Origin of the sequence: Glutamicibacter nicotianae, from assembly GCF_016907615.1 — a bacterium.
Taxonomy (GTDB): domain Bacteria; phylum Actinomycetota; class Actinomycetes; order Actinomycetales; family Micrococcaceae; genus Glutamicibacter; species Glutamicibacter nicotianae.
In genome coordinates, this window is sequence record NZ_JAFBCH010000001.1 from 2,741,266 (window position 1) to 2,797,755 (window position 56,490).

Annotated in this window: 55 protein-coding genes (1 of these 55 only partly in view); 17 read left to right on the forward strand and 38 right to left on the reverse strand. The window is 60.8% G+C overall.

Going from position 1 to position 56,490, the window contains the following annotated elements:
- Positions 1-153: 153 nt before the first annotated feature.
- The 3 genes from JOE62_RS13095 to pdhA are packed head-to-tail and all read right to left on the reverse strand — an operon-like array spanning position 154 to position 3,823.
- Positions 154-1,575, reverse strand: a complete 1,422-nt coding sequence (locus JOE62_RS13095; RefSeq protein ID WP_204722679.1) for a dihydrolipoamide acetyltransferase family protein — start codon at positions 1,573-1,575, stop codon at positions 154-156.
- The gene (locus tag JOE62_RS13100) at positions 1,576-2,658 is read right to left on the reverse strand and encodes an alpha-ketoacid dehydrogenase subunit beta (protein WP_204722680.1); all 1,083 of its coding nucleotides are present in this window, start codon (positions 2,656-2,658) and stop codon (positions 1,576-1,578) included. It abuts the gene before it with no gap.
- A gap of 1 nt (position 2,659) precedes the next feature.
- Entirely contained in the window at positions 2,660-3,823 is a 1,164-nt protein-coding gene (pdhA, locus tag JOE62_RS13105) for a pyruvate dehydrogenase (acetyl-transferring) E1 component subunit alpha (protein WP_204722681.1), read from the reverse strand.
- A gap of 225 nt (positions 3,824-4,048) precedes the next feature.
- Between pdhA and JOE62_RS13110 the strand changes: the two genes are divergently transcribed.
- Positions 4,049-4,501 (forward strand): Lrp/AsnC family transcriptional regulator, encoded by a 453-nt coding sequence (locus JOE62_RS13110; RefSeq protein ID WP_038992273.1) that lies wholly within the window; start codon positions 4,049-4,051, stop codon positions 4,499-4,501.
- A gap of 70 nt (positions 4,502-4,571) precedes the next feature.
- Here the strand turns inward: JOE62_RS13110 and JOE62_RS13115 are convergent, their stop codons facing one another.
- From JOE62_RS13115 to JOE62_RS13155, 9 genes are all read right to left on the reverse strand, one after another.
- A complete protein-coding gene (locus JOE62_RS13115) occupies positions 4,572-5,357 on the reverse strand; it encodes an enoyl-CoA hydratase/isomerase family protein (protein ID WP_204722682.1) in 786 nt (261 codons plus the stop codon).
- Between the two features lie 18 nt (positions 5,358-5,375).
- The gene (gene paaE, locus JOE62_RS13120; protein ID WP_204722683.1) at positions 5,376-6,536 is read right to left on the reverse strand and encodes a 1,2-phenylacetyl-CoA epoxidase subunit PaaE; all 1,161 of its coding nucleotides are present in this window, start codon (positions 6,534-6,536) and stop codon (positions 5,376-5,378) included.
- The gene (gene paaD, locus JOE62_RS13125; protein WP_128471071.1) at positions 6,533-7,030 is read right to left on the reverse strand and encodes a 1,2-phenylacetyl-CoA epoxidase subunit PaaD; all 498 of its coding nucleotides are present in this window, start codon (positions 7,028-7,030) and stop codon (positions 6,533-6,535) included. Before paaD ends, paaE begins: the two co-directional genes overlap by 4 nt.
- Positions 7,031-7,067: 37 nt before the next feature.
- On the reverse strand, positions 7,068-7,928 hold the full coding sequence (gene paaC, locus JOE62_RS13130) for a 1,2-phenylacetyl-CoA epoxidase subunit PaaC (RefSeq protein ID WP_204722684.1): 861 nt from the start codon (positions 7,926-7,928) through the stop codon (positions 7,068-7,070).
- On the reverse strand, positions 7,925-8,215 hold the full coding sequence (gene paaB / locus JOE62_RS13135) for a 1,2-phenylacetyl-CoA epoxidase subunit PaaB (protein WP_038992280.1): 291 nt from the start codon (positions 8,213-8,215) through the stop codon (positions 7,925-7,927). The genes paaC and paaB overlap by 4 nt, the downstream gene beginning before the upstream one ends.
- A 1-nt stretch (position 8,216) precedes the next feature.
- Positions 8,217-9,203 (reverse strand): 1,2-phenylacetyl-CoA epoxidase subunit PaaA, encoded by a 987-nt coding sequence (gene paaA / locus JOE62_RS13140; protein WP_128471069.1) that lies wholly within the window; start codon positions 9,201-9,203, stop codon positions 8,217-8,219.
- 141 nt (positions 9,204-9,344) lie between these two features.
- The gene (locus JOE62_RS13145; protein ID WP_204722685.1) at positions 9,345-9,794 is read right to left on the reverse strand and encodes a DoxX family protein; all 450 of its coding nucleotides are present in this window, start codon (positions 9,792-9,794) and stop codon (positions 9,345-9,347) included.
- Between the two features lie 199 nt (positions 9,795-9,993).
- Entirely contained in the window at positions 9,994-10,749 is a 756-nt protein-coding gene (locus JOE62_RS13150) for an amino acid ABC transporter ATP-binding protein (protein ID WP_338085792.1), read from the reverse strand.
- The gene (locus JOE62_RS13155; protein WP_204723302.1) at positions 10,746-12,140 is read right to left on the reverse strand and encodes an amino acid ABC transporter substrate-binding protein/permease; all 1,395 of its coding nucleotides are present in this window, start codon (positions 12,138-12,140) and stop codon (positions 10,746-10,748) included. Before JOE62_RS13155 ends, JOE62_RS13150 begins: the two co-directional genes overlap by 4 nt.
- Before the next feature lie 274 nt (positions 12,141-12,414).
- Here JOE62_RS13155 and JOE62_RS13160 point away from each other — a divergent pair, with 274 nt between their 5' ends.
- From JOE62_RS13160 to JOE62_RS13185, 6 genes are all read left to right on the forward strand, one after another.
- The gene (locus JOE62_RS13160) at positions 12,415-14,568 is read left to right on the forward strand and encodes a S9 family peptidase (RefSeq protein ID WP_204722686.1); all 2,154 of its coding nucleotides are present in this window, start codon (positions 12,415-12,417) and stop codon (positions 14,566-14,568) included.
- Positions 14,569-14,588: 20 nt separating this feature from the next.
- Entirely contained in the window at positions 14,589-15,599 is a 1,011-nt protein-coding gene (locus tag JOE62_RS13165) for a GNAT family N-acetyltransferase (RefSeq protein ID WP_204722687.1), read from the forward strand.
- A 114-nt stretch (positions 15,600-15,713) separates the two neighbouring features.
- Positions 15,714-16,154, forward strand: a complete 441-nt coding sequence (locus JOE62_RS13170; protein WP_204722688.1) for a hotdog fold thioesterase — start codon at positions 15,714-15,716, stop codon at positions 16,152-16,154.
- 37 nt (positions 16,155-16,191) lie between these two features.
- Positions 16,192-17,511 (forward strand): phenylacetate--CoA ligase family protein, encoded by a 1,320-nt coding sequence (locus JOE62_RS13175; RefSeq protein ID WP_204722689.1) that lies wholly within the window; start codon positions 16,192-16,194, stop codon positions 17,509-17,511.
- A gap of 32 nt (positions 17,512-17,543) precedes the next feature.
- Positions 17,544-18,161, forward strand: coding sequence for a TetR/AcrR family transcriptional regulator (locus JOE62_RS13180; RefSeq protein ID WP_204722690.1), 618 nt, complete (start codon positions 17,544-17,546; stop codon positions 18,159-18,161).
- Between the two features lie 219 nt (positions 18,162-18,380).
- Positions 18,381-19,094, forward strand: a complete 714-nt coding sequence (locus tag JOE62_RS13185; RefSeq protein ID WP_204722691.1) for a nicotinamide mononucleotide transporter — start codon at positions 18,381-18,383, stop codon at positions 19,092-19,094.
- 56 nt (positions 19,095-19,150) lie between these two features.
- On the opposite strand, the gene JOE62_RS13190 is transcribed toward JOE62_RS13185, so the two are convergent.
- From JOE62_RS13190 to JOE62_RS13200, 3 genes are all read right to left on the reverse strand, one after another.
- Positions 19,151-20,926, reverse strand: coding sequence for a carbohydrate-binding module family 20 domain-containing protein (locus JOE62_RS13190; RefSeq protein WP_239543372.1), 1,776 nt, complete (start codon positions 20,924-20,926; stop codon positions 19,151-19,153).
- Between the two features lie 326 nt (positions 20,927-21,252).
- The gene (paaZ, locus tag JOE62_RS13195) at positions 21,253-23,376 is read right to left on the reverse strand and encodes a phenylacetic acid degradation bifunctional protein PaaZ (RefSeq protein WP_204722692.1); all 2,124 of its coding nucleotides are present in this window, start codon (positions 23,374-23,376) and stop codon (positions 21,253-21,255) included.
- A 115-nt stretch (positions 23,377-23,491) separates the two neighbouring features.
- Complete coding sequence (locus JOE62_RS13200) at positions 23,492-24,214, reverse strand: tyrosine-protein phosphatase (protein WP_204722693.1); 723 nt, start codon at positions 24,212-24,214, stop codon at positions 23,492-23,494.
- Positions 24,215-24,354: 140 nt separating this feature from the next.
- Here JOE62_RS13200 and JOE62_RS13205 point away from each other — a divergent pair, with 140 nt between their 5' ends.
- Positions 24,355-25,257 (forward strand): serine protein kinase RIO, encoded by a 903-nt coding sequence (locus tag JOE62_RS13205; RefSeq protein WP_204722694.1) that lies wholly within the window; start codon positions 24,355-24,357, stop codon positions 25,255-25,257.
- Positions 25,258-25,337: 80 nt separating this feature from the next.
- On the opposite strand, the gene JOE62_RS13210 is transcribed toward JOE62_RS13205, so the two are convergent.
- From JOE62_RS13210 to JOE62_RS13220, 3 genes are read right to left on the reverse strand one after another with little or no spacing between them, the layout of a single operon-like run.
- Positions 25,338-26,210, reverse strand: a complete 873-nt coding sequence (locus JOE62_RS13210) for a 3-hydroxyacyl-CoA dehydrogenase family protein (RefSeq protein WP_204722695.1) — start codon at positions 26,208-26,210, stop codon at positions 25,338-25,340.
- Between the two features lie 2 nt (positions 26,211-26,212).
- Positions 26,213-27,007: an enoyl-CoA hydratase/isomerase family protein gene (locus JOE62_RS13215; protein ID WP_204722696.1), complete on the reverse strand. Its 795-nt coding sequence runs from the start codon at positions 27,005-27,007 to the stop codon at positions 26,213-26,215.
- Between the two features lie 2 nt (positions 27,008-27,009).
- Positions 27,010-28,233, reverse strand: a complete 1,224-nt coding sequence (locus JOE62_RS13220) for a thiolase family protein (protein ID WP_204722697.1) — start codon at positions 28,231-28,233, stop codon at positions 27,010-27,012.
- A 336-nt stretch (positions 28,234-28,569) separates the two neighbouring features.
- Between JOE62_RS13220 and JOE62_RS13225 the strand changes: the two genes are divergently transcribed.
- Positions 28,570-29,997: an MFS transporter gene (locus tag JOE62_RS13225; protein ID WP_204722698.1), complete on the forward strand. Its 1,428-nt coding sequence runs from the start codon at positions 28,570-28,572 to the stop codon at positions 29,995-29,997.
- Between the two features lie 77 nt (positions 29,998-30,074).
- Here JOE62_RS13225 and JOE62_RS13230 read toward each other — a convergent pair whose 3' ends face one another.
- Positions 30,075-31,514 carry an amino acid permease gene (locus JOE62_RS13230; RefSeq protein WP_204722699.1) on the reverse strand — a complete coding sequence of 480 codons (1,440 nt, stop codon included), beginning with the start codon at positions 31,512-31,514 and terminating at the stop codon, positions 30,075-30,077.
- Between the two features lie 184 nt (positions 31,515-31,698).
- Between JOE62_RS13230 and JOE62_RS13235 the strand changes: the two genes are divergently transcribed.
- The 3 genes from JOE62_RS13235 to JOE62_RS13245 all read left to right on the forward strand — a co-directional run bounded on the left by JOE62_RS13235 (position 31,699) and on the right by JOE62_RS13245 (position 34,776).
- A complete protein-coding gene (locus JOE62_RS13235) occupies positions 31,699-32,661 on the forward strand; it encodes a 1,4-dihydroxy-2-naphthoyl-CoA synthase (RefSeq protein WP_204722700.1) in 963 nt (320 codons plus the stop codon).
- A gap of 27 nt (positions 32,662-32,688) precedes the next feature.
- Complete coding sequence (locus tag JOE62_RS13240) at positions 32,689-33,816, forward strand: AMP-binding protein (RefSeq protein WP_204722701.1); 1,128 nt, start codon at positions 32,689-32,691, stop codon at positions 33,814-33,816.
- Between the two features lie 75 nt (positions 33,817-33,891).
- Positions 33,892-34,776 (forward strand): 1,4-dihydroxy-2-naphthoate polyprenyltransferase, encoded by an 885-nt coding sequence (locus JOE62_RS13245; protein WP_204722702.1) that lies wholly within the window; start codon positions 33,892-33,894, stop codon positions 34,774-34,776.
- A gap of 133 nt (positions 34,777-34,909) precedes the next feature.
- Here JOE62_RS13245 and JOE62_RS13250 read toward each other — a convergent pair whose 3' ends face one another.
- Entirely contained in the window at positions 34,910-35,200 is a 291-nt protein-coding gene (locus JOE62_RS13250) for a DUF4229 domain-containing protein (protein ID WP_038992302.1), read from the reverse strand.
- A gap of 53 nt (positions 35,201-35,253) precedes the next feature.
- Between JOE62_RS13250 and JOE62_RS13255 the strand changes: the two genes are divergently transcribed.
- Positions 35,254-35,697 (forward strand): PLD nuclease N-terminal domain-containing protein, encoded by a 444-nt coding sequence (locus JOE62_RS13255; RefSeq protein WP_038992304.1) that lies wholly within the window; start codon positions 35,254-35,256, stop codon positions 35,695-35,697.
- A gap of 264 nt (positions 35,698-35,961) precedes the next feature.
- Here JOE62_RS13255 and ccsB read toward each other — a convergent pair whose 3' ends face one another.
- Genes ccsB through JOE62_RS13280 form a run of 5 tightly spaced genes read right to left on the reverse strand, consistent with a single transcriptional unit; the run spans position 35,962 to position 40,706 of the window.
- Complete coding sequence (ccsB, locus tag JOE62_RS13260) at positions 35,962-37,029, reverse strand: c-type cytochrome biogenesis protein CcsB (protein WP_204722703.1); 1,068 nt, start codon at positions 37,027-37,029, stop codon at positions 35,962-35,964.
- Entirely contained in the window at positions 37,022-38,650 is a 1,629-nt protein-coding gene (resB, locus tag JOE62_RS13265; protein WP_204722704.1) for a cytochrome c biogenesis protein ResB, read from the reverse strand. Before resB ends, ccsB begins: the two co-directional genes overlap by 8 nt.
- Positions 38,650-39,405, reverse strand: a complete 756-nt coding sequence (locus JOE62_RS13270) for a cytochrome c biogenesis CcdA family protein (protein ID WP_073705841.1) — start codon at positions 39,403-39,405, stop codon at positions 38,650-38,652. The genes resB and JOE62_RS13270 overlap by 1 nt, the downstream gene beginning before the upstream one ends.
- A gap of 8 nt (positions 39,406-39,413) precedes the next feature.
- Complete coding sequence (locus JOE62_RS13275; RefSeq protein ID WP_038992308.1) at positions 39,414-40,037, reverse strand: TlpA family protein disulfide reductase; 624 nt, start codon at positions 40,035-40,037, stop codon at positions 39,414-39,416.
- Positions 40,038-40,043: 6 nt separating this feature from the next.
- Positions 40,044-40,706, reverse strand: a complete 663-nt coding sequence (locus JOE62_RS13280; RefSeq protein ID WP_204722705.1) for a histidine phosphatase family protein — start codon at positions 40,704-40,706, stop codon at positions 40,044-40,046.
- A gap of 174 nt (positions 40,707-40,880) precedes the next feature.
- Between JOE62_RS13280 and JOE62_RS13285 the strand changes: the two genes are divergently transcribed.
- The gene (locus tag JOE62_RS13285; RefSeq protein WP_204722706.1) at positions 40,881-41,657 is read left to right on the forward strand and encodes an AI-2E family transporter; all 777 of its coding nucleotides are present in this window, start codon (positions 40,881-40,883) and stop codon (positions 41,655-41,657) included.
- Between the two features lie 105 nt (positions 41,658-41,762).
- Here JOE62_RS13285 and JOE62_RS13290 read toward each other — a convergent pair whose 3' ends face one another.
- Both JOE62_RS13290 and JOE62_RS13295 read right to left on the reverse strand, forming a co-directional pair.
- Positions 41,763-42,437, reverse strand: coding sequence for a redox-sensing transcriptional repressor Rex (locus tag JOE62_RS13290; protein WP_338085793.1), 675 nt, complete (start codon positions 42,435-42,437; stop codon positions 41,763-41,765).
- 27 nt (positions 42,438-42,464) lie between these two features.
- On the reverse strand, positions 42,465-42,710 hold the full coding sequence (locus tag JOE62_RS13295) for a glutaredoxin family protein (protein ID WP_307723203.1): 246 nt from the start codon (positions 42,708-42,710) through the stop codon (positions 42,465-42,467).
- Between the two features lie 62 nt (positions 42,711-42,772).
- On the opposite strand from JOE62_RS13295, the gene JOE62_RS13300 reads away from it, so the two are divergent.
- On the forward strand, positions 42,773-43,579 hold the full coding sequence (locus tag JOE62_RS13300; protein WP_204722708.1) for an HAD family hydrolase: 807 nt from the start codon (positions 42,773-42,775) through the stop codon (positions 43,577-43,579).
- A gap of 102 nt (positions 43,580-43,681) precedes the next feature.
- Here JOE62_RS13300 and JOE62_RS13305 read toward each other — a convergent pair whose 3' ends face one another.
- The 5 genes from JOE62_RS13305 to JOE62_RS13325 form a co-directional block, all read right to left on the reverse strand.
- The gene (locus JOE62_RS13305; protein ID WP_005504750.1) at positions 43,682-43,780 is read right to left on the reverse strand and encodes a 30S ribosomal protein bS22; all 99 of its coding nucleotides are present in this window, start codon (positions 43,778-43,780) and stop codon (positions 43,682-43,684) included.
- A gap of 139 nt (positions 43,781-43,919) precedes the next feature.
- The gene (locus JOE62_RS13310) at positions 43,920-44,144 is read right to left on the reverse strand and encodes a helix-turn-helix domain-containing protein (RefSeq protein ID WP_013349804.1); all 225 of its coding nucleotides are present in this window, start codon (positions 44,142-44,144) and stop codon (positions 43,920-43,922) included.
- Between the two features lie 256 nt (positions 44,145-44,400).
- Positions 44,401-45,744 carry an NADP-specific glutamate dehydrogenase gene (gene gdhA / locus JOE62_RS13315; RefSeq protein ID WP_204722709.1) on the reverse strand — a complete coding sequence of 448 codons (1,344 nt, stop codon included), beginning with the start codon at positions 45,742-45,744 and terminating at the stop codon, positions 44,401-44,403.
- Between the two features lie 190 nt (positions 45,745-45,934).
- Positions 45,935-46,372, reverse strand: a complete 438-nt coding sequence (locus JOE62_RS13320; protein WP_204722710.1) for an ArsR/SmtB family transcription factor — start codon at positions 46,370-46,372, stop codon at positions 45,935-45,937.
- Positions 46,373-46,472: 100 nt separating this feature from the next.
- On the reverse strand, positions 46,473-47,642 hold the full coding sequence (locus tag JOE62_RS13325; RefSeq protein WP_204723304.1) for an acetoin utilization protein AcuC: 1,170 nt from the start codon (positions 47,640-47,642) through the stop codon (positions 46,473-46,475).
- 205 nt (positions 47,643-47,847) lie between these two features.
- Here JOE62_RS13325 and JOE62_RS13330 point away from each other — a divergent pair, with 205 nt between their 5' ends.
- The gene (locus JOE62_RS13330) at positions 47,848-49,281 is read left to right on the forward strand and encodes a TrkH family potassium uptake protein (protein WP_204722711.1); all 1,434 of its coding nucleotides are present in this window, start codon (positions 47,848-47,850) and stop codon (positions 49,279-49,281) included.
- Between the two features lie 7 nt (positions 49,282-49,288).
- Positions 49,289-49,945 (forward strand): potassium channel family protein, encoded by a 657-nt coding sequence (locus JOE62_RS13335; RefSeq protein ID WP_204723305.1) that lies wholly within the window; start codon positions 49,289-49,291, stop codon positions 49,943-49,945.
- Positions 49,946-50,019: 74 nt separating this feature from the next.
- Here JOE62_RS13335 and proC read toward each other — a convergent pair whose 3' ends face one another.
- From proC to JOE62_RS13365, 6 genes are all read right to left on the reverse strand, one after another.
- Entirely contained in the window at positions 50,020-50,862 is an 843-nt protein-coding gene (gene proC, locus JOE62_RS13340; RefSeq protein WP_204722712.1) for a pyrroline-5-carboxylate reductase, read from the reverse strand.
- 4 nt (positions 50,863-50,866) lie between these two features.
- Positions 50,867-51,691, reverse strand: coding sequence for a sugar phosphate isomerase/epimerase family protein (locus JOE62_RS13345; RefSeq protein ID WP_204722713.1), 825 nt, complete (start codon positions 51,689-51,691; stop codon positions 50,867-50,869).
- 53 nt (positions 51,692-51,744) lie between these two features.
- Positions 51,745-52,764, reverse strand: a complete 1,020-nt coding sequence (locus JOE62_RS13350) for a Ppx/GppA family phosphatase (RefSeq protein WP_038991675.1) — start codon at positions 52,762-52,764, stop codon at positions 51,745-51,747.
- 32 nt (positions 52,765-52,796) lie between these two features.
- The gene (gene topA / locus JOE62_RS13355) at positions 52,797-55,586 is read right to left on the reverse strand and encodes a type I DNA topoisomerase (protein WP_204722714.1); all 2,790 of its coding nucleotides are present in this window, start codon (positions 55,584-55,586) and stop codon (positions 52,797-52,799) included.
- Positions 55,587-55,735: 149 nt separating this feature from the next.
- Positions 55,736-56,413 (reverse strand): ArsR/SmtB family transcription factor, encoded by a 678-nt coding sequence (locus tag JOE62_RS13360; protein WP_338085794.1) that lies wholly within the window; start codon positions 56,411-56,413, stop codon positions 55,736-55,738.
- On the reverse strand, positions 56,410-56,490 hold the final stretch of the coding sequence (locus tag JOE62_RS13365; protein ID WP_204722715.1) for a DUF7059 domain-containing protein. It continues 1,509 nt past the right edge of the window; 81 of the gene's 1,590 nt are visible here — the last part of the coding sequence; its start codon lies off the right edge, out of view; it ends in the stop codon at positions 56,410-56,412. Before JOE62_RS13365 ends, JOE62_RS13360 begins: the two co-directional genes overlap by 4 nt.

Consider the following 56,490-nt stretch of genomic DNA (forward strand, 5'->3'; position numbering starts at 1 on the left):
TATCGATCTAACTCTACCAACTAGCGGTTGACATGGGAATGATTCGTCGAGCATTGACAGAATGTCAACAAAAAGAATGATGCCCGCCGTTCCTCCTGAGGTTCGACGGGCACCATGCTCACTCGCAAGAGCGAGAACTGGGAACTGTGGACGCTATAGCGACGCCAAGGCGGCCTTTGGATCTGTCATCGCGTCAGCGACATAGCGCATGAAGCCGGCCGCGGTTCCGCCATCGCAAACCCGGTGGTCGAAGCTCAGTGTCATCTCGCAGATGGAGCGGACCTTGATCTTGCCATTGACCACCCACGGCTTCTCGACGATGCGCCCAAGCCCCAGGATAGCAGCTTCCGGGTAGTTGATGATGGCCGCGGAGCCGTCAACATTGAACACGCCGTAGTTGTTGATGGTGAAGGTGCTGCCGGACAGGTCTGCAACGCCGGCCTTGCCCTCGCGCGCCACCGAAGCCAGCCGAGCGAACTCGGCCGACAGTTCCTTGGCATTCAGCTTGTGGGCATCGCGCACATTGGGCACAACCAGGCCGCGGTCGGTCTGGGCGGCGAAGCCAAGGTTCACGCCCTCGAAGAGGGTATGGCGCAATCCACCATCAGCCTCAACGTCGATGCGGCTGTTCAGTTCCGGGAAACGCTGCAATCCGGCCACAGCGAAGCGCGCGACCAGCGCCATGACGCTCGGGGCTTGGCCGTCTGCCTCCTTGATCTTCGAACGCAGCTTCAGCAGCTTGGTGACGTCGACATCCACCCACACGGTCGCTTCGGGGATCTCCCGGCGCGACGTGCTCATCGCGTTGGCGATGGTCTTGCGCACGCCCGAAAGCACCTGTGAGGAAGCTACAGGCAGGCCGGTCTTCGCATCAGCTTCCCCAGTTTGGGCCACCGGCACCGCCACCGAGGCCGAAGCTGAGGCTGCGGGAGTTGGCATCGGCGCTGCAGGTGTTGCCGTTTCAGGCTGCACCGCATCAGCTGACAAGGCGGCTTCCACGTCTGCGCGCAGAATCAGCCCTTCTGGACCGGTGCCCTGAACCGTGGTGATGTCCAATGCGTTGTCACGAGCCAGCTTGCGTACCAGCGGGTTGATCACGCGCACCGCTTCAGCTGGTGCCTGGACTGCGGCCGACGCGACCCCTGAGCGCGGCTTGCGCCGGCGGCTGGTCTTGCGCTGGGCAGAGGAGGTGCCGTAGCCAATGAGCACATTTCCGCTGCCTTCATCGGATTCTGCATCCTCCTCGGCAGGAACCTGGGTGCCGGCACGCTCTTCCTCGCGGTAGGACTGGGCACGTCCGGCTTCTTCGCCTGCAGGAGTCGTTGCGTCTTCACCGCCGGTGTTCACCGAAATAAAGGGCTCGTCCACCAGCATCATCTGGCCGGCATCCCCATGCAAGGTGGAGACGACGCCTTCGAATGGGCAAGGAATTTCCACCAGCGACTTCGCGGTTTCCACCTCTGCAATGGGCTGGTCGACCGCAACGACGTCACCGGCGGCAACCATCCAACGCACCAGCTCGGCTTCGGTCAGCCCTTCGCCAAGGTCTGGCAAGAGGAAAGTCTTGATGCTCATTTACGCCTCCCACTGAAGCTGGTCAACCGCGTCGAGAATTCGTTCGGCGCTTGGCAGATGGAACTTTTCCAGCGTTGGTGCCGGATAAGGAATATCGAATCCGGTCACGCGGAGCACCGGAGCCGCCAACGAGTGGAAGCAGCGTTCCTGCACCCGGGCTACGATTTCGCTGGCTACCGAGGCGAAGCCCTGGGCTTCGGCGACCACGATGGCCCGACCGGTCTTGCGCACCGATGCGCAGACGGTCTCGTCATCGAATGGCACAATGCTGCGGATGTCAACTACTTCCAGGCTGATGCCTTCTTCGGCTGCCAGCTTGGCGGCTTCCATTGCGGTGGAAACGCTTGGACCATAGGTGATCAGCGTGGCATCGCTGCCCGGGCGGGCGATGCGTGCCTGCCCCTCGGTCGTGGCGCTCTTCTTCGCCTCGTACTGTTCGGCCAGTTGCCCAAGGTCAACCTGTTCCTTGGACCAGTACAGCTTCTTCGGCTCGAAGAAGACCACCGGATCATCCGAATCGATGGCTTCGCGCAGCATCAGGTAGGCGTCCTCGACGCACGAGGGGGTGAAGACCTTCAGGCCCGGGGTGTGCGCGTAGTAGGCTTCCGAGGAATCGCAGTGGTGCTCCACGCCGCCGACGCCGCCGGCGTAAGGAATGCGGATCACCATTGGCAGATTCAGCTTGCCCTGGGTGCGGTTGCGCATCTTGGCAACATGCGAAGCGATCTGCTCGAAGGCCGGGTAGGCGAACGCATCGAACTGCATCTCGATGACCGGTCGCATGCCGTTGATGGCCATGCCGACGGCCATGCCGACGATGCCGGATTCGGCCAGCGGAGTGTCGAAGCAGCGCTCGGAGCCGAAGCGCGCGGTCAGGCCATCGGTGATGCGGAAGACACCGCCGAGGGTTCCCACATCCTCTCCGAAGATCACTACCGAGTCATCGGCAACCAGCGCATCGGCCAAGGCGGTATTCAGCGCCTTGCCGAAGGTCACCGGCTGGTTCTCGTTGGCAACCTTTGCTGCGGCTCGTGCGGTGGCAGCGCTGACGTTCGGGTTCACGCGCGAAGTAGTGGCAGTCATCCTAGGCTTCCTCACGGTCTAGTTCGTCGACAAGAATGGCTTGCTGTTCCGCAAGCTGCTGGCTCTTGGCCGAGTACACATGCTCGAACAGCTCGCGTGGATCGGTGTTAGCTTCCTGGTTCATGCCATCGCGCAGGGTCTTGGCAACGGCTTCGGCATCCGCAGTGATCTTGGCGACGGTCTCATCGGTCAACAGTCCTGCATCATCCAGGTATGCCTTCATCCGGGTCACCGGATCCTTGGCGATCCATTCCTGGACTTCGGAGTCCTCGCGGTAGCGCTTGTCGTCATCGGCATTGGTGTGCGCCTGCATGCGGTAGGTGTGGGCCTCGATCAGCAGCGGGCCGTTGCCCTCGCGGGCCATGCGCACCGCGCGGGTCATGATGGCCATCAAGGCCATCAAGTCGTTGCCATCCACGCGCTCGCCGGCCATGCCGTAGCCGACAGCCTTGTGAGCCAAGGATGGGGCTGCGCTCTGCTGCGAGAGCGGAACCGAGATGGCGTACTTGTTGTTCTGCACGAAGAAGATCACCGGCAGGTTGAAGACCGCTGCGAAATTCAGCGCTTCGTGGAAGTCGCCCTCGCTCGTGGCGCCATCGCCGCACATCGCCACGACAACGGTGTCTTCGCCGCGCAGCTTGGCAGCGTGTGCAACACCCACTGCGTGCAGCAGCTGGGTGGTGAGCGGAGTGGACATCGGTGCGCAGTTATAGGCCTTCGGGTCATAGCCGCAGTGCCATTCGCCGCGGAAACTGGTCATGACTTCCATCGGTGCAACACCCTTGGTCAGCACCGCTACGGTGTCGCGATAGGTCGGGAAGAGCCAGTCGTTCTCGCCCAGGCACAATGCCGCCGCGATCTGGCAGGCTTCCTGTCCATGGCTGGAGGGGTAGACCGCCATGCGGCCCTGGCGGACCAGCGCGGAGTTCTGGTCGTTGACGCGTCGGCCGGTGACCAGGGCAGCGTAGGCTTCGAGCAGCCGGGCCGGGCTCGGCAGCGGGTACTCGTGGCCCGGCTCAGTGCCTTGCTGATCCTCTGGGCGCAGGGTTCCGTCCGGGTTCAACAGGTTGATCATGTGGCGTGCTGGCAGCATGTAGTCTTCAGGGGTAATCCCGAATTTCTTGCTGACCTCAGAGATGCGATCCGCATGCGCTTCAGTGCTCATGTTCTCCCACCTTTCGTGGTTCTGGCTGGTCCATGAGCACAACCCCTTGTGACTCACTTCACCTAAACATCATTTGCAATCAATTATGGGTATGAGTGGCATTCTGTATCCAGTCCGGCGGGGAATCGTGGAAAGTTGCGAATAGTATCCGTATACTCGTAGACGAAAAGTGTCAATAGATTGTGTTTGGAATAGAGACGTCCGGCACGTCAACAAGGAGAATCAATGGCCGCGGAAGCGGAGCTAAAACTCGATGATGTCGATCATGCGATCCTCGCGGAGCTGACCAGCGACGGACGCCAGTCGGTCACCACCGTGGCGCAAAAGGTGCACGTATCGCGGGCCCACGCCTACTCACGTATCGCAAAGCTCCAGGATTCCGGGGTGATTACCCGGTATACGGCGGTCATTGATCCAGTCAAGGCCGGGCTCAAGGCCAGCGCCTATGTGACGTTGAAGCTCCGCCAGCATTCCTGGCGCGAGTTGCGTGACCATCTGGCGTCGATTCCCGAGGTGCACCATGTGGGCTTGGTCGGCGGCAATTTCGACGTGATCCTGCTGGTGCGCGCCAAAGACAATCTGGACCTGCGCCGTGTGGTCTTTGAGCAATTGCAGTCATTGCCAACGGTTCTGGATACGCAAACCCTGCTGATTTTCGAAGACACCGATACCCGATAGCCGGCTCGTTTAACGCACGAGAAGAGCACCTGGAGGCCATCCAGGTGCTCTTCTCGTGTTTGCTGGGAAACTACTTCTTGCCAGTGAACACCGGCTTGCGCTTTTCCTGGAATGACTTGAATCCCTCGGCGTAATCAGCGGTGTCGCACAAGGCTGCCTGCGCCCGGTTTTCGGTGCGCATTGAATTCCACAGGCCCACCCGCTGGTCGCGGATTTCCGCCACCAGCTGCTTGGATGCAACGAACGCCTGGGTGGCCCCCTGTGCCACCCTGGCGATGATCTCCTCGCCACGCTCGGCCAATTCCTCGGCCGGGAAGGCGCGGGAGAACAGGCCCGAACGCACAGCTTCGGCACCGGAAATCAGCTCAGCGGTGTAGATCATGTCCAGCGTGCGGTGAGCCCCGAGGCGCTCGGTGAAAAGCCAGTGTCCTCCGGAGTCCAAGGTCGCGCCCAGGTTGGCGAACGGCGAGCCGATCTTGGCGCTCTCCGCCACGTACACCACGTCGGTGGCCACGGCCAGGCCAAGGCCGACGCCCAGGCAGGCACCCTGCACCAGGGCGAAGGTGGGAGCAGGGAACCTGGACATCTTCTCCAGCAGCGGTTGCACCTTGCCTTCAAGGTAGCCGATGACGTCGTCATCTGCCGGGTTGACCCCTGAGATGTCGCGTCCGGCACAGAAGCCGCGGCCTTCGCCGGATAGCACCAGGGCGCGGACCTCTCCGGTTTCCACGGCCGCTGCGGCCTTGTCATAGGCCTCGGACAACTCGGCCAATGCCGCCTCATCCAGTGAATTCATCTTCTGCGGCGCATTGAGCACCACCCGTGCGATGGAATCGGCAATCGTCAGTTCGATCATGAAGTCTTCCTGCCTGAACTAGGCGTCGAAGTCGACGCTGAGCTTTTCGGTGGTCGGGTGCGACTGGCAGGTCAGCACGTAGCCTGCCTCGACCTCGTCCGGTTCCAGCGCGTAGTTCTCGGCCATGGTGACCGAACCGCTGGTGACCTTGGCGCGGCAGGTGCCGCACACGCCGCCCGCACAGGCGAACGGAACGTCCGGCCGGACGCGCAGTGCGGCGTTCAGCACGGTTTCGTTGGCACGCACCGGTGACTTGACTTCGCCCTTAAGGCCATCGAGGTTGAAGCTGATCTGATAGCTTTCCTCGTTCTCGTCCACCTCGACCGGGCGGCCGATATGCCCTTGCGGCTTGGTCGGCTCACCGGTGGTGAACAGCTCGAAACGGACCTTTTCCGCGGGAACGTCCAGGCTGGTTAGCTGGTCGCGGACCAGCTGAACGAGCTCGAAGGGGCCGCAGAGGAACCATTCGTCCACGTTCGGCGCCTGGACCACGTTGGTCAGCAACGTGGTGAGCTTCTCTGCGTCGATGCGGCCGGAGAGCAGCGGCGAGATGCGCTGTTCGCGGCTGAGCACGTGGTGCAGCGCCAGACGCGATGGGTAGCGGTCCTTCAGGTCAGCCAGTTCCTCAAGGAACATGACGTCCATGGCTGCCTTGTTCGCGTAGATCAGGTCGAAGCGGGTGTGGTCATTGGCTTCCAGGATCGTGCGGGCGATGGCCAGCACCGGGGTGATGCCGGAGCCGGCGGCCACGGCCACGAAGCGGTCCTGCGCTGTGGTGTCGATGGTCGATGGATCGTTGATCTCCGTGAGCTTGTGCTTGGAAATGAAAGCACCAGCGGGGCTCATCACATCGATCTGGTCGCCCGCAGCCAGGGATTCGTTGGCCCAGGTGGAGAACAGGCCTCCGAGGTCGCGCTTGATCGCTACCTTGATCTCATCCCCGGTTGGAGCGGCGCAAATGGAATAGGAGCGGCGCAGCTCGACGAGTTCGCCCTCGGCGTTGGGAATTTCCTTGCGCAGTGCCACGTATTGGCCTGCAACGTAGTCGTATTCCTCGCTCAGTTCCGCGGGAATGGCGAAAGTGACTTCGATTGAGTCCTTGGTCAGCCGACGCACGTTCGAGACAGTGAGCCGATGGAAGGACGCCCGGCGTCGGGTGGGTGTGGTTTGTTCGGTCATGAGAGCACCTTGAAGTAGTCGAAGGGTTCCAAGCAGTCTTTGCAGGTGTAGAGCGCCTTGCAGGAAGTCGAGGCGAAACGGGCCAGCTCGCGGGTGTTCAGCGAGTGGCACCGCGGGCACTTCACGCTCATGCCGAGGGTGACGCGGCCCGCATGGCCCTTGCCGGTGGGTGGAGCGATCCCGTACTCTTCGAGCTTGCTCTTCCCCTCCTCGGTCATCCAATCAGTTGACCACGCTGGGGTCAGCACCAGCTTGACGTCAACCTTTTCATATCCGGCATCGCCGAAAACGGCGTACAGGTCCTCATTGATGGCATCCATCGCCGGGCAACCTGAATAGGTTGGGGTGATGACCACCTGCACGGTTCCGTCCTCGGCCATGTCCACTTCACGAAGGATTCCCAGGTCTGCAATGGACAGCACCGGGATTTCCGGGTCGGTCACCTTCGATGCGATAGCGAACAGATCCTTGGCATCAGCGATCGTTTTGCTCAAGACTGCTTCCCCCCTTATTCGGGCAAAAGTTGCGTAATTACCAGCTGGCACCGGGGTGCTTGCGGGCGAGAACTTGCATCTCCGCCAACAGGTAGCCCAGGTGTTCGGAGTGCTCGCCACGGCGGCCGTAGGCCATGGCCTGACCGGTGGAAGGAATCTCCAAGCCGGCTGCGTCCAGTACCGCGGTGATTTCTTCTTCCCACGCGGAGCGCAGGGTGGAAGGCAGCACGGCAATGCCCTGAAGGTTCTGGTGAACTTCTTCATCGCGGAACATCTCATCGACGTATGGCCACAGGATTTCCAGGGCGTGGCGCATCTTGGCGGCCGATTCCTCGGTGCCCTGACCCAGGCGGATGGTCCACTGGATGGCGTGGTCGCGGTGGTAGTCGACTTCCTTGACTGCCTTGGCCGAGATGGCGGCCAGGGTTTCGTCCTTGGATTCGGTCAGCTGCTTGTACAGCAGGTTCTGGAAGATCGAGACGATCAGCTGGCGGATGATGGTGACGCCGAAGTGGCCGTTGGGCTGCTCGACGATCCACAGCGAGGTGAATTCCTCTTCCTCGCGCCAGTAGGCTAGATCGTCTTCGGTCTTGTCCCACGCCAGCCCGGCGTAGGTAAGGAAGGAGCGGGCGTGGCCCAGGACATCCAGTGCAATGTTGCCCAGGGCAACGTCTTCTTCCAGTTCGGGAGCGCGGGAAATCCAGTGCGACATGCGCTGCGCCAGGATGAGGGCATCATCGCCCAGAGTCAGTGCATACTGCGCAACTTCTTCGCTCGGCTTGACGCCGTCCACAGCGATGTCTTCCGGACGCAAGGCGTTGCCCGGGGTGACGCGGGTGGCCGAGGCCAGCGCATCACCGAAGCTGTCGAGGGCTTCGTCGAGTTCTTCGTGCTTCACAGGTGCTTCACTCCCTCACTGGCCTTGTAATAGGTCGCGTGGCGGTAGTCCTTGCCCTGAGGGGATTCGAAGAAGGCGTCCTTCTCATCAGGGTCGGAGCTGATGATGTCGGTGGACTTCACAACCCACAGGGACACGCCTTCGTTGCGTCGGGTGTACAGATCACGGGCGTTGCGCACGGCCATCTGGGCATCCGGTGCATGCAGGGATCCGGCGTGGACGTGCGAGAGTCCACGGGACGAACGGACAAATACTTCCCACAGGGGCCAATTGCTCTGTTGGCTCATGCTAGGCAACCTCACTTTGTGCTTGTTTTGCTGCGTATGCTGCGGCGGCTTCACGGACCCAGGCGCCCTCGCGGTGCGCTTCGCGGCGGCGTTCCATGCGCTGTGCATTCACTGGGCCGTTGCCCTTGATGACTGCCATGAATTCGTCCCAGTTCAGATCCTTATGGATCCACTGCTTCTTTTCTTCATCGAAGTGCAGCTCGGGGTCTGGCAGGGTCAGGCCGAGAACCTTGACCTGTTCGGCGATCATGCCGACGAAACGCTGGCGAAGTTCGTCGTTGGAGAAGCGCTTGATCTTCCAGGCCATGGACTGCTGGGAGTTCGGCGACTGCTCGTCTGGCGGACCGAACATCATCAGGGCTGGCTCGTAGAAGCGGTTGATGGCATCCTGCGCCATCTTCTTCTGCGCATCGGTGCCGCGCGAGAGCGAGAGCAAGATCTCGAAGCCCTGGCGCTGGTGGAAGGATTCTTCCTTGCACACGCGGACCATGGCGCGACCGTAGGGGCCGTAGGAAGCACGGCACAGCGGAACCTGGTTGGCGATCGCCGCCCCATCGACCAGCCAGCCGATAGCGCCCATGTCCGCCCACGTGCGTGCGGGGTAGTTGAAGATCGAGGAGTACTTGGCCTTGCCGGAGAGTAGCTGCTCGTTGTACTCGTCGCGGGTGGTGCCCAAGGTCTCGGCGGCCGAATAGAGGTAGAGGCCGTGACCGGCTTCGTCCTGCACCTTGGCCATCAGAATGGACTTGCGCTTCAGCGATGGAGCACGGGTAATCCAGTTCGCTTCAGGCTGCATGCCGATGATTTCGGAGTGCGCGTGCTGCGAGATCTGACGGCTGAGGGTCTTGCGGTACTTCTCAGGCATCCAATCGCGTGGCTCGACGCGGGAGTCCTGATCGATCAAGGCGTCGAAACGCGCTTGGGACTGCTCTTCTTCGTAGCTCGGGACGGCACTCAGTCCCGGCTCCTGCGGTGTGGTCGGGGCCATGGGTTCACCTCATCGAAAACAAATTACATACTGACCGTTCGTTCAGTATGTCAGAGTGCGCTCGATCACGTCAACATGAACCCGCCTCCAGGCGCAACAAAACCCCGGGAAAGGTTTCCCGGGGTTTGCGAAAGCTGGGGCTTAGGCGTTGACGAGCGCCTTGCCCGCCTTCTTGCCCTTGAAGATCAGCGCATCAAGCGAGATCCGGCCAGGGCCCACCAGAAGCAGCGCCAGTGCGCCGGCAGCCAGTGCCAAGACAAGCTCGAAGCCGCCATTTTCCACGAAGACTCCACCTGCAGCGTGAACCATGAACAGCGCGACGATCATCTGCACCCCCAATAGGCCTGCGAACACGCGGGTAAGCAGGCCGAGGATAATCGCGGCACCGCCAGCGATCTCCAAGGTTGCAGCCACCGGGGCAAGCAGGTTGGCGGCAGGAACACCCATTTGGCCAAAGGCCGCGATGGTTCCCTCGATGGTGAACTGGAAGTACTTCTGCCAGCCGTGGGCCAGGAAGAGGAAACCGAAAGCCAAGCGAAGCAGGGTGCGGGCAGCGGTCTGCAGGCCTGCGTTATTTTCCAGAGCGGGCATTAGTGGACTCCTAATGGTTGAGATGCAGGGACAAGTCCCGTTCAGTTACTGCCCCAACCCTATTGGAACATTAGTTGAAACTTTAATAATATGAGGGAATTTGCCACGGAAGAGCTTAGTCACGAAAAACCGTGCTGCCCGCAACCAGATTCAACTAGTTGCGGACAGCACGGTTTCCGGCTGGCTGTGCGGCTGCTGCCTAGAGGACCTTGGACAAGAAGTCCTGAGTGCGCGCCTGCTGCGGATTGCCGAACAGCTGTTCAGGCTTGCCCTGCTCGCAGACAACTCCGTCAGCCATGAAGACCACCCGGTCGGCTACTTCACGTGCGAAGCCCATCTCGTGCGTCACCAGGACCATGGTCATTCCGCTATCGGCGAGCTCCTTGATGACCTGCAGCACTTCGCCGACCATCTCGGGATCCAGAGCGCTGGTCGCCTCGTCAAAGAGCATGATGCCCGGAGCCATGGCCAGCGCGCGGGCGATTGCCACACGCTGCTTCTGGCCGCCGGAGAGCGAGGCCGGACGGGCGTTGGCCTTCTCGCGCAGGCCCACGCGTTCCAAGAGCTCCAGGGCACGCTCCCGGGCTTCGGCCTTGCCCATCTTCTTGAGCTCGACCGGAGCCAGCATGATGTTCTCTGCAACGCTCATATGTGGGAACAGGTTGAAGTGCTGGAACACCATGCCCACATGGCGGCGCACCTCGTTGATGTCCACCTTCGGATCGGTGACATCGAAGCCGTCGACAACCACCTTGCCTGAGGTAATGTCCTCGAGCTTGTTCAGGCAACGCAGCAAGGTGGACTTGCCGGACCCGGACGGTCCGATCACGCACACCACTTCGCCTTCGCGCACGTCCATGTCGATGCCCTTGAGCACATTGTTGGATCCGAAGGACTTGTGCAGGTCTTTGACCTGGATCTTCACGTTGTCGCTTTGCACGGTTGAGGTGCTCACTTGTTGAACCTCCGATCGGCATAATTTGCCAACTTGGTCAGCGCCATGATGGCGATGAAGTAGATGATGCCCACGATCAGCAGGGTTTCAGTGACACGGAAGTTCGCCGCGTAGATCTGCTGGCCCTGGTAGAGCAGCTCGGTGAAGCCGATAGCCAGCAGCAGCGAGGAGTCCTTCAGGCTGATGATCAGCTGGTTGATCAGCGACGGGGTCATCATCTTGAAGGCCTGCGGGATCACGACCTTCTGCATCGACTTTCCGTAGCCCAAGCCCAGCGAACGGGACGCTTCGAGCTGGCCCGGATCCACCGACTGGATACCACCGCGAACAATTTCGGCGACATAGGCGCCGGCGTTCAACGACAGCGTCAGCACACCAGCGGTCCAGACGCTGATCTCCCAGCCGGTCAGCTGCGGAAGACCGAAGTAGAACATGAATGCCCAGAGCAGCAGCGGGGTGCCGCGGAAGATGTTCACGAAGGTCGTGGCGATGCCGCGAAGCACGATGTTCCCGGAGATCTTCATGAATCCGAAGACCAGGCCCAACGCCATGGCGATGGCGAAGGAAATCGCTGTCACCAGCAGGGTGTGCCACAAACCGGTCATCAACGCCGGCATGGACTTGACCAGCAGATCGAAGAAGTTGCTCGGTTGCGCCGCGGTCGGATCGGCAAGGTAGGAGTCCAGGATCTGCTGGTACTCTCCGCTGGCCTTCAGCTCGGCCAGCCCGTCATTGAAGGCCGCCAGCAGCGCGGTGTTCTCGCCCTTGTTCACGGCGAAGCCGTAGGAACCGCCAGGAACCTTGTCGGTGACGGTCTTCAGGCCATTGCCCTGGGCGATGCCGTAGGCCAGCACCGGGTAGTCATCGAAAACGGCAACGGCGGAGCCGGCCTTGACCGATTCGTACATGGTGGCTGACTGGTCCAGGGACTTGACCTCGAAGCCGTATTCCTTGGCGATGGACTTGGCGTAGGTCTCGCCCTCGGCACCGGTCTTGGCGACAACGGTCTTGCCTTTCAAGTCCTCGTAGCTGGTGATCTCGTCATTGTTCGCTGCGACAGCCATCTGCACGCCGGACTCGAAGTAGGGCTCGGAGAAGTCGTAGATCTCCTTGCGCTCGTCGGTAATCGACATGCCGGCGATCACGCCGTCCACCTGGTTGGAGGAGAGGGCTGCCAAGGCGGCGTTGAAGCCCAAGGACCTGATTTCGACTTCAAATCCCTGGTCTTCCGCAATGGTGCGCAGCAGATCCATGTCGATACCGGTCAGCTCGCCGTTCTGGCGGAACTCGAACGGCGCGAACGTCGTATCCGTGCCGATGACATAGGTTTGGCCCTCGACGCTTTCGCTGCCTTGGGCCATGGCCGATGGTGCGCCCACGACCAATGCCATCAAACCGATGGCAGCCGCGGCTATCCACCTGGCCAGGCGCCCGGCCGGGGCAGCTGTTCTTTTCTTATCCACTGATGAATCGCTTTCTCGTGCTGAAGGGCGAATGGCCCAAGGTGCAGATGATACGTTCTGCCTGCAAGCCTAGGACGAATAAAGCCTAGCCGGTACCCCACGACTCGCCTGCATTTGCATCGTTACCGGTTTGAAACCGCGGTTCTGTCCGCGCTGAGCATAGCTACCCCCGCAAGCATCGGCGGTGGGATTGAATAGTGGTATGACTCCTGAATCATTGACCGCAAATGCTCCTCGTGCCGCGAAGCTGCCCACCACCCGCAGCTTCCACGGCGACGACTTCATCGACAACTACGAATGGCTGCGCGAGAAATCCAACCCGGAGGTCATCGCCCACCTGACCGCGGAGAACGAGTACACCGACATCATTACCGCTGGCCAGCAGCCGTTGCGCGATGCCTTGTTCAGCGAGATCAAGGGCCGCACCGTTGAAACCGACCTGTCGGTTCCGGTGCGTCGTCGCGGCTGGTGGTACTTCACCCGTTCGGCCGAAGGCAAGCCCTACACGATCCAGTGCCGTGTCAAAGCCTCGGACACCGGGGACCTGGTGGCCGACTGGACTCCCCCGGTCATCGACCCGGAAACCGCGCTGCCTGCCGAAGAGGTGCTGCTCGACGGCAACGCATTGGCCGAGGGGCAGCCGTTCTTCTCGCTCGGCGGCATGGCCCTGAATGAGGACGGCAACCTGCTCGCCTACTGCGTCGACAATGCCGGCGATGAACGATTCACCCTGTTCATCAAGGACCTGGAAACCGGCAAGCTGCTGAGCGACACCATTGAAGGGGTGTTCTACGGGCTGGCCTTCTCCCCCGATTCTTCAACGATCTTCTACACGGTAGTTGACGAAACCTGGCGTCCGCACCAGATCCGCGCCCACCGGCTGGGCACCCTCCCAGCGGACGACAAGATCATTTTCGAGGAGAATGATCCAGGCATGTGGCTCGGCTTCGATCTGAGCCCGGACCGCAAGACTCTGATGATCTCCAGCGGCAACTCCGAATTCGCCGAAACCAGCATGCTGGATCTGCTCGATCCTTCGGCGGCAGTGGTCCTGCTGGTGCCGCGCAGCTTGCGCCTGCTGCACGGAATCGATTTGATGCCGGGCGCTGGCCAGGCATTGATCACCCACGACCATGAAGCACCGAACAATATGGTGTCGTTGGCGTCCGTGGACCAGCTGGGCGAGAACACCGACCCCGCCAAGTGGCGCACCGTGGTGGCCCATGAGGACACGGTCAAGATCGAAGGCACGGCAGTAACCGGTTCGCACGTGGTGCTCTCGGTTCGCCGCGACACCTGCGAGCGCGTACAGCTGCTGGCCTTGGACGGCCTGGGCACCTCAGCCCAGCAGGCGGCCATTGAACCGGACTTCGAGGATGAGCTGTTCACCGCCTCGGCGACCTTCGCCGAATTGGAGGCGCCGTTGATCCGCATCGGCTATACCGCTGACTTCACCCCCGCACGCGTCTACGACCTGTGGCTGGAAGACCAGTCGCTGGTGCTGCGCAAGCAGACTCCGGTGAACAACTTCGACCCGGCCAAGTACCTGTCCACGCGCGAGTGGGCCACCGCCACCGATGGCACCAGGATTCCCTTGACCATCATGCGCCGGGCCGACCTGGACACCTCGGTTCCCCAGCCGGTGCTGATCTACGGCTACGGTTCCTATGAGGCTTCGATGGATCCTGGTTTCGGCATTCCCCGCTTGAGCGTGCTGGATCGCGGCGTGGTCTTTGTCATCGCCCATGTGCGCGGCGGCGGGGAGCTCGGCCGCAACTGGTACCTGCAGGGCAAGAAGCTGCACAAGAAGAACACCTTCACAGACTTCATCGATTCCACCCGGTACCTGATCGATTCCGGTTGGGCCGATCCGCAGCGCATCGCCGCGCTAGGCGGTTCGGCCGGCGGACTGCTGATGGGTGCCATCGCGAATATGGCCCCGCAGCTGTATACGGCGATCATCGCCCAGGTGCCTTTCGTCGATGCGCTGACCTCCATCCTTGATCCCGAGCTGCCGCTGTCGGCCTTGGAATGGGAAGAATGGGGCAACCCGATCGAGAGCAAGGAGGTCTACCACTACATGAAGTCCTACACCCCTTACGAAAATGTCACTGCACAGGACTACCCGAAGATCGCTGCGGTCACCTCGCTGAACGACACCCGTGTACTGTACGTAGAGCCAGCCAAATGGGTGGCCAAGCTGCGTGAAATCGGCACTGGGCAGGAACCGATTGTGCTGAAGACCGAGATGGATGGCGGGCACGGCGGCGCGTCGGGGCGCTACGAGTCCTGGAAGTCCCGTGCGTGGGACTATTCCTTCGCCTTGGATGCGCTGGGATGCACTGAAGAAATCTGACAACCGGAGGAACGGCGGCCATGCGCCACATCAAGATCAAAGACCATCGTGACGATTCGTCGGTACGCCGGTTATTGGTGCTGGCCGCCGATCCCGCAGGCGAACAAGGCCTGGAAGACCTGCTTGATGAGTGCCAGGACCTGCAGGTCCTGACACATATCGCCGAGGACGGGACCATCGCAGCGCTGGCAGCCTATCGGCACAGCGATCAGTACTCGCTGTGCTTGGAATATCTTGCGGTGCTGCCCGAATTCCAGCAACGCGGGTTGGGCCGGGCCCTGGTTGAGGAACTGCGCTCGATGCACCGCAAGAACGTCTGGGCCACAACAGATGATGATGCCATCGACTTCTACCGGGCATTGGGCGGCGTGGTTTCCAATTCCGCCGAGGACCCCAGGTGGCCCGGCGTCGCGCGGTACTTGTGCACCCTTCCATATCTTCCTCTGCTGAACAACCAGCCGACGGAAGACCCGGAGTACGAGGCGGTCAATGGCCAGCTGACCCGGGGCAATATTCGCATTGTTGAGCCCTCGCCGAGCTGGCCGCAGGATTTCGAGGACTTCGCGCGCCTAATCGCTGGTGCCTTGGGCCCGCAGGCTCTGGCCATTGAGCATACTGGGTCCACGTCGGTTCCGGGGCTCCCGGCAAAACCGATTATCGATATTTCTTTGCTGGTCCCCGACGCCAATGTCGAGCCCAGCTATGTTCCGGCGCTGGAGGGTGCTGGCCTGGTGTTCTGGCATCGCGAGCCCGGCTGGTACGCGCACCGCATGTTCAAGCCGCCAGCTGGCAGCAGCATCGATGCCAATATCCACGTGTTCTCTGCCGGCAGCCCGGAGTATCTGCGCATGGTCATTTTCCGCGAACACCTCAAGGGCGATGCCGCTGACCGGCAGGCTTACGCGCAGGTCAAGCGACAGGCCGCGGCCCAGTTGCTGGCCGAGCAGGGCGAAGATGGGTTGGTCATGGATTACAACCGGATCAAGGAGCCGTTCATCTTGGCCTTGCATCACAAGCTCTTCGCCTCGTAGCTTCCAGCTTTCCGCTTCGCAACAGATCATTGTTTACCGCTATATAACTTGACTTAGCTCACATTTTGTTATTACCTAATGATCGTTCGGTAAATAAATCGGCGAAGGACAATGATGACCAATACCCAGGTAGAAGAACCAGCACCCCACGCCATTCTCCGCAATGACTACGCGACTCAATGGATGGGCATCAACGTCGTCGAAGTTCGCGAAGGGCATGCGGTCATCACCATGGAACTGCGCCCTGAAATGCTCAACGGTTTTGGAATCGGCCACGGCGGAATGATCTTCGCTCTGGCAGACACCGCCTTTGCCTTGAGCTGCAACCCCGTAGAAGGCTCCGATGAGAGCATCACCGTCGCCTCCGGAGCAGATATCAATTTCCTTCGGCCAGCCATTCCCGGAAGAACACTCACCGCCACCGGCCAACGGGTCTCGCAGCAAGGACGCAGCGGGATCTATGACATCACGGTGACCCAGGAATCCAGCGACGGCAGTACCGAAGTCCTAGCCGAATTCCGCGGACGTTCCCGCACCGTGCCCAAGCCGCGCTAAGGCCACCCTTCAGTTCACTCGACACGAAAGTTCCAGCATGTCTCAGACTTCCAACCGCGACGCTCTCCCCAATCCCCTGGATCCAGAAGAGACCATGAGTCGCGATGAAATTGAAGCCATCCAGCTTGAACGGCTGAAGGAAACCCTTCACCACGCCTACACCAACGTCCCGCATTACAGAGAAAAATACGATGCGGCAGGAGTCCACCCCGAGGATCTCAAGGAACTGGGTGACCTTGCGCTGTTCCCGTTCACGGACAAAGAAGATCTGCGCAAGAACTATCCCTTCGGCATGTTTGCCGTTCCGCAGCATGAAGTCGCCCGCATCCATGCTTCCTCGGGCACCACTGGACAGCCCACCGTGGTTGGCTACACCAAGAAGGACCTGGAAGACTGGGCCAAGCTCGGTGCCCGATGCCTGCGCATGGCCGGAGTCAAGCCGGGCTGGAAGGTCCACAACGCCTACGGCTATGGGCTGTTCACCGGCGGGTTGGGAGCCCACGCTGCTGCGGAACATCTTGGTGCAACGGTCATCCCCATGTCCGGAGGGCAAACCGATAAGCAGATTTCACTGATCCAGGACTTCGCCCCCGATGCGATCCTGTGCACCCCGACCTACCTGCTGACCATCGGCGATGCCATGCAGCGCAAGGGCCTCGATCCGCGCAGCACGTCGCTGAAGGTCGCTGTTCTCGGCGCCGAACCATGGACCGAAGAAATGCGCCATGAACTCGAAGAGATGTTCAATATCGATGCTTGCGATATCTACGGACTCTCAGAGGTCCTGGGCCCAGGTGTAGCCGGCGAATCCAATGAACGCAAAGATGGAAGCCACATCTGGGAAGACCATTTCCGTCCCGAAATCATCGACGCCTTCGATTCGAGCAAGGTCCTGGGCGATGGAGAACATGGCGAGCTGGTCTTCACCTCGCTGACCAAGCAAGCCCTGCCAATCATCCGCTACCGGACCCATGACCTGACACGCCTGATGCCTGGCAGCGTCCGCCCGGGACACCGCCGGATGGGCCGCATCACCGGGCGCAGCGATGACATGATCATTCTGCGCGGAGTCAATCTCTTCCCCAGCCAGATCGAAGAGCTGATTCTCAAGGTTCCAGGCCTCTCTCCTCACTTCCAGCTCATCCTTTCGCGCCCCGACCGCATGGATCAACTGGCAGTGAAAGTCGAACGCCGCATGGATGCGACGGCCGAGCAGGCTGAACACGCAGGGAAGGAACTGGCCAAGCTCATCAAGATCCACATCGGCTCGTCCTGCGCCATCGATGTCGTTGAGCCCGAGTCGCTGGAGCGATCAATGGGCAAGCTCAAGCGAATCTATGATCTGCGTAATCAGTAATATGCGCAGGGACATGGAATAATCGACTCATCATGGACACAACCGACACTGCCAGCCGCCCGGTGAAACGCGGGCGCCCCGGGTACGACCAGGAAACCGTACTGAGAATTGCCGTCGAGGCATTCAACGAATACGGCTACGACGCGACCTCCATGGGCAAGCTTGCCGACCGCTTGGGGATCAGCAAGTCCGCGATCTACCATCACGTGCCTTCCAAGGAAGACCTGCTGCGCCGCGCCTTGGACGAAGCGCTCTTCCCCTTGGAAGCGGTCATCACCGAAGTGCGCACGCACGAGGGCAGTGCCGACGAGCGTTTGGAATTCTTCTTGCGCTCAACCATCCGCATCCTGATCGAAAAGCGCCCCTACGTGACCTTGCTGCTGCGCTTGCGTGGCAACACCGAATTGGAGCGCCAAGCGCTGGAACGGCGCCGCGCCATGGACCGCCAGCTCGCTGAGTTGGTCACGTCCGCGCAAAGCGACGGGAAGCTTCGCGATGACCTGGAGCCCCGCGCCACGGCCCGACTATTGTTCGGCATGATCAACTCGGTAGTGGATTGGTACCGGGTTGATGGCCCACTGGAGGCTTCGGCGCTGGAAGAACAAGCGGTGTCACTGCTCTTCCATGGCCTGCACACCGTGGTGAAGTAGCCGCATTCATTTGCCATTATTGAGGCTCTCTGCTTTTTGAGCAGGGAGCCTCAATGCGTTGATGCGGAATTAACACTTGGTCGCTGTGGCGCATCCAACCTTTGGGAATTTACGGACTCACAGGAATCACCGTTAGCATCTAAGGGGTGCCTTGTGCACCTGTCGTTGCCAATCGATCGAGTGAAGAGCACCGTGGATTCCTTCTTAGAAACCCTGTTCATGGCTACTGCAGACAGCAGTAGTTCCTATGTCCAGATCCTGCTGTCAGCCGCTAGCATGCTGCTAGTTTTCGTCTCCGCAATCCTTCTTGGGCACCGCAATGATTTGGGTTGGTGGACGCTGATCCTCTCGGTTTTCGGAGGCCCCATGATCTCCGCGTTGCAGTATGACCTGCTGGGCCTGATCTACGCGATCCCGCTGCTACTCCTGCCGATTTTCGGCCTATGGCGTTTTTCGCAGTTCAAGCTCAACGGCAAGTTCACTCGCGAAGTGACCAAGACCCCGGTCACCCTCTGGTCTGCCGTGGGCATGGTTGTCGGCTTGATCCTGCTGGTGGCCTTGCGCTTCGGCCCATTCCTCTTCAACTCCGGCTTCTTGACCGCCACCCCGGAAGTCTGGGTGATGTACTTCGCTGACGCCGCCATTTTCGCTTCCTTCGTCATGATTGCGCGCGGTGTTCGCGAAGGCTGGCTGCTGCTGGCTGTAGCAGCTATCGCGGACCTGGTGGTGTACTTCTTGATTTCGCCAATGCTGGGCATGCTTGGCCTCTACGTCTTCATCGCCCTGGCCGCCGCGTACGGCTACTTCCTGTGGCGCGGCCTTCCTGCCCAGGCTGCCGAGCCGGTGCAGGTCGAGCTGGACGAGGAAGAGCTGGCCTTGCAAAAAGCCAAGCAGGCAACCTTGGAGAACCTGAATGCCAAAACCGAAAAGTAGCTGAACCTAGAATGATCCCGCCCCAGTGTGAACTGGGGCGGGATCATTTTTTGTGGCTAATTGCGCCAGCTGTCGTTCAGGTTCAGGGAACCGTCCGCATTCACGGTCGCGATGCGGTTGGCCCCTGATTCCCACTTGGCATTGCCGCTCTGGTCGTACTTGACGTACTTGTATTCGAACTGCGTTCCTGCCGGAAGGTCCACCGTTCCGCTCCAGCTCGGGTAGCTGGCAGCTGATAGCTGTGGCGCCTTGGCCGGATCCCAGCTGCCTAGTTCCGGCTGGTTGCCGACGATGCGGATGTTCTGCCCCCAGACGGTTTGGGCGGTGACTGCGACGCTGACATCAGCGGTGTCCTCGACCGGATCCGGCGTTCCTGATCCGCCATCGGATACTGCACCGATGTGCAGGGCCATGGCACCATAGGCAGGCAGTGTCGCGGTGAACTTGCCGTCGGCGCCCACAGTGATGGTCTTCGAGCAATCGCCTCCGGCCACCACATCACAATAGGTGCCAGCGGCCAGCGAGCTGGTGTATTCGCGGGTGGTTGCCGCCGAGGTGTTGTTGATGGCTACGAAGCCCTTATTGCCGCGGCCGTATGCGATCTGGTTGCCGCCATCGTCCCACCAATTGCTGACAGCCGCGTCGCCGACGGCGTTGTTGAAGCCCACCATTCCGGTGATTTCATCTTGCCGCTGTTCGCAGGTCCAGGCGGAGGAGTCGCAGCTGGCATTGGGTACCGATGCGTCGCTGGCGCCCGGAGCGCCTGCATCCTTGTCGGTGAACTTGTATCCGGAATACACGGTGGGTGACCCGTAGGGCCAGGACAGCATGAAAACATTGCCCAGCAGGTACTTGGCGCCCCACTTGTAGTTCATGGATTCGCCGTTGCGTTCGGTGTCGTGGTTGGCGACAAAAACCCCGGCCCGGTCACTGGTGAGCTTACCGTCGCCGATGAAGCGCAAGTTGGCGATTTGCGCGTCGAAATCATGCTTGAGCTGCCGCGCATAGTCGAATTCGTGCGAGTCGCCACTGCCGAGGTATTCGCTTTCCTGGATCGGTTCACCCGACGCCCCGATCACCTCGTGCACCCAGTACACGCCGGGGTTCTTCATCTTGGATTTGATGCCTTCGAGGTCCGTTGCGGGCATGTGCTTCGCGGCATCGATGCGGAATCCGGATACCCCAAGCGAGACGAGGTCATCGAGATAGTCGGCGATGTTTTGCTGGACGTAGCTGCTGGAGGTTTTCAGATCCTGCAAGCCCACAAGGCGGCAGTTCTGCACTTGCCAGCGGTCGGCATAGTTGGTGATGTTGGTGCGGCAATCGTTGAAGTCCTGGGCCGAATACTCTGGGAAGTTGTCATCGGAGAAAGCCGAGCCTGCGGTTCCAGTACCGGACTGCCCGGCTCCGGTCATGTGATTGACCACGGCGTCTGCGATCACTTTCACGCCTGCATCGTTGCAGCTTTTGACCATGGCGGAGAATTCCTCGCGGTTGCCCAGTTTCGAGTCCACCTTGTAGCTCACCGGCTGGTACGAGGTCCACCATGCAGTGCCGCGCAGGTGCTCAGCTGGAGGCGAGACCTGGACGTAGCCATATCCTGCTGGACCGATGCTGGACTCGCATTCCTGGGCTACCGAATTCCAGTTCCATTGGAACAGGTTGAGGATGACATCCTTGCCGTCGTTGGATGGGGTGGCGGCTTGGGCGGGTGCCGCGAACAACGGTGCGGCGAGCAGGGCGACCGAGACGCCGAGTGCTGCCACCGGCTTCACCGTCCTGGCTCCGTGCCGGCGTTGTGTTGATTTGGCGCGTGATGGCAAAAGTCCCATAGAAAAACTCCTTTATTGTGATGATCGGGCTGCGATAGCTCGACGCGACAGCGTCGGGATCGCTCAACCACACATTCCCCATCAACGCGTGGCCTGCGACACAACTGTAAGCGTTTTCTTAGCTCTCTCCAATAAGTAAATTTCTGTAAATACGTTAAACCCTCGAAACTGTCCGCGTAAATTGCCCTAAAATTTTTTCACTCCACGCCAAATCTTGCCAAAATTGGAAACGCTTTCATAAATATCCGGCGAAGCTGTCCTGGCTCCGAGCACGCAAAAGGGTGGATGCCGTGGTTGACGGCATCCACCCTTGCTGAAGTTGCGTTTTAGCCTTCGAAGTTGGCGTAGGTGAGGTTTTCTTTCTCCACCAAGGTCAAGACATCGTAGGTCGCGACAATCTCATCATTCTGGTTGTGCAAGATCGCATCCCATGCGACCTCGCCATATTCATCGGTGACTCGCGGCGTGATTTTCTTGGCCGTCAGGGTCACGCGGATTGAATCTCCGGCAGCCACCGGGGTGATGAAGCGCAGGGATTCCAATCCGTAGTTGGCTAGCACTGGCCCCGGCGCTGGCTCTACGAAGAGGCCGGCAGCCCACGACACGAGAAGGTACCCGTGGGCGACGATTCCCGGGAAGAACGGGTTCACTTCGGCTGCCTTTGCATCGGTGTGGGCGTAGAAGGTGTCGCCAGTTTTCTTGGCGAATTCGCTGATCTCTTCAAGGTTCACTACGCGCAGATCAGAGGCGAAGCCATCACCTACTTGCAGCTCGGCCAGCGACTTGCGGAACGGGTGCGCGTATTGCTCCTGTCCGCCGAACTTTTCGCATCCGGCCAGGCGCTGTTCAGCGCCGGCATGCCACACGCCGCTGAGCGCAGTGAGCATATTCGGCGAGCCCTGAACGGCAGTGCGCTGCATATGGTGCTTCACTGATCGGATTCCGCCCAGCTCCTCGCCGCCGCCGGCGCGCCCTGGGCCACCATGGACCAGGTGTGGCACTGGTGAACCGTGACCGGTCGTTGATCGCGCGGTTTCCCGGTTCAGGATGTGCACGCGGCCATGGTGGGCGGCGATTCCCAGGGCCAGTGAACGCACGGTGTCGGCGTCATTGCTGCACACGGTGGCTACCAGCGAGCCTGCACCCATGGCGGCCAGCTGCACGGCTTCGTCAAGATTGTCGTAGCCGATGACGGAGCTGACCGGTCCGAAGGCCTCGCGAGAGTGCACAAGCGGGTTGCGGGAATCGGCCCATCGCAGAACCACCGGAGACATGAAAGCACCGGATTCGGCCACGGCGTCACGTTCTGGTGCCACGCGTACGGCTGGGGCATCCAGGCGGCCATAGGCAAGCTCGCCACCAGCGTCAATCATGTCTTGCACTGCAGCACGGACATCAGCCAGCTGTTCCAGCGAAGCCAAGGCGCCCATGGTCACGCCCTCGACGCGGGGGTCGCCAATGACAACCCGCTGCTCGATTCGCTGGCCGATGGCGGCAATGACCGGTTCTACCAGATGGGAAGGCACGATATTGCGGCGGATCGCGGTGCACTTCTGGCCGGCCTTGGAGGTCATCTCAGAGACGACGACCTTGACGAAGGCCTCGAATTCCGCTGTTCCCTCCTCTGCATCAGGGCCGAGAATGGCCGCGTTCAGGGAGTCGGTTTCTGCTGCGAAGCGCACTCCCCCGTCGATGACATTTGGATGGGACTTCAGCTTGCTGGCCGTGGCGGCCGAGCCGGTGAAGGCGAACATGTCACGGTAGTCGAGGTGGTCCATCAGGTCGCGGGCTGATCCCGAGAGAAGCTGCAGGGACCCTTCGGGAAGGATGCCTGATTCCAGCATCATCCTCACGGCTGCCTCGGTGAGGTACCCCGTTGGAGTCGCTGGCTTGACGATGGTGGGAACACCAGCGATAAACGCCGGGGCAAACTTTTCGAGCATGCCCCATACCGGGAAGTTGAACGCGTTGACCTGCACCACGACACCACTCATTGCGGTGTAGATATGCGTGCCGATAAAAGAGCCGTCCTTGCTCAGCGGTTCCGTTGGCCCGTCCAGAATGACATTGCTATTGGGAAGTTCACGGCGGCCCTTGGATGAGAATGTAAACAGAACACCGATTCCGCCATCGATATCCACCATGGAATCGATTTTGGTGGCCCCGGTCTTGAAGGAAATCTCGTAAAGGTCTTTGCGTCGCTCATTCAGATACAGCGCGAGTTCCTTGAGCTTGAGTGCGCGCTCATGCAAGGAGAGCTTGGCCAGTTCCTGATGCCCGGTGCCACGGCCATAGTCCACCGCCGCTGCAACATCCAGCTTGTCATTGGTGACAGTGGCTAGAAGTTCTCCGGTGTTGGCGTCGCGGACTTCTGTTCCGCCCTCGGACTGCGGGGTCCGCCATTCTCCGGCGATAAAGCTGGGTACCACGCTGATCTGTTTTGTCGACATTGACGCAATTCCTTCCTGAACGGTCGGTCAGTATTAACCTTAACCTTATCAGCAAGAGAGTGGCCGGGAACACCTCAAATTGTTGTTCGCGAGAATTCTCCACCCCGCCCGCTACTCAGGAATTCCGCGCGAGACCACTCAGGTGATCGAGACCCTCCTCGATCATGCCCTGGGACAGCAGATAGGAGCGGGCCGAACCAAGCCATGCACAGAATTCCGACAGGGCCGTGGCTCTTTCTTGAATGATTTCCCGCAGCTCTTCTTCACCCCGATAGCTCTCGTAGGGATGCTTTCGCGGCGAGACACGATGCCATTCATTGATGCCCCGCACCGCCAGCTCATCATGGATGAGAATCTGATCCCGGGAACCTGCGAGATCCAGTAGCATGGTGGCAATCAAGCCAGAGCGGTCGCGGCCTGCCGAACAGTGGATCAAGGTTGCCCCTTGGGAGTTCGCCAAATTCTCGAAGACTGCACGCAGTTGGTTGCCGAATTCTTCGCACACCAACCTGTACATGGCGGTGTGATTCATATATGGCACAGCAATCGATTCGAACCTCGGATTGCCGGGCGTCTCCAGCGGCAGGTTCACCAGTTCAATGCCGGAGAACGCTGCCTGGGGTACGGCGGGGTCATGCTCCCGCCGGCGGATCTCGTTGGGGTTGCGCAGGTCCACGACCTTGCTGACTCCGCCCTCGTGCAGTTGCTGCCAGCCCCGGGCACTAATCCACTCGTGGCGACCCATTCGATAAAAGGCTCCGCAAATATGCCGCGCATTCACGGATCCTTCCCATTCCAGATCTCCGCTTTGCATTTGATAGTTCAGGCTCTGGCTCATTTACCCATTGCAACATATTGATTCCCTGTTGTAGAGTTCTACTCATTGGCAACTGCCAATCAGTCTATTGAAGGAGGGGTAACGATGATGGCTTACCGCCGTTCCCGGTCATTGATCTCTTTTTCTAAGGACTTATCCCCATGCATTTTCCTGCTGGAGAACCAACCACCAGCTCACAGGTAACCTCGTCCAACTTCGCTGACGCAGATACCAAACTCAAATTCCGCAGGCACAAGCCCGTATGGATCGAATCATCCTCGGATGAGTCACCGGCTGGCCAGCGCTACTCCACCTGGCCGTTTATCGAAAAAGGCATGCGCGGGCCACAGCCCTACCCGCTATGGCTGATTGAGGACGCCGGTGCCGTAGACACCGAATTAGGCATCCTCAAAACCGGCAAAGAAGGCGACGTCTTCCTGTTGGAACGAGCAACGCAGGAGCGCTCAAGCTTACTGGCCGCCAAACGTTATCGCTCCCGCGACCACCTGCAATTCAGCCGTTCGCAAGCTTATAGCGATGGCAGGTCTGCCCGGCGCTCGCGCGATAATCGAGCCATCAGCAACAAGTCCGCCTACGGCCGGGACATCGCCGCTTTGCAGTGGGCCAACGCGGAATGGACCTACCTCTTGCGCTGTTACGAAGCCGGCATTCCGGTGCCGTATCCGGTACAGATTGACGGCACCGAAATCCTCATGGAATTCATTGCCGACCCGGACAATTCGCTGGCGGCAGCACCCCGCCTGCAACAGCTTGCGCGCTTTGATCCACGGCTTCCCGCACTATGGGATCAACTCACAGACGCCCTTGAGAAGTTCGCTGGATTGGGCATTGCCCATGGCGACCTGTCCGCCTACAACCTCCTGGTTTCCGGCGAGCGTCTAGTGGTCATCGATGTTCCGCAGTGCGTGGATCTGGCGGGCAATCCGCAAGGCATGGACTTCTTGCACCGCGACTGCGTCAATTTGTGCGAGTGGTTTGATTCCAAGGGACTGTCACATGATCTAGATGAGCTGTTTGCTTCACTGCTAGGACATCTCTTCTAGGATCCAGAGGGACAATGGCCTCCGCCAGTCATTCCTGACCGACGGAGGCCATTGTCGCTGAAGGTTATATGGCGGGTTTCCTACCAGCTGTAGAAGCCCTGGCTGCTCTTGCGCCCCAGCTTGCCCTCGGCGACCATATCCTTGAGGATCTGCGGCGGGGCGAAGCGCTCCCCCAACGTCTCGTGCAGGTATTCTGCGATTCCCAGGCGCACATCCAGCCCGACAATGTCGGTAGTCTTCAGCGGTCCGGTCGGGTGCTTGTACCCTAGGACCATCGCATTGTCGATGTCTTCGGCGCTGGCGACGCCTTCTTCCACCATGCGCATGGCTTCCAGGGCGATTGCCACGCCCAAGCGGGATGATGCGAAGCCCGGAGCGTCATTGACGACGACCGCGGTCTTGCCCAAGCCTTCAACCCAACCGCGCGATGCACCCACCAGCGCTTGGTCGGTCTGCTTGCCGATCACGACCTCGATCAGGGTGGAAGCCGGGACCGGGTTGAAGAAGTGCAGGCCCAGGAAGTTCTGCGGACGCTGCAATTCCTCGGCCAGTCCGCTGACCGACAGCGACGAGGTGTTGGATGCGAGCACGGCATCGCTGCCCAAGGCCTGCTCCACCGCTTGCAGCGAGGAGACCTTCAGATCCCAGATTTCAGGGACTGCTTCAATCACCAGCTGCGCGCTGGCGAATTGCCCGTAATCGGTACTGGTGGAGAAACGAGCCAGCAGCTCTTCGCGGCTTTCGCTCACCCCGCCGCGGGCAATCGACTTGTCCACTGATGCTGCCACGCGCTCATAGGCGGCCTGCGCCGACTCGCTGTCGCGTTCGACAACAGTCACCGAGCTGCCGCTGATCAGGAACGCGTGGGCGATGCCGGCGCCCATGCGCCCTCCGCCGAGCACGCCCATCTGCTGCGGCAGTGCGCCGGAGGTGAAGCTGGTCTGTGCACTCATGCTTACTTCTTCTTTCGATCTAGGAATGCTTGCATGCGGTCGAATTTTGCCTGGGACTCGAACAGCATGCCCTGGGCCAAGGTGTCGATGACCGGGTGGACTTCGCGGGGAGTATGGAAGACCGACTTGGTGATGCGAACCGCCAGCGGATCCTGGGCTCCGATGCGGTCAGCCAAGGCGTCGGCCGCCGCATCCAGCTCGGTAGCCGGATGCAATTCGGTGACCAGGTTGGCAGCCAGGCACTGCTCGCCGGTGAGCACCTTGCCGGCCAGCAGGATTTCTTTGGCCAGTGGTTCGCCGACCAGCTCCTTCAGCCGCCAGGTGGCGCCGGCGGCGGCCATGATGCCCAGGTTCGTTTCAGGGTTGCCCATGCGCAGCTCGGGGGTGCCGATGCGGAAGTCCGCGGCATAGGCCAGCTCGGCACCGCCGCCCAGCGCGAAGCCGTCGAGGGCTGCAATCACCGGCATCGGCAGCTTGGCAATCCTGTCGAAGATGCCCGAATTGATCCCGGCGAGCGCATCATCGCGACGGCGTTCGCGCAGCTGGGCAATATCCGCGCCCGAAGCGAAAATGCCCTTGCGTCCCTTGGGGTTGGCTTCGCTCGGCGCTTGTGCGGGGGTGCCGGCGATAATCAGGATCTTGGGGCTCTTCTCCAGGTAGGCGCAGATGGCGTGCAGCTCGTCGACCATGGCCTGGTCGATGGCGTTGCGCACATCCGGCCGGTGCAGGCGCACCCAGAGCCGGTCATCGGTTTCCGACAGCTTGAGGGTGGTGAATTCGCTCTTCAGATCGCTCATGCCTAGACGCCTTCCAGCAAGATTGCGGCGCCCTGGCCGACGCCCACGCACATGGTGGCCACACCCAGCTTGCGCTGCTCGGAGGCCAGTTCGCGTTCCATGCGGCCCAGCAGGGTGATGACAATGCGCGAACCGCTGGAACCCAGCGGGTGGCCCAGCGAAATGGCGCCGCCGTCGCGGTTGACGATTGAGGCGTCCACGCCCAGCGCGCGCATGCTGGCCAGGGACTGGCTGGCAAAGGCCTCGTTGATTTCCATGGCACCGATCTGCTCGATGCCCACGCCGGCGCGTTCGAGGACCTTGCGGGTCGCCGGGACCGGGCCCATGCCCATGATCTCCGGCTCAAGGCCTGCGGCCTGCCCGTCGACGATACGTGCGCGCGGGGTCAGGCCGTACTTCTTGATGGCGCGTTCGGAAACCACGAGGATCGCCGAAGCGCCGTCGTTCAGCGTCGAGGCGTTGCCTGCGGTGACCACGCTGCCGCCCTTGACTACTGGGCGCAGTCCGGAAAGCACATCCATGGTGGTGCCAGGCCGAGGCCCCTCATCCGTATCCACGATGGTGTCGCCCTTGCGGCCCTTGACCGTCACCGGAACGATTTCATCGCGGAAGCGCCCAGCCTCGATAGCGGCGATGGCCTTGGCGTGGGATTCGACGGAGAACTGGTCGCAGTCCTCGCGCGAGATGCTGTAGACCCGGGCGACTTCCTCGGCGGTTTCCGGCATGGAGAAGGTGGCCTTGCCATCGCGGGCATACTCCCCGGAAAGGAATTGCGGATTGGTGAAGCGCCAGCCGATGGAGGTGTCAAAGGTTGCCCCCGGCTGGGCGAAAGCCTTGGCCGGCTTTTCCATGACCCAGGGAGCCCGCGACATGGATTCGGTGCCGCCAGCGACGACGATGTCGGCGGCACCGGCCCTGATCATGTGGCTGGCCATGGTGATGGCACTCATGCCGGAGGCGCAGAGGCGGTTGACCGTGATACCCGGAACGGTGACGGGAAGTCCTGCCAGCAGCGCGGCCATGCGGGCCACGTTGCGGTTCTCCTCGCCGGCGCCGTTGGCGTTTCCGTAGATGACTTCATCGATGTCTGCCGGGTCGATGCCTGCGTCGTCGATGACGCGGCGGATCGTCAGCGCAGCCAGGTCGTCAGGGCGCACAGCACTGAGCGCCCCTCCGTAGCGTCCTACCGGCGTGCGTGCTCCACCTACGAGAAATGCCTCGGTCATTTATGCTCCTTATGCCGAAATGGTTAGTGACCCTCAACACCTAAACTTACCGACCATTCGTTCAATAATAAAGTCGCGGATGGCCGCTTTTACACAATTGAACATTTTTAGGTTGCCGGCTCCACATGGCCAGCCCACGGGCCAACCACCGTTTTATCCGCGAACCCTCGGAACCAATTCCATGTCAGTGCTTGATTTTGCAAAATGATTCGAATAGCCTCTGGTATTTAACCGACTCCGGGGAACCCTCGGATCGTGGACCGCGGCCAAGGCGATGAATTTCCATCTGGCCTTTGGGCGATCGGTCGACGGAAAGCTGAAAACGACGGAGCAGTAATGCAACCGGAACATAGCCAGCCAAACGACAATTCGAGTTCTCATAATTTCACTCCCGACCTGGACCACGACATTGGCCCGGACATGAGCACGCAGGAAGGCCGGCAAGAGGTTCGCAAGGCCACTGCCGCCTCGGCCATGGGCAACATGACCGAATGGTTCGACTACGGTGTCTATGCCGTAGCCGTCACCTACATCACCGCCCACTTCTTCCCCACCGAGGGCGGCACTTTCATGGCCTTGGCCACCTTCGCCCTCTCCTTCCTGGTCCGCCCGATTGGCGGCCTGGTCTGGGGCCCGCTGGGCGACAAGCTGGGCCGCAAGAAGATCCTGGCCTTGACGATCATCATGATGTCGCTGGCCACCTTCCTCATCGGCGTCCTGCCCACCTATGAAGCCATTGGCGTCGCAGCCCCGATCCTGCTGGTGCTGCTGCGCATGGTCCAGGGCTTCTCCACCGGTGGCGAATACGGCGGCGCGGCAACCTTCATGGCCGAATACGCGCCGGACCGCAAGCGCGGCTTCTTCGGCTCCTTCCTGGAATTCGGCACCTTGGGCGGCTTCGCCCTCGGTACCGCGGTAATGCTGGCCCTCCAGCTGATGCTCGGCGAAGAGGCCATGATGGCCTATGGCTGGCGCATCCCGTTCTTCCTCGCATTGCCCATGGGCCTGATCGGCCTGTACCTGCGTAGCAAGCTGGAAGACACCCCGGTCTTCCAAGAGATGGAAGAGGCCGGCGAGGCCCAGCAGGGCGGTTCGCTCAAGGAACTGGTCATGCAGTACTGGCGCCCGATGCTGACCATGAGCGGCCTGGTCATCGCGCTGAACGTCGTGAACTACACGCTGCTCAGCTACATGCCGACCTACCTGGAAACCCAGCTGGGGCTGAGCTCCAGCGCATCGCTGGCCACCATCCTGATCGGCGAGGTTGCCATGATGGCGGTCATCCCGTTCGCCGGCTCGCTCTCCGACAAGGTGGGACGCCGTCCGATGTGGTACGCCTCGGTGATCGGACTGTTCGTGCTGGCACTGCCGATGTTCTGGCTGATGGGCCAGTCCTTCGCCTTGGCCATTGTCGGCTTCGCCGTGCTTGGCCTGTTGTACATCCCGCAGCTGGCGACCATCACCGCGACCTTCCCGGCGATGTTCCCCTCGCAGGTGCGCTTCGCGGGCTTCGCGATCACCTACAACATCTCCACCGCCATCTTCGGCGGTACCGCCGCGATGGTCAACGAAGCGGCAATCGATTCCACCGGCTTCCTGCTCTTCCCTGCGATCTACATGATGGCAGCCTGCGTCATCGGCGCGATCGCCATCAAGTTCATGCCGGAGACCGCCGGCGCCTCGCTGCGCGGCACGGAAATCCCCGACGCCCTGGACACCGGCATCCTGGCCACGGTGCAACAGGACGAAACCCGGACGTCCTGAGCCAGCGCAACACCAAAGGGGGCGCATCTGCAGTGCAGATGCGCCCCCTTTGGTGCTTGGTGCCGAAAGCCCGGCGGCTAGAAGTCGATGCTCGACTGGGCGTGCCTGCGGGCGAACCGCCAGCCGACCCACAGCAGCACCGCGAACAGCGGAATCGCGGCGATCGTGCACAGCCCTACCGGGAATACCTCGCCGTCCTCCCCGGTCAGCGTATCGAAGGAAATCAGGACGGTGATCACCAGCAGGGAAATCAAGCCGATCCAGCCGGTAATGGGCGAACCCGGCATGGGCAGCGAGGACACCGCGCCCTTTCTCTTGCGCAGCATCAGCTGGCATCCGAAAATCGAGGCCCAGGTGAACAGCACACCAATGGATGCGGTGTTCAAGGCAAGGTCGAAAGCGAAGGAATCGCCAAGCCAGATGTTCAGGATGACGCCGGCAAGATAGACCACGCCCACGGTGATGATGCCGGCTGAAGGGACAAATTGCTTGTTCATCTTGGAAAGCCACTGCGGGGCATGCCCTTTGCCGCTCATGGTTCGCAGGATGCGGCCGATGGAGTACAAGCCCGAATTGCAGGAGGACAGCGCGGCGGTAATCACGACCAGGTTCATGACGCTTCCCACCCAGCCCAGGCCCATCTTCTCGAAGACCATGACAAATGGGCTGACCCCGGATTCATACTCGTTCCAGGGCAGCACCATGGCCAACAGGGACACGCTGCCGACATAGAAGACCAGGACGCGGACGACCACGGCGCGGATTGCCGAAGGAACTTCCTTTTCCGGGTGCTCCATCTCGCCGGCGGCAATGCCCACCAGTTCAATGGCGTTGTAGGCGAAGATTACCGAATTCAGGACCAGGATGCTGACGAAGAAGCCGCGCGGGAACATGCCGCCCTCGCCGTTCTCATCGCTGATAAACAGGTTGGCCACCGATGCGGTGTGCTCTCCGACCTGGGCGTTGTTCACCACCATGTAGGTGCCCACGGCCAGGAACAGCAGGATCGCGGCAACCTTGATGCAGGCCGCCCAGAACTCGAACTCCGCGAATGCCTTGGCGCTGAACAGGTTGATGGCCACCGGCAGCAGCAGCGCGCAGAATGCGGACACGGTCACCGGAACAGTCGGGAAGAAGTACTGGAAGTACAGGCCGATGGCGATCAATTCGGCGATGCCGGTCATGATCCAATTCAGCACGTACATCCATCCGCAGACGAAGGCGCCCTTCGGGCCGAAGAGCTCAGCGGCGTAGGAGACGAAGGAGCCGGAGGTCTGGCGGTACATGATCAATTCACCCAGGGCCCGCATCAGCAGGTAGGCCAGCGCGCCGGCCACCAGATAGGACAGCACCAGCGCTGGCCCGGTCGAGGCCAGCCGCCCGCCGGAGCCCATTAACAGCCCCACGCTGATGGCGCCGCCGATCGCGATCATCTGGACGTGGCGGCGGCTCAGGGATTTCTTGTAGCCCTCGGCGCTGATTTCCGGGGCTGCCGGTTGATGCTGGGCAGATGGCATAGATGAACTCCTGGCCTACGGACGCGTTGGATGAATCCGTGCAAAATCGTGAAATGAATCCGGTGAGTCACTGGATGGTCCAAGGCTTCGTGGCGGTAATTCCGCGCGCGACCGCGAGTCGGACCGTGAAGAGTCTGCTCCCCCTTTCTTAGAGTTCGCGAAGAAACCGACTAGCATTCATAGGGTGAGTAGCCTGAATAATTCCGCATTGCCCGAGAAGGTCTCCGATGTCTTCGATCCAACGCGCTGGCGCGTGGTCGAGGGATTCGACTTCACCGACATCACCTACCATCGCCAGGTTGAGCGAGCCGCTGATGGCGGCATCGTGCGCGACTTTCCCACCGTGCGCATCGCCTTCAACCGTCCCGAGGTGCGCAACGCGTTCCGCCCTCACACCGTGGACGAGCTGTATCGCGCCATGGACCACGCCCGGATGTCCAGCGATGTGGCCACCGTGCTGCTGACCGGCAACGGACCATCGGAGAAGGACGGCGGGCACGCCTTCTGCTCCGGCGGCGACCAGCGCATCCGCGGCCGCGACGGCTACCGCTATGCCGAAGGCGAGACCCGCGAGTCCATCGACCCGGCCCGTGCCGGACGCCTGCACATCCTGGAGGTCCAGCGCCTGATGCGCACCATGCCGAAGGTTATCGTGTGCGTCGTCAACGGCTGGGCTGCCGGCGGCGGGCACTCTCTGCACGTTGTCTCGGATTTGACCATCGCCTCCAAGCAGAACGGCAAGTTCAAGCAGACCGATGCCACCGTCGGCTCCTTCGATGCCGGGTACGGTTCGGCTCTGCTCGCCCGCCAGGTCGGGCAGAAGACGGCCCGCGAAATCTTCTTCCTCGCCCGCGAGTACTCGGCCGATGACATGGTCCGCATGGGCGCGGTCAACGAGTCGGTGGATCACGAACGCCTCGAAGAGGTGGCGTTGGAGTATGCAGCCGATATCGCGCGCCAGTCCCCGCAGGCCATCCGCATGCTGAAGTTCGCTTTCAACCTGGCCGACGATGGCCTGTCCGGACAGCAGGTCTTCGCAGGCGAGGCCACCCGCATGGCCTACATGACCGACGAAGCAGTGGAGGGGCGCGACGCGTTCCTGGGCAAGCGCGACCCGGATTGGTCCAGCTACCCCTACTACTTCTAATCGAGCGCGGAGGAACGAGGACCGGATATGGACGCACAACTCGCTGAACTGCTCGCGGCCCTGGCCAAGGCGGCCAATGACGAGGGCCCGGCCGTTGAGGTGCTGCTCGATGAGCGCAGCCCCAGCGGCTGGCGCATCGAGTACTTGACCCCTACGGACCTGCCGGGTTTCGAGCAGCCCATGGCGGTAGTGCGGACCTCCGGTTCCACCGGCCGGGCCAAGCGCACGGTGCTCAGCGTTTCGGCGTTGGCATCCAGCGCGCAGGCCACGGCCGAGTTCCTCGGTTTCGAAGGCCAATGGCTGTTGGCCTTGCCGGTGCACTATGTGGCGGGCCTGAGCGTGCTGACCCGTTCCTTGTTCGCCGGCACCAAGCCAGTGGCCATGGACACCAGGGGCAGCTTCTCGGCCACGGCTTTCACCGAAGCGGCCAATGAAATGGTCGAGTCCCGCCGGATCACCTCGCTGGTGCCGACCCAGCTGGCCCGGCTGCTGGACAACCCGGCTCCGGAAACCCTGCAGGCGTTGAAGCGTTTCGATGCCATCCTCCTGGGCGGGGCCCGAGCCAGCCGGGATCTGCTGACCCGCGCCCGGCATCACGGGCTGAAGATTTTCCAGACCTACGGCTCTTCGGAAACCTCCGGCGGCCTGGTCTACAATGGCACCTCGCTTCCCGGCGTGCTGCTGGCCGAGCACGAGGGGCGAATCTGGGTTTCCGGACCGATGCTGGCCGACGGATACGCCAACGCTCCCGAAGCCACGGCCGAGCACTTCGTTGAACGAGATGGTGCGCGCTGGTATGTCACCGATGATCTGGGCACCGTTGACGGACAGCGCTTGAAGATCATCGGGCGCATCGACGACGTGATCAATTCCGGGGGCATTAAGCTTTCGGCATCGAAGATCGAAGGGCTGCTGGAGGAATTCTTCACGCAGGCAATTGTGGTTCCGGTGCCCGATGCGCAATGGGGCCAAAGCGTGGGACTGGCATATTCGGGCCCGACCAGCACTGCCGATGCCTTTGACGCGGTGCGCCGGACGCTGGGCAAGGAAGCTGTGCCCAAGCACGTGCGCCACTACCCCCGCGGCTTGCCGCAGCTGCCCAACGGCAAGTTCAATCGGCGGCTGCTCATCGAGGAACTGGGCATTCGCGACTAGCCTCAATTCGCCTTGCACGGCTAATCGCGGGAAACTAGAGGGTACGAGTTTTCACTTGCCCTGAAAGGACAGGAAGTGGCCACACTTTCCCAATGGGTTTCCGGTGCGCGCTTGCGCACCTTGCCCATCGTCATTGCCCCGGTCGTCATCGGCACCGCGGCCGCGCTCGGCGAAACCGGAACCATTCACTGGTTCCGTTTCATCTTGGCTCTGCTCGTGGGCCTGCTGCTCCAGGTGGGAGTGAACTACTCCAACGACTACTCGGATGGCATCCGCGGCACCGATGACGAACGTGTCGGCCCGCTGCGCCTGACCGGTTCCAAGCTCACCGAACCGAAGAACGTGCGCAATGCCGCTTTTGGTTGCTTCGGGTTGGCCGCCGTCTTCGGCCTGATCCTGGTCATCCTTTCCTCGGCCTGGCCGCTGCTGCTGGTCGGCGTTGCCGCGATCTTCGCCGCCTGGGGCTACACCGGCGGCAAGAATCCCTATGGCTACCGCGGCCTGGGCGATATCTACGTCTTCATCTTCTTCGGCCTGGTTGCCACGCTGGGCACCACGTTCACCCAGATCAACCAACTGACCATGGCGTCGCTGTGGGGTGCCACCGGCACCGGGCTGATTGGCTGCGCCCTATTGATGGCCAATAACGTGCGCGACATTCCTACCGACAAAGAGGTGGGGAAGATTACCTTGGCGGTACGCCTTGGCGAACACAACGCCCGCCTGAGCTATGTGCTGATGCTGGCGATAGCCATCCTGCTGCCATTGCTGGCCACCGGTGACTTCCCGTGGATGTGGCTGATCCTGGTCACCTTCATTCCTGCGGTAGCGCCATCGCTGCTGATGCTTCGCGAACAGCGGCTTCCCAAACTGGTGCTGGTGCTCAAGCAGACCGGCATTGTGAATATGGTCTACGCGGTACTCTTTGCCTTGGCAATCGCCATCGAGGTCCTAGCCTAGGCTCCAGCAGTGACTGCATAAGACGATGGGCTGGCCGGATCATGCGATCCGGCCAGCCCATCTCGTTAATTGCCGTGCCGGCCAGGGTGGTTGGCTGGGCCATGCAGTTCTCGATTGACCTGCGTAGCGGGAACTACTCGGCGTGAGGCGTCTGCTTGCGCTGCGATTCGTCGAATTCATCCTCGACAGCTTCGTCGTCCAGCTGCTTCTTGGTCTTGTTGGCCGAGGTCTTGTTGAAGGCATTGCGGATATCTTCGTTCGCCCGTAGACGAAGTTTGTTGAAGAAAAGGTAGGCCACCGCGAAGGCCACGATGAGGCCAATAATTCCGGAAACGAAGATTGGCCACCTCAGACCCCACCAGAGGCCCAGAAAAACGGCAAGGAATACGCCTAGGCGGATAACGGTATATTTCACGAACTGCATAGTCTCAAGTCTACCGATGAACCTGTGAACAGGATTATCACTAGAATGGAAGCATGGTCCGCATTTTAATTTTCGCCGCAGTGGTTTCGGTTGCTTTGACGATCTACACCCTGATCGAATGCGCTCGTGCAGAACGCAGCCGCATACGTTCATTGCCTAAGCCTGCGTGGTTCGCGGTCATCATCCTGCTACCGCTCGTCGGAGCCGGTTTGTGGTTCCTCCTGGGGCGCCCTGCAGCATCTCATGATGCCCCGGCGCAGAAGTCCATGGCTCCGGACGATGACGAGGATTTCCTGCGCCAGCTGGAGATCTGGCGCCGCCAGCAGCAGCGTGAAGCCGACCTGAAGGCGCGTGAGCAAGACCTCACCAAACGCGAGGAAGCGCAGAAGGCCGACGACGCGAAACCAGCCAAGCCGGAGGCCAAGGAGCCAAAGCCCAGCGCGGAGCACAAGAACAACCCAGAAGGCTCAGACAGCGCCTCGCCTGACTCCGAATAGCCCTCTCGACCTGCCGGGGTTCCCGGCAACCAGCCCAGCACGCCTAGCCAGCGCAGCTGGGCTTTATCTGTGCCCTGGAGCCCCGGGGCAACCGTGTGGCAGGACTAGCCCCGGACCGCTTCTCCGGGCTCCGGACGGGCTCAATGGGCCACTTGCAGGCTACTTGCGCCTAGCTGGACACGGCGCCCTGCACTGCGCGGTTAAAACGCTGCGAGCGGCCTCCCCTGAAAGGGAAACCGCTCGCAGTGCCGATTTCTTTTGGGTCTAGACTCCGGCGTAGGAGTGCAGGCCGTTGAAGAAGATGTTCACGATGGTGAAATTGAAGACCACAGACAGGAAGCCGATGATCGACAACCAGGCCGAGCGCGGACCCGTCCAGCCGCCGGTGGCGCGTGCGTGAAGGTAGCCTGCGTAGACCACCCAGATCACGAAGGACCAGACTTCCTTTGGATCCCAACCCCAGTAGCGGCCCCAGGCGGCTTCGGCCCAGATGGCTCCGGCGATCACGGTGAAGGTCCACATCACGAAGGCGATGGTGTTAATGCGGTAGGCGAAGTTCTCCAGCGCACCGGCGCCCGGCACCACGCGCATGAAGGGCAGCTTGTCCTTCTGGCCCGCGGCCAGGCGGTTCATGCGGGCGTGCTGGATCAGCTGCAGCACGTTCATGGCGAAGCTGATGGCGAACAGTGCCGAAGCCAGCACGGCGATGGAAACGTGGATGACGATCCATGGCGACTGCAAAGCGGGAACGAGGTGGCCCACCGGGGTGGGGAAGCCAATGGTGGCACCGCACAGCATCAACGTCACCAGGCCGGAGATGAAGGATCCCATGAAGCGCAGGTCCTTGAAGATCAGCACCAGCAGGTACACCAGGGCCACCAGGAAAGCACCGGTCGACAGGAACTCGTACATGTTGCCCCACGGCACGCGGTGTGCTGCCAGTGCGCGGGAAACCACTGCGCCGCCGTGCAGGACCGCTGCCAGCCACATCAGCACCACGGCGATGCGGGCCATCGGACGCTTGGACGACAGCTGGGTGTATTCCATCTTGTCGGTCACGATGTGCTCGCCGACGTTATCGGCACGCTCAGCGGCACCCCTGCGGGCACGGGCCTTGGTGCCCACCGCGGCGCTGCCGGCGCTGACCAGCAGTTCCTCGTCGCGCTTGAGCGCCTGGGAATCCATTTCGCTGATGGACTTGTTGGTTTTTGCCAGGTCCAAGGCGAAAATGATGAAGACGACCCCATAGACCATGGCGGCCAGCAGCATGAACAGCTGGCTGTATTCACCCAGCGTTTCATTGATAGGCGCTAATGCCCCTGCGTTATCCATTTACGGCTCCTTGGTTCTGCTCCTGGCTTGCCAATGGCCAAGCCTTGTCAAAGATCTTTTGTAGTTCTGCGGCTTCGCGTTCCAGACGCGGATCCTCGCCACGTGCCAGCAATGCGTATTCGATCCTACGCTTGCCGTCCTCATTCTTCAGCTTCACCCAAACGCGGCGACGCGGGGTGAACAGCGAGATCGACAAGCCGATCAAGGCCAGAGCCGAGGAGATGCCGATCGGCAGCTTGCCCGGGTCGTGGTTCACATCCAACGCGACATAGCGCTTGAGATCGTCAAACGTGATCGAGCCCTTGCCGTCGGGCAGCTCGTAGGTTTGCCCGGCTTCGAGAATGATGCCGCCGGCATCCAGATCACGGCTGTTCAGCGGCTCCATCTTGTCGGTGTCCAGCACGAACACGTTCTGCGGGTTGCCGTCATCCAGTCCGAGATCGCCGAAGTACGAGTTCAGGTGCAGCTGCGGGTTGATGGCATTGGGGTCGCCGGAAATGCCGAAGCCGTTCTCGTCCACCAGCGCGGTGGGCAGCAGGAAGCCCTGGAAGCCCAGCTGCGAAGGTTCCGCGTCCGGCACCTTCAGCACGAACATGGAGGTGTAGACCGAGTCCTGCGGGATGGAGACCGCCGGGCCGGAGTAGGCGACGTTTCCGTTGCCGTCCTTGACGGTAATCACCGGGGCGTAGCCGTTGCCCACCAGGTAGACGCCGGCGCCCTTGATGCGCAGCGGGTGGTTGACCTTCAGCTCCTGCTTCACAGGCTCCGCGTCTGCCGATTCGCGCACCTGCACGTGGGCGGTGAAGTCCAGCGGCTGGCCGAAGTGGGATTCGGATTCGCGGTCGAAGACGATATCGAACTTGTCCAGGGTCACCGCGTAGCCCGGGAGGTTATCGGCGTTGAAGTTCGTGCCAGGCGTGAAGGAATCATAGGCGACCAGCGAGTTCACGAAGGTTTCACCTTCGACGACGACGCGCTGTCCGTCGTAGCCCAGGGAGCCGCCGATCGCCGCGGAAGCAAGGACACCCACCAGCGAGATGTGGAAGAGCAGGTTGCCTATTTCGCGGGTGTACCCGCGCTCGGCGGCCACCGAGGCACCGGTGGCATCCTCGCGGCGCTCGACGCGGTAGCCGCGCTTCTTCAGGATCCTGAACGCATCATCGATGACCTGCTGGTCATCGGGCGTATCGGCTTCGCCTTCAAGAATTTCATGCGTGCTGTACTGGGGCAGGCGGTCCAGGCGCGCCGGGGTCCGCGGTGGCGGGGTGCGCAAGGCCTTGGCGTGCTTCTTCACACGAGGGAGGATGCAGCCGATCAGCGAGATGAACAGCAGGATGTAGATCGCGGAGAACCACACCGAGGAGTACACGTCGAACATCTGGAAGCGGTCCAGCCAGAGGCCGGCGGTGGTGTGCTGCTCCAGGTACTGGGCGACAGATTCGGGGTTGGCATCGCGCTGCGGGAAAATCGAGCCCGGCACCGCAGCGACAGCGAGCAGCAGCAGCAGGAACAGTGCTGTGGGCATCGATGTCAGCTGGGTCCAGATCCAGCGCATGGAACCCACGAATCCCAAGGCAGGCGCGTCGCTGGTTCCCTTGGACTTCCGTTGTTGTTTCGCCATTAAATTGGCAACCTCACTTCATTGGCAAACCAGTTTTGCAGTTCTGCTACCCATGTTCCCCAGAGCCCTGTCACCATGACCAGGCCCAAGGCGATGAGCAGTCCCCCGCCCAAACGCATGATCAGTACTTGGTGCTTGCGGAAGAACGCCAGCGCCTGCATGCCGCGCTGCAGACCCATTGCGATCAGGATGAAGGGCAGGCCCAACCCGAGGCAATAGAACACGGTCAGCAGGGTTCCGCGGCCCACGTTCGCGTCCACTCCGGTGGACATGATCAATACCGCGCTCAACGTCGGGCCGATGCACGGCGCCCATCCCAACCCGAAGGTCAAGCCCAGCACCGGGGCGCCCCACAAGCCGGCAGGCGGTTTCTTATGGATCTTGCGGTCCCGCTGCATCCAGGAGAATCCGCCCATGAAGACGATGCCCATGAAGACCACGACCAACCCCAACGCCTGGGTGACCCAGGAGCCGTTGAACCTCAGCCATGCGGACGCCTGGCTGAAGAGCACGCCGGCGGCAATGAAGACCACAGAGAATCCCAGGACAAAGAGCAGCACCCCGGAGACGACCCGGCCGCGGCGGTGGTCCTTCAAATCTGCGCCGGTCAATCCAGTGACGTAGCCGAGATAGCCCGGCACAAGCGGAAGGACGCAAGGCGAGAGGAAGGAGACCAATCCAGCCAGCAGGGCCACGGGTGCGGCCAGGAGCAACGACCCGTCCAGGACGATGTCGGCAAAGGGATTAGAGGTCACTGCTCAGCTCACAACTCTTCGGTCAGAGCGGTGCTGATCAACGATTTGAGAGTACCCGGCTCCACCGCACCGATCACGCGGGCACGGACACGTCCCTTGCGGTCCAGCACCAGCGTGGATGGAACAGCCTGCAGCGGCACGTACTTGGTCATCGCCAGCTGGATCGCCCCGTCAGTGTCCTGCACGGACTCGTAGGGAATGTCGAAGGTGCGTTCAAAGGCCTTCGCGGCTTCGGCTTCGTCGCGTACGTTGATGCCGATGAATTCGACCTTCTCGCCGAACTCTTCGGCAATTTCCTTCAGATCCGGCGCTTCGATGCGGCACGGTGCACAGGCGGCATACCAGAAGTTCATGACGACCGGCTTGCCCTGCCACTGCGTGAAATCGATGTCCGTGCCATGGTACGTGGTGGCCTTGATGGCCACCGGTTCGCTGCGCTTGGAGACTTCGTATTCTTCCACTGCACCGTCGCCGGCAATGTAGTTCTTGCCGTCGCCGCTGTTCGCTTGCGCGGTCAGCGCATCTTCCTTGCCGCTGCAGGCAGCCAGCGGCACCACGGCGGCGGCAACCATCAGCGAACGCAGCATAGTACGGCGGCTCAACGGGCGAGGATTAGGCACGGGATCAGTCATTTTGCTTTAGGCTCCTGGGATATTCGCCGCGCCGACAAGCAGCTCGGGGCACGGTTCTGTGTAACGCACGGAGACCAATTCGTCTCCCTCAAAATCAAAGCTTGTGATGGATGCCAGCGTGCACTCTCGCTGGCGTGGATCGTGCCACAGACGCTTCTTCTCGGCGGCTCGGCGCGTCACCCAGATCGGCAACTGATGGCTGACGATGATGACCTCGGAGCCTTCGCCGTGTTCGGCGACCGCAGCCTTGCGATGCTCGTCCATGGCCTGGCGCATACGGGCTACTTGTTCGACGTAGGCTTCGCCCCATGAAGGCTTCAGCGGGTTGACCAGCAGCGGCCAATACTTCGGCTGGCGCAGGTGCTCGGCGACCTTGGACAGGCCTTCGAGCTTGTTGCCCGCTTCGATCACCCGCTCGTCGGTGTGGATCTGCAGGTCCAAGGCCTTGGAAGTCGGTGCGGCCGTCTGCTGGGCACGCAATAGCGGAGAAGCTACCAACCGGACCACGTTGCCGCCGTCTGCCTGGCGCTTGGCAAAATATTCGCCTGCCCCATCGGCCATCTGGAATCCCAGGTCCGAGAGCCCGAAGCCAGGGATCCTGCCGTAGAGCATACGGTCAGGGTTGAAAACTTCCCCATGGCGCAACAAATGGACAGTCGATAAAAGCATGTTTCCAGTCTCTCAAATAATCGGTGCGAATTAGCCATATTGTGGCCACCATCAACTATTCACAGGACACGCATTGGAATCCCATATGCAAAAACCATCCTTTCGGAGGGGTTGCTCACAATCACCTGCCACTACGCTTGGTAAATAAGATAGTTCGACCCAGAAGGATGCATGATGAGCGACTACGATCCTAACCAGCCGGGACGGCCCTACAACCCGAACACTTCGGGCCAGGGTCCATCGCAGAACCCTTACGGCGAAAACCCCTATGGCCAGCAGCCCTCCCCATATGGCCAAAACCCATACGGCCAGAATCCGATTCCCTACGGGCAGCCGCAGGCTCCGGGCTACGACCAGTATGGCCAGCAGGGAGGCTACGCTGGCGTGCAGCCGCCGACCGAGCGTCCGCGGACCTTGGCTATCGCCTTCGGCTTGATCATGCTCGCCGGCATTTTCAGCGCCCTGGCCAGCTGGTTGATGGCCAGCTCCAACATGATGGCGAACATGATTGGCCAGCAGTGGTCCTTGGTCCAAGAAGAGTTCCAGAAGCAGATGCAGAGCACCCCTGGCATGGAGCAGGATCCGATGGTCGAGCAGATGATGGCCAGCCCTGAAGCGTTCATGTCCCAGGTCAATTCCATGATGTCGAGTTTCGTGATTGTCGGCATGATCATCACCTTGGGCCTGTATTTCCTGGTGGGCTTCTTCGTTGGCCGCGGCGTCGGCGCCATGCGCATTATTGCCACGATCCTCGCTGCGATTTCGCTGCTGAACCTGGTGACGACTGTTCCAATGATCAGCATGTTCGCCGACACCCAAGCCGGAATCATCAACGCCGTCTACGTTGTGGGCATCTTGCTGGGCGTCGCCGGCGTGGTCTTCTCCTGGCTGCGCCCGTCTTCGCAATACATTGCGCAGCGCCGCCAGGCCCGTCTCGCGGGCTTCCGCTAAACCCGCGGCCTTGCACCTTCGCTAGGCCCCGCAAGAACAATCAAGGCGTAGCCGCGTCATCCCATCGGAGGATGGTGCGGCTGCGCCGTTCTGTTTGCCGGGGTTTCAGCGTTGGACGGCGAGGTAGGCAAGGATCTGCAATTCGGTGGACAGGTCGACGCGCCGCAGATTCATTCCCGCTGGTACGCGCAGCGGCTTCGGTGCGAAGGAGAGCACCGAGCGGACCGATAGCTCGGCCAGTTCATAGACCAGATCCTGCGCTGCTTCTCCGGGAACGGCAAGGACAGCAATGTTGATTTCCTCGCGTTCCACAACAGCGGCCAAGTTCGCGATGGCTTCCACCTGCAATTCGCCAACTGCGCTGCCCACTAAAGCTGGGTCGACATCCATGATCGCCTTTACGTTGAAGCCACGAGTGCTGAACCCTGCATAGCCGCTGAGCGCGCGGCCGAGGTTGCCTGCGCCGAGGATGGCCACACGCCAGTCCTGGTTCAAGCCGAGGGTGCGGCTGATATGTTCTGCCAGCTCGCGGACCACATAGCCCACTCCGCGGGTTCCGTAGGATCCCAGCCAGGATAGGTCCTTGCGCAAGATGGAGGGGTTAACGCCAGCTTCCTTGGCCAGCACTCCGGAACTGGTGCGTTCCAGGCCTTGGGCTTCCAGAGCGTTCAGCGCGCGCAGGTATTGCGTCAGTCGAGCCAGGGTAGCCTCAGGCAGTACCCGGGCTTCAAGCTCTGACATCTTCGTTCTCCCGCACTTTTCGGTGCCCTGGACGAGCACAACGCATATTCATGATTTTCGCAGCGCCTAGCTGCGCAGCAGCCGTTCGAGACGCTGTGCGTCGATGTGCCAGAAGTCGCGGACAGCTCCGTCGATGAGCAGCACCGGCACTTCTTCGTGGTGCTTTGCCAGCAGTTCAGGGTGCTGGTCGATATCGAGTTCCGAAAACTCCATATTCAACCGTCCAGTCACCTCGGCCACGGTTGCGCGTGCCGCGTGGCACAGGTGGCAGCCTTCTCGAACCAATAGCTGGATCTGATGCAAAGTACTCACCTGCCTATAATCTCACGAGCCGTAACCACGCTTAAACTTGGCGATGAAATAAACTGGATCAAATGCCTTCCATCGATCCTCACCCCAGCCCGAATTCCGCCCTGGCTCCGGAAACGGTCGCCGCTTTTTTCGATGTCGACAACACCCTTGTGCGCGGTGCGTCGCTGTATCTGCTGGCGCGGAAGCTGCATGAGCGCCGTTTCTTCCAGTTCCGCGAAATCCTCTGGTTCGCCCTCAAGCAGCTGCGCTTCGCCGCCCGCGGCGAGCACCTCGGGGACATCCACCAGATCCGCGACCGCGCGTTGATGATGGTCCGCGGGATCCCAGTATCCGAGATCGAGAAAATCGGCAACGAGATCTATGACGAATACATCGAACCCAAACTGTGGACCGGAACGGTAGCCATTGCCCGCCAGCATCGGACGGTGGGGCGTGAAGTCTGGCTGGTCACTGCCACTCCCCTGGAAGTGGCGAACGTCATCTCGGATCGCCTGGACCTGACCGGCGCATTGGGCACCGTAGTGGCCAGCGAAGACGGTTTCTACACCGGAGCGCTGGCCAGCCCGATCCTGCATGCAGCAGAAAAGGCCCAGGCTGTGCGCTCCTTGGCGAAGGCTCGCGGAATCTCGCTATCGAAGTCCTGGGCTTACTCGGATTCTTACAATGATGTTCCCCTGCTTGAAGCCGTGGGCCATCCGGTATGCATTAATCCCGATGCACGCCTGCGCGCCTACGCCAAGCGCCGCGGCTGGCAGGTCTATGACTTCCGCACCGGCCAGCGGGCCGCGAAACTGGGCCTGAAGGCCGCTGGCGTCCTTGGGGCGCTCTGGGCTGCCCGACGTTCATTCCTGCGCCGTTCCGGCTCTTAGTCGGGCATTGAGCGGTTTTGGATAAAGCAATCGCCACCGTTCAGCAGTTTCACTGTGAAGCGGTGGCGATGATTGCCAAACGGCAAATGCTCAGAAGCAGATTTACTTCTTGTTGCGACGCTGGTGGCGGGTCTTGCGAAGCAATTTGCGGTGCTTCTTCTTCGACATACGCTTGCGGCGCTTCTTGATAACAGAGCCCATAGTGGTTCCTCACAAACTAAATAAATGCGTCAACCCTAAACGCCTGCTTGAGCGCGAGCACAAGGACAAGGTTGACCGGACGTTAAACGTTCCTTAACAGATTACCCGCTTTTCGGCCATGCTCTGACCATCGCGCGGACTATCGACCGTAGGAACCGGTACCGTGCTGCGGATCAATGGCCGCGGCATTCAGATATGATTCCACGGCGTTTTCCGGAACGCGATAGGAGCGACCGAACTGAACAGCTGGCAGATCACCGGCGTGGATCAGCCGATAAACGGTCATTTTGGAAACACGCATCATGTCGGCAACTTCGGCCACAGTCATGAATCGGGCTCCGGCAAAATTCTGTTTATCCGTCATGCGGGATATTCTCCTGACGCTGATCTCTAATTCGTCGCGTTATTTTAGCGAAGATGAACTTACACGACTTTGGATCAACATCGGCGGTTCAGGTTCACGTTCGCTTTGTACTAGTCTAATCGCACTTTTGTAACTTTTGCATCACGAAACACACCGGCGACCGTCTGAATCACATATTTCGATGCCAGAACGAGATAATCCGCGTGGATTCACCGGGGTTCCGATGTATCCACGCGGATTGCAACAGACTGAATTACTAGATGACGCCCTGTGCGAGCATGGCGTCAGCGACCTTCACGAAGCCTGCGATGTTGGCACCGGCAACGTAGTTGCCTGGCATGCCGTACTCGTCGGCAGTGGCTGCGCAGCTGTCGTGGATGCCGACCATGATTTCAGTCAGGCGTCGCTCGGTGTGCTCGAAGGTCCATGCATCGCGGCTGGCGTTCTGCTGCATCTCCAGGGCCGAGGTGGCAACACCGCCAGCGTTGGCAGCCTTGCCCGGGCCGAAGAGCACTCCGGCATCCTGGAAGATCGACGTTGCCTCAGCGGTGGTAGGCATGTTGGCGCCTTCGGCGACGGCGATGGTGCCAGCGGCGACCATCTTCTTCGCAGCCTCGGCACCCAACTCGTTCTGGGTTGCGCAAGGCAGCGCCACGGTGCCTTCAACGTCCCAGACGCTGCCGCCTGCGACGTACTTGACCTTCTTGCTGCCACGGCGTTCGGCGTACTCGGAGATGCGGCCGCGCTCGACTTCCTTGATCTGGCGCAGCAGATCCAGGTCGATGCCGCCTTCGTCAACGATGAAGCCGGCCGAATCGGAAGCGGTGACTACCTTGGCTCCCAGTGCCTGCGCCTTCTCGATGGCGTGGATTGCCACGTTGCCCGAACCGGAAACGACCACGCGCTGGCCATCGAAGGTCTGGCCGCGGGTCTTGAGCATTTCTTCGGTGAAGATCACTGCGCCGTAGCCGGTGGCCTCCGGGCGAACCAGGGAACCGCCCCAGCTCAAGCCCTTGCCGGTCAGCACGCCGGACTCGTAGCGGTTGGTGATGCGCTTGTACTGGCCGAAGAGGTAGCCGATCTCGCGGCCACCCACGCCGATATCGCCTGCCGGCACGTCGGTGTACTCGCCAATGTGTCGGTAGAGCTCGGTCATGAAGGACTGGCAGAAGCGCATGACTTCGCCATCGGACTTGCCGCGGGGGTCGAAGTCCGAGCCGCCCTTGCCGCCGCCGATTGGCATGCCTGTCAGGGAGTTCTTGAAGATCTGCTCGAACCCCAGGAACTTGACGATGCCAAGGTAGACCGATGGGTGGAAGCGCAGACCGCCCTTGTATGGGCCTAGTGCCGAGTTGAATTCAACGCGGAAGCCACGGTTGATCTGCACGCGTCCGTCGTCGTCAACCCATGGCACGCGGAAGATGATCTGGCGTTCAGGTTCGCACAAACGCTGCAGGATTGCGGCTTCAGCGTATTCAGGGTGCTTGACCGATACGGCTTCAAGGCTCTCGAATACTTCTGTGACGGCCTGATGGAATTCTGCTTCGCCGGGATTGCGGCGGAAGACTTCGTCGCGAATCGTCGCTAAGTGCTTGTCCAAGTTCTTCTCCTCATCACTTGGGGCAGGCACAGGCGCACAAGGGGCCTCATAGCCGGCGTCACTGCCCCGCACACGAGAATGCCACGCTGTGCATTCTGAACAAAATTTTCTTGTTATAAAACAGGATTGCGCGCGTAACTTAAAAGATTGACCATTTTGCCCGGTTGCAACGTCGAAGACTGGACAACGCCTAGCGGCGGCGCCCGAACCGAGGAAGTTTCTCGAAGAACTCCTGCGCACGTCCCGTAACTTGTTCCAAACCTTGGCCCACGCGGCGGCCGATCTGCTGGGCAGTCGGATTCGATGCCACAGCCAGCTGCCTCTCGGTTCCGGTTTCAGCCGTTGCCGATTCCTGGCCCGTCTCGGGTGCAGGAACCAATTCGGTGCACCAATGCACGAGATCCTCCAGCGCAGCGGTGTCAATGCTGTAGATGCGTCGCTGCCCGGCAGCGGCCATGCTGACAAGCTCAGCTTCGCGCAATACCTTGAGGTGCTTGGAAACGGTTGGCTGGGAGATCTCCAGTTCGGTAACCAGAGTGCCCACGGCCTTCGGCTCGTTTTTAAGCGCCTCGATAATCTTTCGTCGGGTCGGCTCAGCCAACGCCGAAAATACTCCATCAATTGCCACACTCATAACCCTAACGGCATATGAACTAATGGCAATCGATTTCCATGTCGAAAAAATGTGAAGTCTTGTTGCTGCGCCCAGTGGTCGCATCGACCCGAGGCTAGTCAAACCAGGGATCAAGGCCAAAGAGCGGGAAAACTTCCTTGCGGGTAGCGATGATGGTCCTGTCCACCGGATCGGCCGGATCATAGCCAACTTCCCAGTTGCGCCACCACAACTGGGCATCGTCGCCCATGAGATAAGGCATGGCACGCCCGTACTTCTCCAGGACATAACGGCGGAAAGTCTCGGGGACATAGGTGCGCAATGGCACCGGCTTGCCGGCAACAATCGCGGTCAGATGCGTCCAGGTACGCGGAACGACGGCAGTGACGTTATAACCCCCGCCTCCGGTAGCCAGCCAACGGCCTTCGCACAGTTCGTCCGCCAGCTGGGAAATATCCAAGGCGGCTTGGCGTTGGGCATCGACCGACAGCTTCAAATTGGTCATGTCGTCTTCACGGTGCGCATCGCATCCATGCTGGGAGACAATGATTTCCGGCTTGAAGGCGCGCACCAGCTGGGGAACGATCGCATGGAAAGCACGCATCCACCCGGAGTCCCCGGTCATGGCCGGAAGAGCGACATTGACTGCGCTGCCTTGGGCATCCTTGCCGCCGATTTCATTGGCGAATCCGGTTCCCGGAAAAAGCGACAATCCCGATTCATGGATGGAAATTGTCAGCACACGTTCGTCATCCCAGAAGATCGATTCGGTGCCATCCCCATGATGCGCGTCGACATCGATGTAGACTATCCGCTTCGCGCCCTGCTCCAGCATGCGATGGATCGCGGCGGCAGCATCGTTGTAGATGCAGAAACCGCTGGCTTTGCTCTTCGCTGCATGGTGCATGCCGCCGGCGAAATTCACTGCACGGACAACATCTTCATCCATGATGGCTTGGGCCGCCATCACCGACCCTCCCACGATGCGTCCGGCTGCTTCATGCATCCCGGCGAATACCGGGTCGTCTTCAGTGCCCAAGCCGAATTCTTCGGCAACCAGTGCCGGATCCTGGCTGACCCGCCGCACCTGGTCGATATAGGTCTGGTCGTGAATCGTGCCGATAACCGCGTCCTCGGCAACTTCTGGCGCCTGGATCGAGACGTTCTGCGCATCGAAAACATCCAGCTCGTCGCTGAGCCGATAGGTCAGCTCTAGCCGCGAAGGGTGCATCGGATGCCAGTCGCTGAACTTGTACTTCAGATACTGTTCATCCCACATCACCATGGTGGGCCGTGGGGCATGCTGCGGATCTAACACGATTTCAGGCTACCCGATAGTGATCCAACTCATGAATTTATGGCAGAATGCGAGGCTTGTCGGGTCTTCAGGCGGGCAACGCAAGCGTTAAGCGGTGGAAACGCGTAAATTACTAGGAGGACTTCAACTCCGCATGGCAAAGAACTGTTCCCAAGGAAACGGCGAGAAATAAATGAGCACAGCCAGTGCACCGGGCCCCAGCGCCCGGGCAGCTGAAATGCGTGAACGGCGACGCAAGAAATGGCTGGCGGTTCGCATCGCAGTCGCCGACTTCACCGTGCGCTCCCCTGCGCGCTTGACTCTTGGCGCTTTCCTCTTGGCCATCACGCTGTTCACTTCCCTGCTGGCCGCACCGTTTTCCTCGGCAACAGGCGAAGCCACCGCGCTGCATGACGCTTTGTTCACGGCCGTGTCGGCCGTGTGCGTTACAGGCCTCACCACCGTCTCCACCGCGGTGCATTGGTCATTTGCCGGCCAGCTGATCATGCTGATCGCGACGTTCATGGGCGGGTTGGGCATTTTGACCTTGGCTTCTATCATGTCCTTGGCGGTATCGCGCAAGCTGGGCGTGCGCGCCAAGCTGATGGCTCAGAACTCCATGAACAGTTCTGGAGCCTCTGCGCTAGGCGAAGTCAGCTCGCTGCTGCGCATCGTGATTCTCACGGCGATCAGCCTGCAGGCGGTGATCGCGCTGTTCTTGATCCCGCGCTTCTACATGCTGGGTGAAAGCGTGCTGTCCTCCATTTGGCACGGAATTTTCTATGCCGTCTCGGCTTTCAACAATGCAGGCTTCACCCCGCACTCCGATGGTTTGGTTCCCTATGAAACCGACCTGTGGATCCTGGGCCCCCTGATGGCCGGCGTTTTCACCGGTTCCTTGGGGTTCCCGGTCATCATGGTGCTCTTGGCGCACAAGTTCAACATCAAGAAATGGAACCTGCATACCAAGCTGACCATGCTCACCACCACGATCCTGCTCTTTGCCGGATCCTTCCTGTGGACGGTATTCGAATGGGCCAATCCCAAGACCATTGGGGGCCTGTCCTTGAGCGACAAGATCGTTCATGGATTCTTCGCCTCCACCATGACCCGTTCCGGTGGATTCAATCTGGTGGACCAGAACGACATCCACCAGGTGACCGTCCTGCTGACCGACGCATTGATGTTTGCCGGTGGCGGTTCAGCTTCCACCGCAGGCGGCATCAAGGTCACCACCATTGCCGTGATGTTCTTGGCCATTCTGGCCGAGGTCCGCGGCGATACGGATACGAAGGCCTTCGGCCGGCAGATTCCGCAGGGCACGATGCGCGTGGCCATCTCAGTGGTCGCCATGGGCGCTTCACTGGTGATGGTCGCTACCGGAGCTCTAGTGACTATTGACGAATCGGTGGGCTTCTCGCGTGCCCTGTTCGAGTCGATCTCGGCCTTTGCTACCGTGGGGCTGAGCACCGGCGTATCGCAAGAACTGCCTCCGGCTGGCAAATACGTGCTCAGTGCGTTGATGTTTGCCGGACGCATCGGCAGCATTACACTCGCCAGCGCGTTGACCATGCGCCACCGCAACACGTTGTTCAGACTTCCAGAAGAAAGGCCGCTCATTGGCTGACAAGAACATGGACCACAATGCCCCGGTACTGGTGATCGGCTTGGGCCGCTTCGGTGCCTCTGTCGCCGAGACGCTGGTCAAGCAGGGTCGCGAAGTGCTGGCCATCGAGCGCAGCCCGGAGCTCGTCCAGCAGTGGGCCAGCACCCTGACCCACGTTGTCGCCGCAGACGCAACAAACATCGATGCGCTGCGCCAGCTCGGCGCCCAGGAATTCTCCTCTGCTGTCGTTGGTGTCGGCACTTCCATCGAATCTTCGGTGCTGATCACCGTCAACCTGGTGGATCTGGGCATCGAGCACCTGTGGGTCAAGGCGATCACTCCGTCCCATGGCAAGATCCTTACGCGCATCGGAGCCAACCATGTCATCTATCCGGAAGCCGATGCCGGGGTGCGTGCCGCGCACCTGGTCGGCGGTCGCATGCTCGACTTCATCGAATTCGATGACGGCTTCGCCATCGTGAAAATGTACCCGCCCAAGGAGACCCAGGGCTTCACCTTGGCCCAGTCCCAGGTCCGCTCCAAGTACGGGGTGACCATTGTCGGGGTGAAGCCCCCTGGTGAGGATTTCACTTACGCCATCCCCGATACCATGGTGACGCGTCGAGATGTCCTGATCGTCTCGGGGCACGTGGATCTACTGGAGCGTTTCGCGGCACGCCCCTAGAGTCAACGGATTCGAAAACGGCGGTGGCCGGCAACCAGTTGGTTGCCGGCCACCGCCGTTTCACGTGTTGGCATCTAGCCGAGCTCGTCGCTCAATTGGGCCGCACGGGCCGCTGCCGCTTGGGTTCCGGCAGCAATAATCTTTGGAATGCCGTGCTCATCGAAGGTAGCGATGGCCTGCTCGGTGGTGCCCTTCGGACTGGTCACTGCCTTGCGCAGGGTCGCCGGATCCGCATCAGGGTCCGAGAGCATCTTGCCTGCACCGGCCACGGTCGCACGGGCCAGCGCGATGGACAGTTTCTCGTCCAAGCCCATGGCCACACCGGCGTTGGCCATGGCTTCAGCGAGGTAGAAGGCATAGGCAGGACCCGAACCGGAAATTGCGGAGAGCGCGTTTTGCTGCTCCTCGCCGATGACGTGCACATCGCCGGAGCCGGAGAGCAGGTCGGTGACCAGCTTGGTCTGCTCTTCGCTGACGCTTTCAGCCGGGCTGATGCCCACAACGCCTGCACCGACCATCAACGGGGTGTTCGGCATGGAGCGAATCACCGGCTGGCGCTGCGGCAGATGTGCCTGCATGCTGCTCAGGCTGATTGCGGCGGCCACGGAAACAACGACCTTCTGCGCGTCCAGAGATCCGGAAATCTCTTCGCACAGGTCGGTGATGCCGACCGGCTTCACTCCCAGGAAGATGATGTCTGCACTGGCCGCGGCTTTGCGGTTGGATTCTGGGTCGTCCGCGCTGACCAAGACGTTGATGCCCAGGTCACGCAGTTCCGCAGCGCGCTTGCCGCTGCGGACGGTGGCGGTGATGAGCTTCGGATCATGGCCTGATCCGATGATGCCACGCAGGATGGCGCCGTTCATGGAGCCAGCACCGAGGAAGGACAGGGACAGATTCTTTGTTGCTTCACTCATATGGCTATTGTGTCATTGGCTTGGGGTCGCTGCCGACTGTTAAGTGCTGGCGGGCAAATTCTAGGGTCTTCCCCAGCCATTCTTCCTTTTGCCCCGCATTGCGCGCCTTGCGGGTGGACACCTCGACGGCTATAGTCCCGCCCCAATTGGCATCTCGCAGGTATTGCAGAGTTTCGGCCACTGGTTGGGTTCCCAGGCCTGGCACTAGGTGCTCGTCCTTGCCGTTGTCCAGGCCATCGCACAGGTGCACGTGAGCCAGCCGCTGGCCCAGATCCTCGACTGCTTGGCGTGAATCCATATTGGCGATGGCGGCATGGGAGAAATCCCAGGTCACATTCTGGTAGTGCTGCGGGACGGGGTTCCAGTGCGGAAGATACATCTTGGCTTCTCGGCCCCGGGCACGCCACGGATACATGTTCTCCACGGCGATCTTCATCCCAGTGGAGTCAGTCAGCCGCTGCACGCCTTCGGCAAATTCCTCGGCGTAGGAACCTTGCCACCTGAAAGGCGGGTGGGCGACAACCACGCTGGCGCCGACGGCCTGAGCCAGGATGACCGAGCGTTCAATCTTTGCCCAGGCAGAGCCCCACACCTGCTGGGTGAGCAGCAGTGTCGGAGCATGAATGGCCAGGATCGGCAGTTGGTACTTGTCCATCAAGGCTTTGAGCGCGGTGGCAGATTGGCTGGCCGCATTGCCGGTAATCAGCACTTCCAGCCCGTCGTATCCCACGTCTTTGGCCATAGCGAAGGCATCATGGACGGTCAGCGGATAAACTGACGCGCTAGAGAGGGTGACTGGCACCTTCATTGTGCTCTTCTGGTCTTCCATGCCTTACCTCCTGTTACCGTGCCCACTTTGCAGGCACCGTTTAGCCAAGAAGGTTAGCTGCTGGGTTTGGCGAGAAACTTGTACTTCTCGTTGTCCAGCGCTACTTCCCCAACTCCCACGCTACTACTGAGCGGTGTCGCAGAGTCAAACATCACGTGATCAAATCGTCTCAGCATCAAGCCTTCACGGATAGCCCAAGGGCAAATTCGCACAGATTTCAGCTTCAGGGCACTCATCGCCTCGTGGGCTACGATCGCGCCAGCGAGTAATTGCGGGGCGCGGATCTCTGAAACGCCGGGCAATTCTGCACGTTCTGCCCAGCTCATCGCCGTCAAGCGGTTGGTCCATAATTTCAGTGCATCCCGATGGAGCACACGCTTGACGTAAGGCCCCTCCGTGCTTGGCGCGGCGCCGGTGATGCGCGCCAGGGAACGGAAAGTCTTGGAAGTCGCGGTGGCCAAGGTGGGCTTGCCGTACTGGCGCAGTTCAGTGGTCGGGTCGGCGAGGACATCGCGTACGTATGTACGCAGTTCCTTGACTTCCTTCATCGACGGCAGATCGTTGGGAAGCCATTCGCGGGTCAGCCTGCCGGCGCCCAGTGGCACGGAGAATGCGGTTTGGGGGAACTCGTCAACCCCCAGGGCCAGCTCCAGCGAGCCGCCGCCCATGTCCAGGTTCAAGATGGATTCAGATGACCAGCCGAACCAACGGCGTACCGAGTAGAAGGTCATGCCGGCTTCTTCCTCACCGGTCAGTTCCATCAGGCTCACGCCCGTCTCGGCTTCGACGCGTTCCAGCACTGCAGCGCCGTTGGAGGATTCGCGGATCGCCGAGGTGCAGAAAGCCATGAAGTCCTCGACCTGGTGGTTTTCTGCAAACTGCGCAGCTTCCTTGATGAAGGAGATCAGCTCGAGCTGGCCTTCCTCGGTGATGGCGCCATACTCATTGAGGTAGCGCACCAGGGACAGGGGTCGCTTGTGCGAGGCATAGGGAACCGGGCGTGCGCCCGGATATGCGTCGACAAGCAAGAGGTGAACGGTATTTGAACCGATATCCAATACACCGAGTCTCATGGTGCTCTCCTCGTTAGGCCTGACAAGAAAGACTAGTCAGTCTTTTTTGCGGTGGTCTTCTTGGCCGTTGCCTTCTTCGCCGGGGCCTTCTTGGCTGCCGGCTTCTTGGCCGGGGCCTTCTTTGCCGTGCGCTTCACCGGTCCGCGGGCACGCTTGTCCGCCAGCAGTTCAATAGCCTGCTCGCGGGTCAGCTCCTCCAGCGAGGTGCCGCGTGGCACGGTGATGTTCGTGACGCCATCGGTGATGTACGGTCCGAAGCGGCCGTCCTTGACCACGATGTTCTTTTCGCTGGTCGGGTCGACGCCGAACTCAGCCAATGGAGGCACTGCGGCACGCCGGCCGCGCTGCTTCGGCTGCGCGTAGATCTCCAGCGCTTCGTCCAGGGTGATCGTGAAGATCTGCTCTTCGCTCTCGATGGAGCGCGAATCGCTGCCCTTCTTCAGGTACGGGCCAAAGCGGCCGTTCTGCACGGTGATCTCTTCGCCTTCGGCGTCAGCACCCAGCACACGTGGCAGGCTCATCAGCTTCAGGGCTTCTTCCAAGGTCACCGATTCCACGGTCATGGACTTGAACAGCGACGCGGTGCGCGGCTTGACCTTGGTTGGCTTCTTCGGCGGCTTGGGCTTGCCATTCTTGTAGTACTCGACCGGCAGCGCCGCCAATTCCTCTGCGGTTGGCTCCGGGATGATCTCCGTGACGTAGGCGCCGTAGCGGCCATCCTTGGCAACAATCCTGCGACCGGTTTCCGGATCATTGCCCAGATCCTTCTCCGAGACCTGCGAATTGGCGAAGAGCTCCTCGGCCTTTTCGGCAGTCAGCTCATCCGGAGCCAGGTCCTCAGGCACGTTGGCGCGCTGCGGCTCGGTGCCTTCCTCGGCACCTTCCGGGATGGCGCGCTCCAGGTACGGGCCGAACTTGCCCACACGCAAGGTGATGTCATCGGTGACCTTGATCGAGTTGATCGCCCGGGCGTCGATATCGCCCAGGTTGTCGACCACATGCTTCAAGCCCTCGGTCTCGGCATCCGCGCCCTTGCCGAAGTAGAACAGGTTCAGCCAGTCCGTGCGGGCACGCTGGCCGTTGGCGATCTCATCGAGATCATCTTCCAGCCGGGCGGTGAAATCGTAGTCCACATACTTCGCGAAGTGCTCTTCGAGCAGGCGGATCACCGAGAACGCGATCCAGCTCGGCACCAGGGCGCCGCCACGCTTGGTGACGTAGCCGCGGTCCATGATGGTGGAGATGGTTGGCGCGTAGGTCGACGGGCGGCCGATCTCACGCTTTTCCAGCTCAGCCACGATCGACGCTTCGGTGTAGCGAGCTGGCGGGGTGGTCTCGTGGCCCAGTGCGGTCAGCTCGTCGCCAGCCAGCTGCTGGCCCACGGCCAGCTGCGGCAGACGAGCCTCGGCATTCTCTGCCGCGGCTTCCACAGGCTGCTCGTCCTTGCCCTCCTCATAGGCGGAAAGGAAACCGCGGAAGGTGATGACGGTGCCGGAAGCCGAGAATTCTGCCACCCGCTGATCGCTGGCGGTGCCCTGCAGCTTGATGGTAGCGGTGAAGCCCTTGGCATCGGCCATCTGCGAGGCGACGGTGCGCTTCCAGATCAGCTCGTAGAGCGCGTATTCGTCCTTGGACAGCGATGAGCGGACGTCCTTCGGGCGGCGGAACATGTCGCCGGCCGGGCGGATCGCTTCGTGGGCTTCCTGCGCCGCGTCGCTCTTCGCCTTGTAGACGCGTGGCTTGGCCGGAACGGAATCTGCTCCGTACAGCTCGGTGGCCTGCTTGCGCGCGGCAGTCACTGCCTCGCCAGAGAGGAAGACCGAGTCGGTACGCATATAGGTGATGTAGCCGTTTTCATACAGGCGCTGGGCGATCTGCATGGTGATCTTTGAACTCCAGCGCAGCTTGCGGGATGCTTCCTGCTGCAGCGTGGAAGTGGTGAACGGCGCTGCCGGACGACGGGTGTACGGCTTATCCTCGACAGAGGTCACCTCGAAGTCGGTCTTCGACAGGTTGGCTACCAGCGACTGGGCCGATTCCTGGTCAAGGTGAGCCAGCTTGTTGCGGGTCGTCTTCAGCTGGCCGCGGTCATCGAAGTCGCGGCCGGTGGCGACACGGGCGCCGTCAACTGCCGACAGCTTTGCCGCAAAAGCTTCGCCGTCAGTGGTAGCGAAGTTGCCCTTCACGTCCCAGTATCCGGCGGGGATGAAGGCCATGCGTTCGCGTTCGCGCTCAACGACCAGACGGGTTGCCACGGACTGCACACGGCCTGCGGACAGGCCGCGGGCCACCTTGCGCCAGAGCACCGGAGAAATTTCGTAACCGTAGAGGCGGTCCAGGACACGGCGGGTTTCCTGGGCGTCGACGAGGTCGGTATCCAGTTCGCGCATGTTCTCCAGGGCGCGGGCGATGCCTTCCTTGGTGATTTCGGTAAAGGCCAGGCGGCGTACCGGAACCTTTGGCTTCAGGACCTGCAGCAGGTGCCACGCGATGGCTTCGCCCTCGCGGTCCGCATCGGTTGCGAGGTAAAGTTCGTCAGCTTCCTTGAGCTTCGCCTTCAGTTCGGAAACGCGCTTCTTCTTGTCCGGGTAGACCATGTAGTACGGCTCGAAGTCGTTGTCCAGGTCGACAGCGAACTTGCCTACCGAGGTTTTCTTCAGCTCGGTTGGCAGTTCTGAGGGCTGCGGAAGGTCGCGGATATGGCCCACAGAGGCATCCACGTCAAAGCCTTCGCCCAAATACTTGGCGATCGACTTCACCTTGGCAGGAGACTCCACGATTACGAGTTTCTTACCAGTCTTTTCCTTGGCCTTGGGGGGCACAGCACTCCTTTAGACAACACGGATCTTCGGCACCCATTCCCGGGGCTTGCTCGATCCGCCATCGCAGCTTCGTTCTTCATGCCTACTCTATAGCCACATTTCTCGATGATCTTACACCGAAGGATTTGTGCGCTTTGAGCAAAGCATCTTTATGATGTTGCCTCCCCCTTGCTCTGGTATTCGGGAAGCAACGAGATTAAGTAGAACATACGCCGCGAATCAATACTGCGTTCCTCGGCCGTTGCCTGTGCTTCATATTCCCAGACAAGCTCGTGCATTCTCCGGTTGAATTCCAGTTGCTTGGCCTCAGAAAGGAAGACCAAACCACTAGTCAGCATCGGCGGACGATCCGGGTCTGGAGCGATTCCGGCCTTCGCCTCCGACTCGCGACGCTGCACTTCAGCGTTCAGACGGGTGCGGAATGCGTTCAACTGCACGTTCAAGTACGCGGTCTTGGCGTTGGCCGAGTCGATCTGCGTGTTCAGTTCAAGCCGTTCACCGGCCGCACGCCAGCGGCGTTCGCGGGCATCTCCCTCGCTGGCCGCACGAATCACGTATCCGTACTTCTCCAGAGCTCGAAGGTGATAGCTCATTGCGCTGGGGGTCAACGCGCACAGCGATGCAAGTTCCGTAGCGGTGCGGGTGGTCTGCGAAGCAAAGAGCTCATCCAAGACGATCAGTCGAGCGTCATGCGCCAACGCTCGAATCGCTTGGGGGTCAGTGATCGAGACAACTTGTGGAATTTTTGCCGCATCTTGCGAGGCGGCTCCACCTTGTTCCTCAATTGTGTTCCGTGTCATAGGGAAAAACTTTAGCGCTTGTTTCACATTTTCTGAAGCAGGCCATGTCGCAAGAGCCGCTTCACTGCTTCATAAAGCACGTCTGAGAAGTCTTCCTGCCCCTC

Bases quoted from the DNA above. Each gene is read 5' to 3' on its own strand.
- JOE62_RS13110 (WP_038992273.1), top strand. From the start codon at position 4,049: ATGGCCGCGGAAGCGGAGCTAAAACTCGATGATGTCGATCATGCGATC.
- JOE62_RS13220 (WP_204722697.1), bottom strand. From the start codon at position 28,233: ATGACCGAGGCATTTCTCGTAGGTGGAGCACGCACGCCGGTAGGACGC.
- JOE62_RS13180 (WP_204722690.1), top strand. From the start codon at position 17,544: ATGGACACAACCGACACTGCCAGCCGCCCGGTGAAACGCGGGCGCCCC.
- JOE62_RS13205 (WP_204722694.1), top strand. From the start codon at position 24,355: ATGCATTTTCCTGCTGGAGAACCAACCACCAGCTCACAGGTAACCTCG.
- resB (WP_204722704.1), bottom strand. From the start codon at position 38,650: ATGGCGAAACAACAACGGAAGTCCAAGGGAACCAGCGACGCGCCTGCC.
- JOE62_RS13210 (WP_204722695.1), bottom strand. From the start codon at position 26,210: ATGAGTGCACAGACCAGCTTCACCTCCGGCGCACTGCCGCAGCAGATG.
- JOE62_RS13345 (WP_204722713.1), bottom strand. From the start codon at position 51,691: ATGGAAGACCAGAAGAGCACAATGAAGGTGCCAGTCACCCTCTCTAGC.
- JOE62_RS13300 (WP_204722708.1), top strand. From the start codon at position 42,773: ATGCCTTCCATCGATCCTCACCCCAGCCCGAATTCCGCCCTGGCTCCG.
- JOE62_RS13285 (WP_204722706.1), top strand. From the start codon at position 40,881: ATGAGCGACTACGATCCTAACCAGCCGGGACGGCCCTACAACCCGAAC.
- JOE62_RS13250 (WP_038992302.1), bottom strand. From the start codon at position 35,200: ATGCAGTTCGTGAAATATACCGTTATCCGCCTAGGCGTATTCCTTGCC.
- JOE62_RS13215 (WP_204722696.1), bottom strand. From the start codon at position 27,007: ATGAGCGATCTGAAGAGCGAATTCACCACCCTCAAGCTGTCGGAAACC.
- proC (WP_204722712.1), bottom strand. From the start codon at position 50,862: ATGAGTGAAGCAACAAAGAATCTGTCCCTGTCCTTCCTCGGTGCTGGC.
- JOE62_RS13145 (WP_204722685.1), bottom strand. From the start codon at position 9,794: ATGCCCGCTCTGGAAAATAACGCAGGCCTGCAGACCGCTGCCCGCACC.
- JOE62_RS13350 (WP_038991675.1), bottom strand. From the start codon at position 52,764: ATGAGACTCGGTGTATTGGATATCGGTTCAAATACCGTTCACCTCTTG.
- JOE62_RS13325 (WP_204723304.1), bottom strand. From the start codon at position 47,642: ATGGTGATGTGGGATGAACAGTATCTGAAGTACAAGTTCAGCGACTGG.
- JOE62_RS13115 (WP_204722682.1), bottom strand. From the start codon at position 5,357: ATGATCGAACTGACGATTGCCGATTCCATCGCACGGGTGGTGCTCAAT.
- JOE62_RS13310 (WP_013349804.1), bottom strand. From the start codon at position 44,144: ATGACGGATAAACAGAATTTTGCCGGAGCCCGATTCATGACTGTGGCC.
- pdhA (WP_204722681.1), bottom strand. From the start codon at position 3,823: ATGAGCACTGAAGCGCATGCGGATCGCATCTCTGAGGTCAGCAAGAAA.
- paaE (WP_204722683.1), bottom strand. From the start codon at position 6,536: ATGACCGAACAAACCACACCCACCCGACGCCGGGCGTCCTTCCATCGG.
- JOE62_RS13100 (WP_204722680.1), bottom strand. From the start codon at position 2,658: ATGACTGCCACTACTTCGCGCGTGAACCCGAACGTCAGCGCTGCCACC.
- ccsB (WP_204722703.1), bottom strand. From the start codon at position 37,029: ATGGATAACGCAGGGGCATTAGCGCCTATCAATGAAACGCTGGGTGAA.
- paaB (WP_038992280.1), bottom strand. From the start codon at position 8,215: ATGAGCCAACAGAGCAATTGGCCCCTGTGGGAAGTATTTGTCCGTTCG.
- paaA (WP_128471069.1), bottom strand. From the start codon at position 9,203: ATGGCCCCGACCACACCGCAGGAGCCGGGACTGAGTGCCGTCCCGAGC.
- JOE62_RS13175 (WP_204722689.1), top strand. From the start codon at position 16,192: ATGTCTCAGACTTCCAACCGCGACGCTCTCCCCAATCCCCTGGATCCA.
- JOE62_RS13240 (WP_204722701.1), top strand. From the start codon at position 32,689: ATGGACGCACAACTCGCTGAACTGCTCGCGGCCCTGGCCAAGGCGGCC.
- paaZ (WP_204722692.1), bottom strand. From the start codon at position 23,376: ATGTCGACAAAACAGATCAGCGTGGTACCCAGCTTTATCGCCGGAGAA.
- JOE62_RS13160 (WP_204722686.1), top strand. From the start codon at position 12,415: ATGACTCCTGAATCATTGACCGCAAATGCTCCTCGTGCCGCGAAGCTG.
- JOE62_RS13185 (WP_204722691.1), top strand. From the start codon at position 18,381: ATGGCTACTGCAGACAGCAGTAGTTCCTATGTCCAGATCCTGCTGTCA.
- JOE62_RS13305 (WP_005504750.1), bottom strand. From the start codon at position 43,780: ATGGGCTCTGTTATCAAGAAGCGCCGCAAGCGTATGTCGAAGAAGAAG.
- JOE62_RS13155 (WP_204723302.1), bottom strand. From the start codon at position 12,140: ATGGCATTGGTCGTGGGCGCACCATCGGCCATGGCCCAAGGCAGCGAA.
- JOE62_RS13095 (WP_204722679.1), bottom strand. From the start codon at position 1,575: ATGAGCATCAAGACTTTCCTCTTGCCAGACCTTGGCGAAGGGCTGACC.
- JOE62_RS13200 (WP_204722693.1), bottom strand. From the start codon at position 24,214: ATGAGCCAGAGCCTGAACTATCAAATGCAAAGCGGAGATCTGGAATGG.
- JOE62_RS13225 (WP_204722698.1), top strand. From the start codon at position 28,570: ATGCAACCGGAACATAGCCAGCCAAACGACAATTCGAGTTCTCATAAT.
- JOE62_RS13275 (WP_038992308.1), bottom strand. From the start codon at position 40,037: ATGACTGATCCCGTGCCTAATCCTCGCCCGTTGAGCCGCCGTACTATG.
- JOE62_RS13230 (WP_204722699.1), bottom strand. From the start codon at position 31,514: ATGCCATCTGCCCAGCATCAACCGGCAGCCCCGGAAATCAGCGCCGAG.
- JOE62_RS13255 (WP_038992304.1), top strand. From the start codon at position 35,254: ATGGTCCGCATTTTAATTTTCGCCGCAGTGGTTTCGGTTGCTTTGACG.
- JOE62_RS13330 (WP_204722711.1), top strand. From the start codon at position 47,848: ATGAGCACAGCCAGTGCACCGGGCCCCAGCGCCCGGGCAGCTGAAATG.
- JOE62_RS13170 (WP_204722688.1), top strand. From the start codon at position 15,714: ATGACCAATACCCAGGTAGAAGAACCAGCACCCCACGCCATTCTCCGC.
- JOE62_RS13190 (WP_239543372.1), bottom strand. From the start codon at position 20,926: ATGGGACTTTTGCCATCACGCGCCAAATCAACACAACGCCGGCACGGA.
- JOE62_RS13335 (WP_204723305.1), top strand. From the start codon at position 49,289: ATGGACCACAATGCCCCGGTACTGGTGATCGGCTTGGGCCGCTTCGGT.
- JOE62_RS13165 (WP_204722687.1), top strand. From the start codon at position 14,589: ATGCGCCACATCAAGATCAAAGACCATCGTGACGATTCGTCGGTACGC.
- JOE62_RS13280 (WP_204722705.1), bottom strand. From the start codon at position 40,706: ATGCTTTTATCGACTGTCCATTTGTTGCGCCATGGGGAAGTTTTCAAC.